Source organism: Actinacidiphila paucisporea (assembly GCF_900142575.1).
Classification (GTDB): domain Bacteria; phylum Actinomycetota; class Actinomycetes; order Streptomycetales; family Streptomycetaceae; genus Actinacidiphila; species Actinacidiphila paucisporea.
The window spans coordinates 1-51,682 of record NZ_FRBI01000039.1; the positions used below are offsets into that span (position 1 = coordinate 1).

General features: G+C 72.3%; 41 protein-coding genes and 1 pseudogene. 24 read left to right on the top strand and 18 right to left on the bottom strand.

The genetic code is table 11. The annotated features are described in order from the left end of the window. Nucleotides 1-257: 257 nt before the first annotated feature. On the bottom strand, nt 258-1,511 hold the full coding sequence (locus BUE44_RS33050; protein WP_073502714.1) for a helix-turn-helix domain-containing protein: 1,254 nt from the start codon (nt 1,509-1,511) through the stop codon (nt 258-260). A 465-nt stretch (nt 1,512-1,976) separates the two neighbouring features. Here BUE44_RS33050 and BUE44_RS33055 point away from each other — a divergent pair, with 465 nt between their 5' ends. The 16 genes from BUE44_RS33055 to BUE44_RS33130 all read left to right on the top strand — a co-directional run bounded on the left by BUE44_RS33055 (nt 1,977) and on the right by BUE44_RS33130 (nt 18,363). Continuing rightward, nucleotides 1,977-2,609 (top strand): hypothetical protein, encoded by a 633-nt coding sequence (locus tag BUE44_RS33055; protein WP_073502715.1) that lies wholly within the window; start codon nt 1,977-1,979, stop codon nt 2,607-2,609. A gap of 298 nt (nt 2,610-2,907) precedes the next feature. Beyond that, nucleotides 2,908-4,689, top strand: a complete 1,782-nt coding sequence (locus tag BUE44_RS33060) for a hypothetical protein (protein ID WP_073502716.1) — start codon at nt 2,908-2,910, stop codon at nt 4,687-4,689. A 61-nt stretch (nt 4,690-4,750) separates the two neighbouring features. Next, on the top strand, nt 4,751-5,734 hold the full coding sequence (locus BUE44_RS33065) for an ABC transporter ATP-binding protein (protein ID WP_073502717.1): 984 nt from the start codon (nt 4,751-4,753) through the stop codon (nt 5,732-5,734). Next, on the top strand, nt 5,731-6,543 hold the full coding sequence (locus BUE44_RS33070; RefSeq protein WP_073502718.1) for an MlaE family ABC transporter permease: 813 nt from the start codon (nt 5,731-5,733) through the stop codon (nt 6,541-6,543). The genes BUE44_RS33065 and BUE44_RS33070 overlap by 4 nt, the downstream gene beginning before the upstream one ends. Nucleotides 6,544-6,546: 3 nt before the next feature. Beyond that, nucleotides 6,547-7,362 carry an MlaE family ABC transporter permease gene (locus BUE44_RS33075; RefSeq protein WP_073502719.1) on the top strand — a complete coding sequence of 272 codons (816 nt, stop codon included), beginning with the start codon at nt 6,547-6,549 and terminating at the stop codon, nt 7,360-7,362. Next, nucleotides 7,359-8,624 carry an MCE family protein gene (locus BUE44_RS33080; RefSeq protein WP_079190308.1) on the top strand — a complete coding sequence of 422 codons (1,266 nt, stop codon included), beginning with the start codon at nt 7,359-7,361 and terminating at the stop codon, nt 8,622-8,624. The genes BUE44_RS33075 and BUE44_RS33080 overlap by 4 nt, the downstream gene beginning before the upstream one ends. Then, nucleotides 8,621-9,652, top strand: a complete 1,032-nt coding sequence (locus BUE44_RS33085) for an MCE family protein (RefSeq protein WP_073502720.1) — start codon at nt 8,621-8,623, stop codon at nt 9,650-9,652. The genes BUE44_RS33080 and BUE44_RS33085 overlap by 4 nt, the downstream gene beginning before the upstream one ends. Next, nucleotides 9,649-10,737 (top strand): MCE family protein, encoded by a 1,089-nt coding sequence (locus BUE44_RS33090; RefSeq protein ID WP_079190311.1) that lies wholly within the window; start codon nt 9,649-9,651, stop codon nt 10,735-10,737. Before BUE44_RS33085 ends, BUE44_RS33090 begins: the two co-directional genes overlap by 4 nt. Then, nucleotides 10,734-11,903: an MCE family protein gene (locus tag BUE44_RS33095; RefSeq protein WP_073502749.1), complete on the top strand. Its 1,170-nt coding sequence runs from the start codon at nt 10,734-10,736 to the stop codon at nt 11,901-11,903. Before BUE44_RS33090 ends, BUE44_RS33095 begins: the two co-directional genes overlap by 4 nt. Continuing rightward, nucleotides 11,900-13,066, top strand: coding sequence for an MCE family protein (locus BUE44_RS33100; RefSeq protein WP_073502721.1), 1,167 nt, complete (start codon nt 11,900-11,902; stop codon nt 13,064-13,066). The genes BUE44_RS33095 and BUE44_RS33100 overlap by 4 nt, the downstream gene beginning before the upstream one ends. After that, nucleotides 13,066-14,352: an MCE family protein gene (locus BUE44_RS33105; RefSeq protein WP_073502722.1), complete on the top strand. Its 1,287-nt coding sequence runs from the start codon at nt 13,066-13,068 to the stop codon at nt 14,350-14,352. The genes BUE44_RS33100 and BUE44_RS33105 overlap by 1 nt, the downstream gene beginning before the upstream one ends. Before the next feature lie 68 nt (nt 14,353-14,420). Further along, the gene (locus BUE44_RS33110) at nt 14,421-14,930 is read left to right on the top strand and encodes a hypothetical protein (RefSeq protein ID WP_073502750.1); all 510 of its coding nucleotides are present in this window, start codon (nt 14,421-14,423) and stop codon (nt 14,928-14,930) included. Between the two features lie 20 nt (nt 14,931-14,950). Then, nucleotides 14,951-15,553, top strand: a complete 603-nt coding sequence (locus BUE44_RS33115; RefSeq protein WP_073502723.1) for a hypothetical protein — start codon at nt 14,951-14,953, stop codon at nt 15,551-15,553. Nucleotides 15,554-15,564: 11 nt separating this feature from the next. Then, nucleotides 15,565-16,167: a nuclear transport factor 2 family protein gene (locus BUE44_RS33120; protein WP_073502724.1), complete on the top strand. Its 603-nt coding sequence runs from the start codon at nt 15,565-15,567 to the stop codon at nt 16,165-16,167. A 27-nt stretch (nt 16,168-16,194) separates the two neighbouring features. Next, nucleotides 16,195-16,872: a hypothetical protein gene (locus BUE44_RS33125; RefSeq protein WP_073502725.1), complete on the top strand. Its 678-nt coding sequence runs from the start codon at nt 16,195-16,197 to the stop codon at nt 16,870-16,872. Nucleotides 16,873-17,001: 129 nt separating this feature from the next. Further along, nucleotides 17,002-18,363 carry a glutamine synthetase family protein gene (locus tag BUE44_RS33130; protein ID WP_073502726.1) on the top strand — a complete coding sequence of 454 codons (1,362 nt, stop codon included), beginning with the start codon at nt 17,002-17,004 and terminating at the stop codon, nt 18,361-18,363. A gap of 190 nt (nt 18,364-18,553) precedes the next feature. Here the strand turns inward: BUE44_RS33130 and BUE44_RS33135 are convergent, their stop codons facing one another. Continuing rightward, nucleotides 18,554-19,228, bottom strand: coding sequence for a TetR/AcrR family transcriptional regulator (locus tag BUE44_RS33135; RefSeq protein WP_235002711.1), 675 nt, complete (start codon nt 19,226-19,228; stop codon nt 18,554-18,556). A 93-nt stretch (nt 19,229-19,321) separates the two neighbouring features. On the opposite strand from BUE44_RS33135, the gene BUE44_RS33140 reads away from it, so the two are divergent. After that, nucleotides 19,322-19,735, top strand: a complete 414-nt coding sequence (locus BUE44_RS33140) for a Dabb family protein (RefSeq protein ID WP_073502728.1) — start codon at nt 19,322-19,324, stop codon at nt 19,733-19,735. A gap of 20 nt (nt 19,736-19,755) precedes the next feature. Here the strand turns inward: BUE44_RS33140 and BUE44_RS33145 are convergent, their stop codons facing one another. From BUE44_RS33145 to BUE44_RS33170, 6 genes are all read right to left on the bottom strand, one after another. Further along, on the bottom strand, nt 19,756-20,823 hold the full coding sequence (locus BUE44_RS33145; protein WP_407640087.1) for a TolB-like translocation protein: 1,068 nt from the start codon (nt 20,821-20,823) through the stop codon (nt 19,756-19,758). Then, entirely contained in the window at nt 20,820-22,097 is a 1,278-nt protein-coding gene (locus BUE44_RS33150; protein ID WP_200804602.1) for an MFS transporter, read from the bottom strand. Before BUE44_RS33150 ends, BUE44_RS33145 begins: the two co-directional genes overlap by 4 nt. Before the next feature lie 3 nt (nt 22,098-22,100). Next, nucleotides 22,101-22,970, bottom strand: a complete 870-nt coding sequence (locus BUE44_RS33155; protein WP_073502730.1) for an alkaline phosphatase family protein — start codon at nt 22,968-22,970, stop codon at nt 22,101-22,103. Between the two features lie 179 nt (nt 22,971-23,149). Then, nucleotides 23,150-24,511, bottom strand: a complete 1,362-nt coding sequence (locus BUE44_RS33160) for a sensor histidine kinase (RefSeq protein WP_073502731.1) — start codon at nt 24,509-24,511, stop codon at nt 23,150-23,152. Continuing rightward, nucleotides 24,508-25,179: a response regulator transcription factor gene (locus tag BUE44_RS33165; RefSeq protein ID WP_073502732.1), complete on the bottom strand. Its 672-nt coding sequence runs from the start codon at nt 25,177-25,179 to the stop codon at nt 24,508-24,510. The genes BUE44_RS33160 and BUE44_RS33165 overlap by 4 nt, the downstream gene beginning before the upstream one ends. Before the next feature lie 24 nt (nt 25,180-25,203). Further along, nucleotides 25,204-26,115, bottom strand: coding sequence for a hypothetical protein (locus BUE44_RS33170; protein WP_073502733.1), 912 nt, complete (start codon nt 26,113-26,115; stop codon nt 25,204-25,206). A 214-nt stretch (nt 26,116-26,329) separates the two neighbouring features. Between BUE44_RS33170 and BUE44_RS33175 the strand changes: the two genes are divergently transcribed. Continuing rightward, on the top strand, nt 26,330-29,329 hold the full coding sequence (locus tag BUE44_RS33175) for a bifunctional [glutamine synthetase] adenylyltransferase/[glutamine synthetase]-adenylyl-L-tyrosine phosphorylase (RefSeq protein ID WP_073502734.1): 3,000 nt from the start codon (nt 26,330-26,332) through the stop codon (nt 29,327-29,329). Nucleotides 29,330-29,380: 51 nt separating this feature from the next. Here BUE44_RS33175 and BUE44_RS33180 read toward each other — a convergent pair whose 3' ends face one another. The 6 genes from BUE44_RS33180 to BUE44_RS33205 all read right to left on the bottom strand — a co-directional run bounded on the left by BUE44_RS33180 (nt 29,381) and on the right by BUE44_RS33205 (nt 36,618). Beyond that, nucleotides 29,381-30,289, bottom strand: a complete 909-nt coding sequence (locus BUE44_RS33180) for a phosphatase PAP2 family protein (protein ID WP_073502735.1) — start codon at nt 30,287-30,289, stop codon at nt 29,381-29,383. Nucleotides 30,290-30,326: 37 nt separating this feature from the next. Beyond that, nucleotides 30,327-31,418: a LacI family DNA-binding transcriptional regulator gene (locus BUE44_RS33185; RefSeq protein ID WP_079190309.1), complete on the bottom strand. Its 1,092-nt coding sequence runs from the start codon at nt 31,416-31,418 to the stop codon at nt 30,327-30,329. Between the two features lie 34 nt (nt 31,419-31,452). Further along, the gene (locus BUE44_RS33190; RefSeq protein ID WP_073502737.1) at nt 31,453-33,207 is read right to left on the bottom strand and encodes a glycoside hydrolase family 13 protein; all 1,755 of its coding nucleotides are present in this window, start codon (nt 33,205-33,207) and stop codon (nt 31,453-31,455) included. 67 nt (nt 33,208-33,274) lie between these two features. After that, the gene (locus tag BUE44_RS33195) at nt 33,275-34,177 is read right to left on the bottom strand and encodes a sugar ABC transporter permease (RefSeq protein ID WP_073502738.1); all 903 of its coding nucleotides are present in this window, start codon (nt 34,175-34,177) and stop codon (nt 33,275-33,277) included. A gap of 13 nt (nt 34,178-34,190) precedes the next feature. After that, entirely contained in the window at nt 34,191-35,189 is a 999-nt protein-coding gene (locus BUE44_RS33200) for a carbohydrate ABC transporter permease (RefSeq protein ID WP_073502739.1), read from the bottom strand. A gap of 127 nt (nt 35,190-35,316) precedes the next feature. Beyond that, nucleotides 35,317-36,618: an extracellular solute-binding protein gene (locus BUE44_RS33205; RefSeq protein ID WP_073502740.1), complete on the bottom strand. Its 1,302-nt coding sequence runs from the start codon at nt 36,616-36,618 to the stop codon at nt 35,317-35,319. Nucleotides 36,619-37,031: 413 nt separating this feature from the next. Between BUE44_RS33205 and pulA the strand changes: the two genes are divergently transcribed. Further along, entirely contained in the window at nt 37,032-42,500 is a 5,469-nt protein-coding gene (gene pulA / locus BUE44_RS33210) for a pullulanase-type alpha-1,6-glucosidase (RefSeq protein WP_073502752.1), read from the top strand. 552 nt (nt 42,501-43,052) lie between these two features. On the opposite strand, the gene BUE44_RS33215 is transcribed toward pulA, so the two are convergent. Both BUE44_RS33215 and glnII read right to left on the bottom strand, forming a co-directional pair. Then, nucleotides 43,053-44,915: a hypothetical protein gene (locus tag BUE44_RS33215; RefSeq protein WP_235002713.1), complete on the bottom strand. Its 1,863-nt coding sequence runs from the start codon at nt 44,913-44,915 to the stop codon at nt 43,053-43,055. A gap of 191 nt (nt 44,916-45,106) precedes the next feature. Next, nucleotides 45,107-46,126, bottom strand: coding sequence for a glutamine synthetase (gene glnII, locus BUE44_RS33220; RefSeq protein WP_073502741.1), 1,020 nt, complete (start codon nt 46,124-46,126; stop codon nt 45,107-45,109). 195 nt (nt 46,127-46,321) lie between these two features. Between glnII and BUE44_RS33225 the strand changes: the two genes are divergently transcribed. The 3 genes from BUE44_RS33225 to BUE44_RS33235 all read left to right on the top strand — a co-directional run bounded on the left by BUE44_RS33225 (nt 46,322) and on the right by BUE44_RS33235 (nt 48,018). Then, nucleotides 46,322-46,696: a 5-carboxymethyl-2-hydroxymuconate Delta-isomerase gene (locus tag BUE44_RS33225; protein ID WP_073502742.1), complete on the top strand. Its 375-nt coding sequence runs from the start codon at nt 46,322-46,324 to the stop codon at nt 46,694-46,696. 5 nt (nt 46,697-46,701) lie between these two features. Next, a complete protein-coding gene (locus BUE44_RS33230; protein WP_073502754.1) occupies nt 46,702-47,580 on the top strand; it encodes a Gfo/Idh/MocA family protein in 879 nt (292 codons plus the stop codon). Nucleotides 47,581-47,643: 63 nt separating this feature from the next. Next, nucleotides 47,644-48,018 carry a hypothetical protein gene (locus tag BUE44_RS33235; protein ID WP_073502743.1) on the top strand — a complete coding sequence of 125 codons (375 nt, stop codon included), beginning with the start codon at nt 47,644-47,646 and terminating at the stop codon, nt 48,016-48,018. A 6-nt stretch (nt 48,019-48,024) separates the two neighbouring features. On the opposite strand, the gene BUE44_RS33240 is transcribed toward BUE44_RS33235, so the two are convergent. Next, a complete protein-coding gene (locus tag BUE44_RS33240) occupies nt 48,025-48,477 on the bottom strand; it encodes a group II truncated hemoglobin (RefSeq protein ID WP_073502744.1) in 453 nt (150 codons plus the stop codon). 162 nt (nt 48,478-48,639) lie between these two features. Between BUE44_RS33240 and BUE44_RS33245 the strand changes: the two genes are divergently transcribed. Continuing rightward, nucleotides 48,640-49,647: an NADPH:quinone reductase gene (locus BUE44_RS33245; RefSeq protein WP_073502745.1), complete on the top strand. Its 1,008-nt coding sequence runs from the start codon at nt 48,640-48,642 to the stop codon at nt 49,645-49,647. 92 nt (nt 49,648-49,739) lie between these two features. On the opposite strand, the gene BUE44_RS33250 is transcribed toward BUE44_RS33245, so the two are convergent. After that, nucleotides 49,740-50,792, bottom strand: a complete 1,053-nt coding sequence (locus BUE44_RS33250) for a serine hydrolase (protein WP_079190310.1) — start codon at nt 50,790-50,792, stop codon at nt 49,740-49,742. A 264-nt stretch (nt 50,793-51,056) separates the two neighbouring features. On the opposite strand from BUE44_RS33250, the pseudogene BUE44_RS33255 reads away from it, so the two are divergent. Next, a pseudogene (locus BUE44_RS33255) lies at nt 51,057-51,682 on the top strand (discoidin domain-containing protein); the annotation flags it as partial.

Consider the following 51,682-nt stretch of genomic DNA (forward strand, 5'->3'; position numbering starts at 1 on the left):
GGATCTCCGTGGAGGAAGGAGCGGTGCTCGGTGCGTGCAGCTGCAAGGCGGAGGAAGGAGGCGACGCGGAGCCGTCGTCGACTGACGACAACGCGGCAGATGTGCGTGCCGGGCGCCGCGACGCCGCGGAGATCCACACGACAGGCCCCAGCACCCGGCCCTCGTCCTTCCCAGGACCCGGCCCGCGACGGCGGGCGGCGGTGCCCATGGCGGGCGCCGCCGCCCGCCGTCGCGGTGGCGGGGGTCGCGCCCGCGGTTCAGTGCTGCCGCGGTACCCGGGGAGCGGCCGGCCGGCGGGGGGCTCGGGCGGCGGCGCCGCCGTCGCGCAGGTGCAGGGCCCGCACCGCGATCTCGGTGGCGAACCGCTCGTCGGGACGCGTGAGCTGCTGGCCGAAGGCCCGCTCCAGGATGCGCATCCGGTAGCGGACCGTCTGCGGGTGGACGCCCAGCTGCTCGGCGATCTGCGCCGCGGTGCCCCGGGTGGTCAGCCAGATCCGTAACGTGTCCAGGAGCCGGGCCTGCTGGGCGGGCGTCAGGGCGGCCAGCGGTGCCAGGTACCTGGCGGCCATCTGGTCGGCCAGCGCCACGTCGCTCAGCAGCCACACCGGCAGCAGGTGGTCCTCGCTGAGCAGCAGCGGCCCGCCCGACACCGCCCCTGAGCCGGCCAGTGCGAGGGTGTGCCGGGCCCAGCGCAGCGAGTCCGCCGCCTCGCCCAGCCCGGTGGTCAGCCCGACCGCGGCCCGGCAGCCGCCGAGCGCCTCCTCGACGCAGGCCCGGCGGTCCTCGGTCAGCGGCCCCGGCACCAGCAGGCACGGCTCGGGGTCGGCTAAGTCCTGGAGGATGTCCGCGTCCAGGGCCTGGCGGCGCGGCCGGGTGCCCGGGGCGAGCGCCACCATGGTCACCTCGTCAGGCAGCCGCCAGGCGCAGTGCTCCGCCAGTTCCGCCAGCGCGCTGCGGGCCACCGCCGTGCCGCCGAGGATGCGGCGCAGCAGCCGCCGGCGCCGGTTGTCGGGCTCCTCGCCGAGTTCGGCGAGGGCCTGGACGTAGCCCTCCTGGGAGAGTTCGGCCAGGTCGCCCATGTAGGCGAAGAGGGCGTCGGCGAAGGTGAGCATGAAGGCGGCCGACAGGTTGTAGCGGCGGCTGACCGTGCGCACCCGGCGCAGCGCCACCTGGCACCCGATCCGGTAGGCCGCCTGGAGGTTGTCCAGGCTGCGCCCCTCGTACGCCTCGTAGCGGCCGAACCGCCGGCACAGGTCGTCGCGCTGCGAGGTGGTGGCGGTGGGGGCGGCGACCCGGTCCACGAAACTGGCGATGCTCTGCTCGATACCGAAGCGGATCACCTTGCTGTTCGGGCCTTCGAGCAGATGCCCGTATTCGGGGATCGCGGCGACGATTTCAGCTGCCATCTCTTTTAAAAGGCTTGGCAGTTCCGGGCGCATGATCGCGGCGAACTCCCGGGGTATCGGACCCGCGATCTCCCCTTGATCAGGGACCTGCCGCATGACGGACATGCCCGTTCCCCTCCCGTACCGCGTCTTCGCGTCGGTGGCCTTGCTGCAACATAGACCAAATGTTCACGCTGCGCAGCCCTGTGGATGCGGAAACGTTGTCGGCCTGGCAGGGGGCAGGCGGGGACCGGGCGCCGGCCCGCGTGGCGGCGCCGGCGCGGCGGCGGGGCGCGGCCCGGTGAATGCTCACTCGCCGACAAAAGAAGCAGGGGTGATGTTGCCCCGGTGACAGAAAATTACCCGGCGGTAGGGTGCGGGACGGAATCTTGGGCGCGATTGTTGCGCCCTCCGGTTACCCGTGCGTAACGTCCAGCTCTGCGAGGGCACCCGAGGGAATCGGTGCCCCACGTTCCAGATAGCAGTCGCAGCCGAATTCCGCCCCCGACGTGCGGTGACGTGTGCGCCGAGGGCGCGGTTTCGGTTTATCAGGCACGTCGAACTCCTCGGTATCACGGAAGGGATCAGCCCATGCGCAAGCTCACCAAGGCGTTCACGGGAACGGTGACCACGGGCGCCGCGATCGTCGCCGTCGTCGGTCTGGCCGCCGCCCCCGCCTTCGCCAGCGTCAGCTCGGCGAAGGTCAGCGGGAGCACCAACGCGGGCGGCGCCATCTCGGCCACCGCCTCCGGCCCGACGCTGACGGACAGCAAGACCAAGGTCAAGCTCACCTGCACCTCGGCCACCGCCGCGGGCACCGCGCCGAACGGCACCTACACCGCCGGTGCGCCCACCGCGATCCAGGTCGCCTCGCTGTCCACCCTCGGGTGGAACCAGTGCACGATCAGCGGCATCAGCTTCACGGTGAAGGCCAACGCCACCCCCTGGAAGCTGAACGCCACCGGCCCCACCTCCGGCGGTGTCACCCCCGGTTCGATCACCGGCGTCAACGCCACCCTGTCCGGCGCGTGCAACGCCACCGTCGCCGGCACGGTCACCGGCAGCTACAACAACAGCACCCACACGCTGGCGATCAACGCCGGCACGCTGGTCGTCTCCGGCGTCAGCGGTCTGTGCCTCGGCCTGATCAACAACGGCGACGCGGTCGTCTACAACGCCAACTACGTCGTCACGCCCGCCACCCTCGCGGTCAACGCGACCTGAGGCCGCTCCGCCCGCCCGCGGGTCCGGCACCCCGGCCCCCGCGGGCGGACGGCACCTCCCTCGTCGTCGTGCCGAGCCCCGGCGGGCACCGTCCCCGCCGGGGCTCGGCGTTCTCCGGCGCCGCGCGCCCGTTGCTCACCCGGTGACAGTTGCCGGCTGCCGGATTGTCACCGGATGACAAGAAAAGTGGCCCCGGTCGGGCTCGCCGAATTCGCACCGATCGATCACTTGAACGGTCTTATTACCCGCCCGTAATGTCCGTGCGTCGCCGCCGTGCCAGCCATGAGGAGTCCAGCCGATGCGAGGTGCCGTGAATCTGCGCCGGGCGGCACTGACGGCCGCGACCGCGTCGGTCGCCGTCCTGGCCGGGATACTGCCCGGCACTCCTTCCGCGGCCTCCGGTCCCGACGGCTCCGTCGAACTCGCCTACAGCTGCGCCTTCACTGCGGGCACCGGCTCCGCGGGCGCCCCCGTGGAAAGCAGCCCCAGCACTGCCACTGCCCCCACCACTGCCACTGCCACGTCCGCGCCCGGCGCCCCCGCCTCCGGTGCCACCGCGACCGCGGACGCCACCGTCACCGTCCACCAGCGGTACCCCTCGACCGGCGCGGTCGGAACGCGTATCCAACCCGGCCCGCTGACCGTCGAGGTGGTCCTCGACCGGCACGCCGCCGGCGCCGTCCTGCCGGCCGGCACCGCCTCGGCCACCGCCACCGGATCGCTCACCGCCCGGGTCACCCAGGGCCGGTCCGCCGCCGACGCGGTGTGGTCCGGGCTCCGCGCCGCCTCCACACCCGCCGCGGACGGCCTGGACCTGACCTTCACCGGGGACGCCACCGCGCTGCGCGTCACCGCCCCCGGCACGGTCAGGTTCGACGCCGGACGGCTGGACCTCACCGTCTACGCGAAGGCCGGCGACACCGCCCCGCCCGCCGGCTCCCCGGCACCCGCGCCGCCCGCGACCACGCCGCCACCCGCCGGCGGCACGCCGGGGGAGGCGTCCGGCGCTGCCGCCCCGCCCGGGACCGCCGCGGTGCGCCCCGCCCACCGGGCGGCCGCGAGCCGTCCGGTCACCGCCGCCGCCGCCGACGGCGGCGCGACCGCCGCCTGCGCGCCGAAGGCCGGACAGGCCACCCTGCTCGGCGAGGTCGGCGTCGCCGCTGCGCCCGGGTCCCGGCCGTCCGGCTCCCCGACCGCGGCGCCGGGCGCCCGCCCCGGCACCGCCGCGCCCGGCGGGAACGGGACGATCACCCTGGCCGCGCCCCCGCACTCCGGTGTCTCGACCTGTCCCGCCCCGCCGAAGGGCGAGCCCGACCAGAAGGTCCTGGACGCCCAGAAGCGCCCGGAGGGTTCGTTCAACATCCCGGTCGCACCGGCGGACCGCCAGGCGGAGTGCACCTTCCTCACGGGGCTGTCCAACGTCGCCAAGCTGAACGGCGCCTCCGTCATCAACGACCTCGACGAACACCCGGCGCTGACCGACGTCACGCAGACCGGCGTGTGGATCGGCTTCCAGCAAGACGGCTCCCTCTACAGCGAGTTCGACTCCATCGCCACGCTGGACCTGCCGCCGGCGAACTCCACCTTCCTGACCTTCGGCTTCATGCCCACCTCGGCCGTGATGTCGCTGTCCCAGGTCGGTGTGCTGACCCTGGTCATCGTCGGCAGCAGCGGCAGCGACTACGTCACCACCACCACCGTCTACGGCAAGCTGCAACTGCGCCTCAGCCATGTCGAGGTCAACGGCACGCCGCTGGACGTCGGGCCCGACTGCCACACCGTGAAACCGCTCGACATCGCGCTGACCGGCATCGACAACAGCAACACCGCCGAGGGCGGCGGGGTGCTCAAGCCCACGGACTACAACGAGCTGAGCGGCGGCCCGCTCCACCAGGACGACCTCACCATCCCGCCCTTCACCGGCTGCGCCGCCCACGGGGACGACGTCGACGCCCTGCTCACCGCGTCGATCTCCGGGCCCGGCAATTCGCTCAACCTCATCCAGGGGCCGCTGTGCATCCCGAGCGCCTTCCTCAACTGCGACCCCGAGATCCCGTACCCGACCCCGCCGCACCGCTGACCCGCCCGCGGTCCGCCCCGACAGCCGCCCGTCCGCCCCGAACGCCCCCAGGGAGGTGCCCGTGGGAATCGAAGTGATCGTCGAAGGCCTGACGAAGTCCTTCGGCAAACAGACCGTCTGGCAGGATGTGACGCTCACCCTGCCGCCCGGCGAGGTCAGCGTGATGCTGGGCCCCTCCGGCACTGGCAAGACCGTCTTCCTCAAGTCCGTGATCGGCCTGCTCAAACCGGAACGCGGCCGGGTGCTCGTCAACGGCGTCGACATGGTCAACGGCCCCGAGCGGGAGATCTACCAGACCCGCAAGCTGTTCGGCCTGATGTTCCAGGACGGCGCGCTGTTCGGCTCGATGAACCTCTTCGACAACATCGCCTTCCCCCTGCGCGAGCACACCCGCAAGAAGGAGTCGGAGATCCGCCGCGTCGTCATGGAGCGGATGGACATGGTCGGCCTGGTCGGCTCCGAGGGCAAACTGCCCGGCGAGATATCCGGCGGCATGCGCAAGCGCGCCGGCCTCGCCCGCGCCCTGGTGCTGGACCCGCAGATCATCCTGTGCGACGAGCCCGACTCCGGCCTGGACCCGGTCCGCACCTCCTACATCTCGCAGCTGCTGATCGACCTCAACGCGCAGATCGACGCGACGATGCTGATCGTCACCCACAACCTCGACATCGCCGCGACCGTGCCCGACAACATGGGCATGCTCTTCCGCCGCGAGCTGGTCACCTTCGGGCCGCGCGAGCTGCTGCTGACCAGCGACGTGCCGGTGATCAGGCAGTTCCTCAGCGGGCGCCGCGAAGGCCCGATCGGCATGGCGGAGGAGAAGGACGAGGCCACCCTCGCCCTGGAGCAGCTCGCCGACGACGCCACCGTCCCGATCGAACGACCCGTGGTCGTACCGCAGTTGGAACCGAGCCCGGGAATGCCGCCGCGGCTGGCCGTACAGCGGCGCAAGGCGCGGGTGCTGGCGATGTGGGACCAGCTGCCCGCCGCGGCACGCACCGCCGTGCGGTCCGGACTCGCCCCCGTCCAGGGGGAGCCGGCATGAGCGCACCGGTGCGCGTACGCGAGCCCGCGCCCCGCCGCCCGATCCCCGGCACCGGGGCGCTGCGCCAGACGGGCCAGTTCATGACGCTCGCCGCCACGACCGTACGGGACACCTTCCGGCGGCCCTTCCAGATGCGGGAACTCGTCGAGCAGTTCTGGTTCGTGGCCAGCGTCACGATCCTGCCCGCCGCACTGGTCTCGATCCCCTTCGGCGCGGTCATCGCCCTCCAGGTCGGCTCGCTGACCCAGCAGTTGGGCGCCCAGTCCTTCACCGGCGGCGCCAGCGTGCTCGCGGTGATCCAGCAGGCCAGCCCGCTGATCGTGGCCCTCCTCATCGCCGGCGCCGGCGGCAGCGCGATCTGCGCCGACCTCGGCTCCCGCAAGATCCGCGAGGAGCTGGACGCCATGGAGGTCATGGGCGTCTCGCCGGTGCAGCGGCTGATCGTGCCGCGGGTGCTGGCCACCATGCTGGTCGCGCTGCTGCTCAACGGCCTGGTCTCGGTGGTCGGCACGGCCGGCGGCTACTTCTTCAACGTCATCGTCCAGCACGGCACCCCCGGCGCGTACCTCTCCAGCTTCTCCTCGCTCGCGCAACTGCCCGACCTCTACATCAGCGAGGTCAAGGCGGTCATCTTCGGCTTCATCGCCGGCATCGTCGCCGCCTACCGCGGCCTGCACCCCAAGGGCGGCCCCAAGGGCGTCGGCGACGCCGTCAACCAGTCCGTGGTGATCACCTTCCTGCTGCTGTTCTTCGTCAACGTCGTGCTCACCGCGGTCTACCTCCAGCTCGTCCCGCAGAAGGGGGCCTGACCGATGGCACTCCTCGACCGCCCGCTGCGCTGGCTGGACGAGACCGGCGACCACTTCATCTTCCACGTCACCGCAGTGCTGTGGATCCCGCGCACCCTGCGCCGCTACCTCAGGGAAGTGCAACGCCTGCTCGCCGAGGTCGCGTTCGGCAGCGGCGGGCTCGGCGTGATCGGCGGCACCGTCGGCGTGATGATCGGCATGACGCTGGCCACGGGCACCGTCGTCGGACTCCAGGGCTACGCGGCCATGAACCAGCTCGGCACCGCCGCCTTCACCGGCTTCATCTCCGCCTACTTCAACACCCGCGAGATCGCCCCGCTGGTCGCCGGCCTCGCCCTGTCCGCGACCGTCGGCGCCGGCTTCACCGCCCAGCTCGGCGCGATGCGGATCAACGAGGAGGTCGACGCGCTGGAGGGCATGGGCATCCGCTCCATGCCGTACCTGGTCAGCACCCGCATCATCGCCGGGGTCGTGGCGATCGTGCCGCTGTACGGCATCGGCCTGCTCAGCAGCTACGCGGCCTCCCGGCTGGTCACCGTCTCCTTCAACGGCCAGTCGCCCGGCACCTACGACCACTACTTCAACCTGTTCCTCTCGCCCGAGGACGTGCTGCTGTCCACCCTGAAGGTGCTGATCTTCAGCGTGATCGTCATCCTCGCGCACTGCTACTACGGCTACACCGCCAAGGGCGGCCCCGCCGGGGTGGGCATCGCGGTCGGGCGGTCGGTGCGCAACGCCATCGTGATCATCTCGATCACCGACTTCTTCCTGTCGCTGGCGCTGTGGGGCGCCACCACCACCGTGCGGGTGGCCGGATGACCGCCACCGAGACCCGTACACCCGTGCCGCCCGCCTCCGGCCGCGCCCGGCTGCGCGGCACCACGGCGGGCCGCAGGACGGCCGGCCTGGTCTTCCTGCTGGTCCCCGCGCTGCTGGCCTGGCTCGCCGTCGCCGTCTACGACAAGGACTTCAGCGACGACGCGACGGTGACCGTGGTGACCGGCAGCGTCGGCAACGAGATGCACCCGGGCGCCGACGTCAAGGTCCGCGGGGTCGTCGTCGGCCGGGTCAGCGCCATCCACGCCGACGGGCAGGGCGCCCGGCTCACGCTGGCCCTCGACCCGGGCCGGCTGCGCCGCATCCCCGCCGATGTCACCGCCCAGATGCTGCCCACCACCCTCTTCGGCGCCCGCTTCGTGGCCCTGGTGCCGCCCGCCGGCGCCGGGACCGCCGGCCCGTCCCTCACCGCCGGCGCCACCATCGCGCAGGACCGGTCGGGCGACGCGGTGGAGCTGCAGCAGGTGCTCGACAACGTGATGCCGCTGCTGACCGCGGTCCAGCCGCAGAAACTCGCCGCCACCCTCAACGCGGTCGCCACCGCGCTGGACGGCCGCGGCACCCAGCTCGGCACCACCCTGGTGCAGCTGGACGGCTACCTCCGCAAGCTCAACCCCGAACTGCCGGCGCTCAACGACGACATCAGGCAACTCGTCACCGTCAGCCGCGTCTACGACGCCGCCGCCCCCGACATCGTGCAGGCCCTCACCGAGTTCACGAGGACCAGCGGCACCATCGCCGAGGAGCAGGCCGGCCTCAGCACCCTCTACGGCACCGCGACCGGCACCGCCCAGGACGTCACCACCTACCTGCGGCAGAACAGCCCCAACATCATCCGGCTGGCCGCCGACAGCCGCGGCACCCTCGGCCTGCTCGCGAAGTACGCCCCCTCCTTCCCGTGCACCCTGCGCACCCTGGCCGACTTCGTCCCCGCCATGGACAAGGCGCTCGGCAAGGGCACCCGCCGGCCGGGCCTGCACATCGACCTGACCAGCGTCCCCTCCCGCGGCGGCTACACCCCCGGCCAGGACACTCCGGCGTACGGCAAGAGCGGCGGCCCGCAGTGCTACCCCGTTCCCTACACCGGCAAGGGCACCACCCCGCCGGCCAACTCCCCGCAGGAGAACGAGCTGATCGACGAACTCCTCGCACCTGGCGCGCGCACCGCCCCCGGTGACCTGCCGGACTGGAGTAGCCTGCTGACCGGGCCGGTCTTCCGCGGGGCGGAGGTGACCGTCAAGTGAAGCGCCGCAGCCTTGCCGGACCGGTCATCAAGTCGCTGATCTTCATCCTGGTCACGGCCCTGGCCACCACCGTGCTCGCGATCAGCATCGCCGGGTCGGGCGTCGGCGACACCCGCGGCTACAACGCGCTGTTCACCGACACCACGGGACTGATGTCCGGCGACAGCGTACGGATCGCGGGGGTCAAGGTCGGCCAGGTCGACTCGATCACCGTCTACCGGCACAACCTGGCGAAGGTGCACTTCTCGGTCCAGCGCGAACGCAGCCTGCCGAGGTCCGCCGACGTCACCATCAAATACCTGAACCTGGTCGGCCAGCGCTACATGGACCTCGAACAGGGCACCGGACCGGTCGGCCAGGTCCTGGAGCCCGGCCAGACCATCCCCCTCGACCACACCACCCCCGCCCTGGACCTGACACGGCTCTTCGCCGGCTTCCAGCCGCTCTTCGAGGGCCTGTCGCCGAAGGACGTCAACCAGCTCGCCGGCGAGATCGTCCAGGTCCTCCAGGGCGAGGGCGGCACCGTCGACAGCCTGATCGGCAGCATCGGCTCGCTGACCACCACCCTGGCCGCCAAGGACCAGGTCATCGGGCAGGTCATCGACAACCTCAACACCGTGCTGACCACCGTCAACACCCGCGAGGCCAACTTCAACGACCTGGTCGCCACCCTCCAGCAGCTCGTCACCGGCTTCTCCGGCGACCGCGAGCCGATCGGCGAGTCGATCACCGCGATCTCCCAGCTGACCACCAGCACCGCCGGCCTGCTCACCCAGGGCCGCCGGCCGCTGAAGGACTCCATCGCCCAGCTCGGCAGGCTCTCCGCCAACCTCGGCGACGCCACACCGCAGTTGCAGGACTTCCTGGTCAACACCCCGCAGAAATTCCGGGCCGTCGGACGTGCCGCGTCGTACGGCTCCTGGCTCAACCTCTACCTCTGCCAGGCCACGGTCGCCGGCGTGACCACCTCGGACAGCAGCGAGCCGCCCACCGGCATCACGATCGACGAAGCGAGGTGCCGGTCATGAAGTGGCCACGTCCGCGGCTGCGTTCGCCCTTCCGCCACCGCGCCCCCGCCGACCGCGGCAGACCCCTCTTCCGCCCGCTGCGGGAACGCGACCCCGTCGCCGTCGGCGCGGTCGGCCTGCTGGTGCTCGCCCTGGCCGGGCTCCTCGCCTACAACGCCGACGCGCTGCCGGTGATCGGCGGCGGCACGAGCTACTCGGCGAACTTCACCGAAGCGGCCGGCCTGCGCCCCGGCAACGAGGTGCGGGTCGCCGGCGTCAAGGTCGGCAAGGTCACCGGGGTCTCGCTGGACGGCGCCCAGGTCGAGGTCACCTTCAAGGTCAGGCACACCTGGATCGGCGACGCCAGCACCGCCGCCATCGGCATCAAGACGCTGCTCGGCGAGAAATACCTGGCCGTCGACCCGCTCGGCAGCGGCGAGCAGGACCCCGGCACCCGCATCCCGAAAAGCCGCACCACCTCGCCGTACGACGTCACCCAGGCCTTCGACGGGCTCGGCCGGACGCTCGGCGCCCTCAACACCCGGCAGCTCGCCGCGAGCTTCCAGACGATCTCCGACACCTTCAAGGACACCCCGTCGTCGGTACGCAGCGCCGCCACCGGGCTGTCGTCGCTGTCGCAGACCGTCTCCAGCCGCGACGCGCAGCTCGCCCGGCTGCTGACCGGCAGCAAGCAGCTCACGCAAACCCTCGCCGACCAGAACAGCCGCTTCCAGACCCTGATCTCCGACGGCGACCTGCTGCTCGGCGAGATCCAGAAACGGCGGGACGCCATCCACACCCTGCTCACCGGCACCCAGGACCTCGGCATCCAGCTCAGCGGCCTGGTCGCCGACAACACCCGGCAGCTGGCCCCGACCCTGGACGCCCTGGACCGGGTCACCGGCGTCCTGGTCGCCAACCAGTCCAGCCTCGACCAGGCACTGGCCCTGGCCGGCCCCTACTACCGGCTCGTCGGCAACACCCTGGGCAACGGACGCTGGTTCGACAGCTACCTGTGCGGCCTGGTGCCCAGGAACTACCTGCCGGCCGGCACCCCGCCCATCCAGGGGTGCGAGCCGCCCAAGGCGACCGGGAGCGCGTCATGACCCTCATCCGCCCGCGCCCGCGCCCCCGGCTGCCGCGGCCCGCGCGTCCCGCCCTCCGGCTGCCCGGGCGGCTGCTGGTGGCCGGCCTGGTCGTCGGCGTGCTCGTCGCGTCCGCCGTCACCGCCGGCTTCATGGCCTTCGGCGGCCCCGGCGGCCACCGCGTCACCGCCTACTTCGACCGTACCGTCGGCGTCTACAAGGGCTCCGACCTGCGCATCCTCGGCGTGAAGGTCGGCACCGTCGAGGCGGTCAAGCCCGTGGGCAAGCAGGTCGAGGTCACCCTGCACCTCGACCACGGCGTCAAGGTGCCCGCCGACGCGGGAGCCGTGGTCGTCGCCCCCAGCGTCGTCGCCGACCGCTACGTCCAGTTCACCCCCGCCTACACGGGCGGCCCGCAGATGCAGGACCACGCCGTCATCCCGGCCGGCCGCACCGCCACCCCCGTCGAGATCGACCAGCTCTACGAGAGCATCACCCAGCTCAGCGACGCCCTCGGCCCGGACGGCGCCAACACCACCGGCGCGCTGTCCGGACTGCTCGACACCGGCGCGCAGAACCTCGACGGCAACGGCAAGGCCATCGGCGACAGCATCGACCAGCTCGGCCAGGCCTCCAAGACCCTCGACAGCCACAGCGGCGACCTGTTCGCGACCCTGTCCGCCCTCCAGTCCTTCACCACGATGCTCAAGAACAACGACGGCAAGGTGAAAGCCGCCGCCGACCAACTCTCCACCGTCACCGGCTTCCTGGCCGCCGACAAGGAGGACCTCGGCGGCGCGCTCCAGCAACTGTCCACGGCCCTGGGCCAGGTGAAGACCTTCATCCAGGACAACCGCGGCCGGCTCACCGCCGGCATCAACAAGCTCGCCCCGATCACCGCGACCCTGGTGGACCAGCGGGCCTCGCTCGCCGAACTCCTCGACACCGCACCGCTGGCCGCCGACAACCTGCTGAACGCCTACGACCCGCAGCACCAGACCATCGACGGCCGCACCGACATCAACGAGCTGAGCATGGGCGGCGGCGTCAACCCGCCGCGGCGGACGCCCGCTTCCGCCCCGGGGTCCAAAGGCGCGTCCACCACCACCGCCTCCCCGGCCGCGCGACAACTCCCGCTGCCCTTCCCCGCGGCCGGGGATGTCACCACCCAGGGGGCCGCGCGATGAACCGACGGCGTACGAAAGCGGCCGCGGCCGGCGCGCTGCTCGGCCTCACCCTGGCCGGCTGCTCCCTCGGCGGGGTGCAGAGCATCCCGCTGCCCGGCGGCGCCGACCTCGGCGGCCACCCCTACACGGTCAGGGCGCAGTTCGCCGACGTCCTCGACCTCGTCCCGCAGGCGGCGGTCCGGGTCAACGACGTCGCCGTCGGCCGGGTCAGCTCGATCCGCCTCGCCGACGACGGCTGGTCCGCCCTGGTCACCATGAAGGTCAACGGCAAGGTCCGGCTGCCCGCGAACGCCTACGCGCACCTGGAGCAGTCCAGCCTGCTCGGCGAGAAGTACGTCCAGCTGTCCGCGCCGCCGGCCGGCGAACCCGCCCGTGGCCGGCTCGCCGGCGGCTCCCTCATCCCCACCTCGCACACCAACCGCAACCCCGAGGTCGAAGAGGTCTTCGGCGCGCTGTCGCTGCTGCTCAACGGCGGCGGCATCCAGCAGCTCAAGACCGTCAGCGTCGAGCTGAACAAGGCGCTGACCGGCAACGAACCGCAGGTCCGCGACATGCTCACGCAGGTCGACACCCTGGTCGGCGACCTGGACAGCCACAAGCAGGACATCACCGACGCGCTCGACGGCGTCAACGAGCTGTCCGCCACCCTGGCCGCCCGCGACCAGAAGATCGGCACCGTGCTGACCGGCCTCAGCCCCGGCCTGAAAGTGCTCGACCAGCAGCGCGGCTCGCTGGTCACCATGCTGCGGGCGCTCGACACCCTCTCCGGCGTCGCGGTGGACACCGTCAACCGGAGCAAGGACGACATGGTCGCCGACCTCCAGGCCCTCGCGCCCACCCTGCAACGCCTCGCCGACTCGGGCAAGGACCTGCCCGACTCCCTCCAGGTGCTGCTCACCTACCCGTTCACCGACGAGGTGCTGAGCGGTGTGAAGGGCGACTACCTCAACGTCTACCTCGACCTGACCGCGGTCCCCGGCACCCAGCTCGTCCCGATCCTGGAGTCGAAGGACAACAGCTACGACAGCACGGCCCAACCGCAGGACGGGACGCCGCGGTCGAAGAAGCCGAAGCAGCAGAAACAGCCGAGGAACCAGGGCGGCCTCCCCATGACGCTGCCGCTGCCGCTGCCCTCGGTCACCACCACGTCGGGGGGCCGCTGATGCTGACCAGGACCACGGTCGTGAAGAACATCGCCTTCCTGGTCGTCGCCGTGCTGGTACTCGGCTATCTCGGGGTGCGTTACGCCGACCTCGGCCGCTACGTGGGGCTGCGCGGCTACTACACCGTCAAGGTCGAACTACCCGAAGCAGGAGGCCTGTTCGAGCACTCCGACGTCACCTACCGGGGCGTCTCGGTCGGCCGGGTCGGCCCGATCAGGCTCACCACCGACGGCGTCGAGGCGGACCTGCGCATCAACGACTCGGCGCCGCGCATCCCCGCCCACCTCCAGGCGGTGGTGGCGAGCCTGTCGGCGGTCGGCGAGCAGTACATCGACCTGCGGCCCAGCACCGTCAACGGCCCCTTCCTGCACGACGGTTCACGCGTCGACGAGGCCGACACGAAGATCCCGGCCCCCGTCACCAACCTGCTCACCAGCGTCAACGACCTGGCCGGCTCCGTACCGCTGAACTCGCTGCGCACCGTCGTGGACGAATTCGGCCGCGTCTTCGACGGGCAGGCCGGCAACCTCCAGTCGCTGCTGGACTCCAGCGGCCACTTCATCTCCGCCGCCGACACCAACCTGCCGACCGACACCCGGCTGATGGCCGACGCGCAGACCGTGCTGCGCACCCAGGCCGACGAGGGGGCCGCCATCACGTCCTTCGCGCACAGCGCCAACCAGCTCGCCGCCCAGCTCAACGCCTCCGACACCGACCTGCGCCGGCTGATCGCCGCCGCACCTGACGCCGCCACCCAGGTCAGCGCGCTGCTCAGGGACGTCGGACCGCAGCTGAGCGTGGTGCTGGCCAACCTGCTCACCACCTCCGACATCGCGGCGACCCGGCAGCGCGGCATCGAGGAGTACCTGGTGACGGTGCCGGCGGTGGTCTCGGCCGGCTCCACCGCGATCGGCCCCAAGGGCCTGCGCTTCGGCATGGCGGTCACCTTCTTCTCCCCGCTGCCCTGCACCTCCGGATACGGCGGCACCGCCTACCGCAACGGCCTCGACACGAGCGCCCCGGCGACCGCGTTCAACACCGCGGCCCGCTGCACCGCCCCCGTCGCCGGCGGCACCGACGTCCGCGGCTCCGCGCACGCGCCCGACGGGGGAGGGGTGCCGGCGCCCGCCGAGCCCGGCTCGGTGCTGCCGACCGGAAACGGCCAGGGCTCGGCGCGTCCGTACACCGCCCCGGCCGGCCCCGCCCTGCCCGGCGCGCTCGGCCTGCCCGCGCTGCCGTCCGGCAGTCCCGCGACCATGGCCGATCTGCTGGGGGTGACGCCGTGAGGAAGCGGATCGAGACGGCGGGGACGTCCCTGCTGCGGGCCTTGCGGGCGCTGCGAGCACCGCGGGCGTTGCGGGTACGGCGGCGGGCCGCGGGGTGGGTGGCGGCCTGGACGGTCGCGGCGGCCGTCTGCGCGCTCGGCGCCTGGTCGTACGCCGGCACCCGCGGTGACGATGCGCTGAGCTACGGCAAGGCGCGGGACGCCGCGCTCGCCGACGGGCAGCGCGACATCGCCCGGCTCAACACCGTCGACGCCGCCCACGCCGACAGCGACCTCGGCCGGTGGCTCACGGTGACCGCGGGCCCGCTGCACGACCGGATGGCCGCCACGCACACCGCGGACGCCGCCACTCTCAAGCGGTCGGGCACCTCCACCCGCGGCACCGTCACCGACGCGGCGGTCACCGAACTGGACACCAGGGCAGGGACGGCCAAGCTCATCGCCACCGTCCAGGTCCAGGTCACCCCGGCCACGGGCACGGCCACCACCGACCGCAAACGCTTCGAGGCGGGCCTGTCCCGCACCGCCGACGGCTGGAAGCTCACGGCGCTCACCGCCGTCCCCGTCGGGTCGAGTTGAGAGCGGAGGAGGGAACCCGGATGACAGCGACCGAGCACCACACGGCGGGGGCCGACGCCGAAGAAGGTGAACGCGCCCCTGTGCGGCGGCGGTTGCCGCGCCCGCGGCTGCCCGGCTTCCTCCGGCGCGACCCGCGCCGGGCCGCCGCCGTCGCGGTGATCGCGGCCCTCGTACTGGCCGGGGGCGGATTCGGTTACGCGGCGCAGCAGTTGAAGGACCCAGGTGCCGCACGCAACCACGCGCTCACCGACACCGCGGCCACCAGCCGGCTCACCGGTGACGTCAGCGACGCGCTCAGCCGGATCTTCGCGTACACCCCCGACGACACCGAGTCCACCGCCCAGGCCGCCCACGACCTGCTGGAAGGTGCCGCGGCCCGGCAGTACCAGCAGCTCTTCACGCAGATCCGGCAGCAGGTCGCCGACCAGCGCCTCACCCTCACCACCCGGGTGGTGCGGGCCGGTGTCGTCTCGCTCACCGGCGACCGCGCCCGGCTGCTGGTCTTCCTCGACCAGACCGCCCAGCGCGCCGGCGCCACCGCCACCAGCGCGGCAGCCCAACTCTCGGTCTCCGCCCACCTGGTCGGCGGCCACTGGCGGATCAACGACCTCAAGGCCCGGTAGGAGAAGTCCCGATGGCACCCACGCAGTCCGCCCTCCGGCGGCGCCCGCTCCTCGCCATGGCGCTCACCCTCGCGGTGGCCGCGGCCCTCGCCGCCGTACTGACCGGCTGGTCCTGGTACGGCGCCGCGCACGACGGCGACGCCGCCTTCGCCCGCCAGCGCGACGCCGTGCTCGCCGCGGGCGAGCAGGCCGTACAGAACCTCAACACCCTGGACCACGGCGACCTGGACCACGGACTGGACATCTGGGAGGACTCCACCACCGGCGACCTCCACACCCAACTCACTCAGGGCCGTGCCGACTTCGCCAAGCAGGTGCAGCAGGCCCGGACGGTCAGCACCGCGAAGGTGCTCTCCGGCGCGGTCACCGAGCTGGACACCAGGACCGGCAGGGCGAGCGTGATGGTCGCGCTGCGGATCACCGTCCAGGCGCCCAAGGCCAAGCCCGCGGTGAAGGAGAGCCGGATGCTCGGCGAGCTGACAAGGACCGCCGGCGGCTGGAAGCTCAGCGCGCTGGGCCAGGCCCCGACGGGCGACAGCGCTCCCGACCCCGCCACCACCCCCACCACCCCTGGTCCCGCCACCACGACTCCGCAGCCGACCGCGAGCCACTGACGCCGTACGCGAGAGGACCGACGCGCCATGTCGACCACCCGTCATCTGATCAACCGGCAGCGCAGGCTGGCCGCGGTGTCCGCGGCGGCGGAGGAGCGGGCGGGCGAGCGTACGGTACGCGGCGGCCCGGCACCGATCCGCACGCGTACCCGCGTGACGGACGCAGCCGAGCCGAAACGCGCCCCCCGCCGCCCGATGCCCGTCGCCGTCACGCTGCTCGCCGTGCTGACGGTGCTGCTCGGCGGCTTCGCCGCGTTCGCCGCGAGCCGGGCCGGCGCGCTGCACGACACGGTCGCCACCCGCAACACCGCGCTGACCGACACGGCCGCCACCAGCGAGGTCAAGGGCCAGATCGCCCAAGCGGTGAACGCCGTCTTCTCCTACGACTACGCCGACACCGCCCGCACCGACGCCGCCGCGCGGCGGCTGCTCACCGGAAAGGCCGTGCAGCAGTACGCCGGCATGCTGGCGGGGGTACGCGCCCAGGCCTCCGCGCAGAAACTGGTGCTGACCACCACCGTCACCGACACCGGCGTCGAGGCGATCGACGGCGACCGGGCGCGCGTGCTGGTCTTCGCCGACCAGCGCAACACCAGCACGGCCGAGGCGGGTGCGGGCAGCACCTATGCGGCCGCCATGTTCGCGGTGGACGCCGTCCGCCAGGGCGGCACGTGGAAGATCACCTCCATCGACACCTTCGGCTGAGGCCTCGCAGCGGGCACTATGGGGGTGAGCCGCGACTGCAACGCACGTGAAACGGTGTGATGCAATGCTCATGATCCCCGCCCGGGACCAGGCGGGGGAGCGGTGCCTGACCGGCGAGGATGGATGGATATGGATAAGCAGCAGGAGTTCGTTCTCCGGACCCTCGAGGAGCGGGACATCCGCTTCGTACGCCTGTGGTTCACCGACGTACTCGGCTACCTCAAGTCGGTCGCCGTCGCCCCCGCGGAGCTGGAGCAGGCATTCGACGAGGGCATCGGCTTCGACGGCTCCGCCATCGAGGGCTTCGCCCGGGTGTACGAATCCGACATGATCGCCAAGCCGGACCCCGGCACCTTCCAGATCCTGCCCTGGCGGGCCGAGGGCCCCGGCACGGCCCGGATGTTCTGCGACATCCTGATGCCCGACGGCTCCCCGTCCTACGCCGATCCGCGCTACGTACTCAAGCGCGCCCTGGCCAAGACCTCCGACCTCGGCTTCACCTTCTACACGCACCCCGAGATCGAGTTCTACCTGCTCAAGGACAAGCCGCTGGACGGCGGCCGCCCCACCCCCGCCGACAATTCCGGCTACTTCGACCACACCCCGCAGAACGTCGGCATGGACTTCCGCCGCACGGCCATCACCATGCTGGAGTCGATGGGCATCTCGGTGGAGTTCTCCCACCACGAAGGCGCCCCCGGCCAGCAGGAGATCGACCTGCGGTACGCCGACGCGCTGTCGACCGCCGACAACGTGATGACCTTCCGCCTGGTCATGAAGCAGGTCGCCCTGGAGCAGGGCGTGCACGCCACCTTCATGCCCAAGCCGTTCTCCGAATTCCCCGGCTCGGGCATGCACACCCACCTGTCCCTCTTCGAGGGCGACCGCAACGCCTTCTACGAGTCCGGCGCCGAATTCCAGCTCTCCAAGGTCGGCCGGTCCTTCATCGCGGGCCTGCTGCGGCACGCCGGCGAGATCTCCGCGGTCACCAACCAGTGGGTCAACTCCTACAAGCGCATCTGGGGCGGCTCCCAGCGCACCGCGGGCGCCGGCGGCGAGGCACCCTCGTACATCTGCTGGGGCCACAACAACCGCTCCGCGCTCATCCGCGTCCCCATGTACAAGCCCGGCAAGACCGGCTCGACCCGCGTCGAGGTCCGCTCCCTCGACTCCGGCGCCAACCCGTACCTGGCCTACGCCGTCCTGCTGGCCGCCGGCATGAAGGGCATCCAGGACGGCTACGACCTCCCGGCCGGCGCCGACGACGACGTGTGGGCCCTCTCCGACTCCGAACGCCGCGCCCTCGGCATCGAGCCCCTCCCGCAGAACCTGGGCGAGGCCATCGACCTGATGCAGCGCAGCGAACTGGTCGCCGAGACCCTGGGCGAGCACGTCTTCGACTTCTTCCTGCGCAACAAGAAGCAGGAGTGGGAGGAGTACCGCTCCGAGGTCACCGCCTTCGAGCTCCGCAAGAACCTGCCGAACCTGTAAGCGCAGGTCAGCCGCCCTTTCGGGTGCGAGCGACCGACCGGGCCAGCGGCACACTGCCGCTGGCCCGGAGTCGTCTCACCCGCGGGGGCGGCGAATCCTCGTCCCGGGCGGGGTAGGCGGGGGGCGGTGCGCGGCTGGGTCTCCGGATCAGACGGCGGGCCCGCCCCGGGCGGTGATTGTGGCTGGCCGGTCAGGGTGTGGACGGGACGTGGCCGGGCCGGCCAGGATTCCCCGTGTCCGCGGCCCGCGGGCCGTAGGCGGCCAGGAAAGTGGTGACGGCCGCGCGGGCGATCGCGCGGGTCTGGTCGGGGGGGACGTCGCGGGTGCCGAGGCGCGAGCGGGCCTCCATCGGGCCCGTGAGCAGCGCGAGCAACTGCTCGGCCGCCAGCGCCGGTTCGCAGCGGCGCAGGGTGCCGTCCAGTGACAGCCGCGCCAGCCGGTCGGCGAGCGCGTCGGACAGCCGGATCGCCGTACGCTCGTGGACGGCCACCACCAGCTCGGGGAATTCCCCGGCCTGCGCGAGGGTCAGCCGGCGCAGCGCGCCCGCCCGCTCGCCGCAGCAGACCAGCAGCATCCGGTGGGCCACGTCCTCCAGTGCCGCCCGCAGGTCCTCGCCGGGCGCCCGCAACCGCTCCACGATCGCGGTGTTCTCCGCCCTCACGGTGTCGGCCGCCGCCTCCATCGCGCGCCGGAAGACGGTCTCCTTGTCGCCGAGGTGGTTGTAGAGCGTCGGTTTGGCGACGCCCGCCTCGTCGGCGATCTCCTGCATGCCCGCGGCCGCGTATCCGCGCCGGGTGAAGACGGTGAAGGCCGCGTCCAGGATCGCCTGCCGCTTGTCGATACGTCCCCTGGTCGTCGCCGTCACGGGCCCATCGTAACCGTGGGGGAGGGCTTGCCACCTTCCCGGCAGGTCCATTAAATTGAACCCGCTGGTTCAGAACAATGAAACGGAGCGACCATGATCGTCAACGTGCTGCGATTCGCCTTCAGGCCGGGCACCACGGAGCAGCGGCAGGCCGAGGTGCTGGCCGCGATGCGGCGCACCGCGTCGGTGGAGGCGGCGGAGTTCGGCACCGTCGGGCGCGACCTCGGCGACCCGGCCGAGGGCTTCACACACGCCTACAGCGTCGGGGTGGCGGACGTCGACGCGATGGAGCGCTACATGAACGACCCCGTCCACATCGCGGGCGACCCGGAGATCCTCCCCTACCTCACCCGGCTGTCCGCGGTGCGCTTCACCGACGATCCCGACCCCGCCGTCGGCGCCCGCGTCGCCGCCCTGCACCAGGCGAAGCTGGCGGCCTATCCGGACCTGGAGAAGCTGCTGGAGGAGGCGGCCCGCGGCGACGCGGAGGACGCGCCCGGCGCCTGAGGCCCGGCGCCTGAGACCGGTCAGTCCAGCCGGGACGGGGACAGCGCCGACGAGGCCAGCAGGCGGGGCGCGCCGGCGCCGCCGGCGGGGGCGGTGTAGAGGTCGGAGCCGTAGTCGCCGGGGAGCGAGTACGCCAGGGTCGCGTCGTCGAGCCAGACGGCCTGGTCGTCGACGTTGCGGGTCTCGGCGGTGGGGTGGTCGCGGAGGGTGGACAGGTCGAGGACGTAGAGCCGCCAGGGGGCGTCGGGGTCGAGACCCGGGACGCGCTTCTTGAAGGCGATACGCGTGCCGTCGGGGGACAGCGACGGGCATTCGACGTTGCTGCGCAGGGTGACCGCGGTCCTCGCCGTCACGTCGCCGCGGATCAGGTACGTGTGGCCGCCGGTCGCCGCGGTGGCGTAGAAGTGGGTGTCGTCGGCGAAGGTGACACCCCAGTAGTTGAGGTCGGCGGCCCGCAGCCGCTTGCCGTCGCGGGTCAGGGCGTAGTCCTCCAGGGTGGACTGGAGGACGCCGGTGCGGGTGTCCAGGATCGAGGTGCGGGTGGAGAAGTTCGTGCCCGCGTAGGAGTCGCCGCCGATGAAGACGGTCCAGGCGGCCAGGTGGCCGCTGGGGGAGACCCGGGCGCGGGTGGGGATGCCGGCCAGGTCGACGCGGCGGGTCGTGCGCAGCCGGGAGTCCAGCACCAGGGCGCGGTAGCTGTCGTTGACCGGGCCCCTTTCCGCCTGCAGGCAGATGCCGGTGCCGCCCGCGGCGTAGAAGCGCAGGCAGGTCACGCCGGAGGCGGTGCGCGGGCCGTCGGGTGCGGCGGCCGGCACGCTGGCCAGCTCGTCGCGGTGCGGGCCCCACGCCATCGAGCGGAAGACGATGCGCGGCGGCCCGGACGCGGCCAGCGACACCTTGCCGGCGTGTACGGCCGGGCCGCCGGCCTGCACGTGGTTCCTGGCCTCCGCCCGGCCGGCGGCCCGCCATACCGCGACCCCGGCGACCGTCGCGAGCACCACGACGGCGGCCAGCAGCACCAGCAGCTTGCCGCGTACGCTCAACGGCCCGTCGCCGGAAGGCGCTTGCGTACCTGTACCCGTGCTCATACCGCCTCCGCGGGTCGCAGCCTGACCGAGAGCGCCACGCTCGCCAGCAGCGCGACCGCCGCACCGGACAGCGCCGACCGGTCGCCGAAGGCGGTCCAGGCCGCGCCGAAGGCGAGGGAGCAGCAGAAGCGCGCCGCGGCCTGCCCGGTCTGCACCAGCGCGAGACCGCTGGAGCGCAGCGCCGCCGGTACGGAACCGGCCGCCGCCGCCATCAGCACCCCGTCGGTGGCCGCGTAGAAGGTGCCGTGCAGGGCGAGCACCGCGTACGACAGGACGCCGGAGTGCACCGTGGTCAGCAGCAGGACGTAGGCCAGCAGCAGCGCGAAATGGCCGCCGACGAAGACCCGCCAGCGGCCGACCCGGTCGGCCCAGCGGCCGAGCGGCACGGCGAGCAGCAGGAAGGCGCCCGCGGTGCCGAGCGGCAGCAGCGCGAACCACCGGTCGGGCACGCCGAGCCGGCGCTGGAGCATGAGGTAGACGAAGGAGTCGCTGACCGTCGCCAGCCCGAGCGCGACCGCGCACAGCGCCAGTCCGCGCAGCTCGCGCCGCCCGAGCAGGGCGACAGCGGCCCGCAGCGAGGGGCGCTCGGCCCCGGCGGCTCCGGCGGGGGCCGGGGCGGCGGCCTCCCGCACCCGTGAGGGCACGAAGAGCAGCAGCACAAGCACCCCGACCGCCGCCACGCAGAAGCTCACCGTGAAGACCGCGTCGTAGCCGTCCGCGGCCCGGCGGAGGATCAGGAAGGCGGCCAGCGGGCCGAGCAGCGCGCCCGTGGTGTCCATCGCCCGGTGGACGCCGAAGGCGCGGCCGCGGGTCTGCGGCGGCGAGGACAGGGAGATCAGGGCGTCGCGCGGGGCGGTGCGCAGGCCCTTGCCGGTGCGGTCGGCGGCGAGCACCGCGCCGATCAGCGGCAGGGTGTGGACGGCCAGCAGCAGCGGTTTGCACAGCGCGGACAGGCCGTAGCCGAAGGCGGCGACCTGCTTGTGGCGGCCGCCGCGGTCGGCGAGATGGCCGCCGACCAGCCGGACCAGGGCGCTGAAACCGTTGTAGACGCCGTCGAGCAGACCGAAGCCCAGCGGGGACAGGCCGAGGCCGGTGACCAGGTAGAGCGGCAGCACCGCGGTGACCATCTCCGAGGAGACGTCCGTGATCAGGCTGACCGCGCCGAGCGCGAGCACGGTGGAGGCGACCGCGGAACGCCGCCCGGGGCGCGGGCCCCGGGCAGCGGTACGCGAGGCCGCCGCGGGTGTGCTCCCGCGGCTCTCGCTGACGTACATCGGTCAGCTGGTCCAGATGCCGGTGATGTCCGACGCGGAAGCGGCCTGGCCGGCGTGGCCCGACGTGCCCGCGAGATCCTCCAGCGTCCGCAGCAGGTTGTAGTGGTTGTAGGTGGTCGAGCTGGAGCTGCCCGCCGTCACCGGCTGGCCGTACAGGACGGTCGGGATGCGGTTGCCGCTCTGCGAGTTGTCCTCGTCGAAGGTGACGACGAGGACGCTGTTGTGCGTCTTCGCCCAGGTCGCGTACGCGCCCAGGTTGTTCTTGAGCCAGGTGTCACCGGTCGACACCGAGCAGTCGTGCATGTCGCTGCACAGGTTGGGCACCACGAACGACGTCGTGGGCAGCGTCGAGTAGTCGGTCGGGAACTGCGCGAAGGTCTTCGCGCTGGACGTCGCCACGTTGGAGAAGCCGAACCACGGGTTGTGCTTCTGGGCGTAGTTGCCGCTCTTGCAGGTGGTCGAACCCTGGCTCGGCAGGGACTCGTTGTAGCTGCCCCATGTCTTGCCCGCGGCGGTCACCTCGGAGCCCAGGTTCGCGGCCGAGCTGAAGCCGGGCGTGATGCAGCTGTCGCTGGTGATGCCCTGCAGGGATCCGGAGAAGAGGGCGTAGTAGTTCGGCTGGCTGGGATGGGTGATGGCGTGGTTCTGGGACAGGTTCGCGCCGCCGGCCTTGAGCGAGTTGATGTAGGGGGCGCTGGAGCTGTCGATCACCTGGCTGTACGCGTGGTTCTCCATGACCACCACGACGGTGTGGGCGGGGGTCGGGACGGAGCCTGCCGCGTGGGCGTCACCGCCGATGCCCGTCCACAGGCCGGCGGAGGCGGCGGCGAGGCCGCAGGCGGTCAACAGGGCGGTACGGCTACGGCTGGGCACGGGTTACCTCCGGTGAGGGGGGCGGGAGCGGACCTGCGGGGGCGATCAGCGCTGTGCAGTGTGCATGCCAAAGATAGGGGCGGCTGGGGCACCTGCGAACCGTGAGGCGGGTGAAGAAAACGCAAACGCTGCGCTACGCCCCCGGTACGTTCCGCCCCGGCGGCCGTGGTCCCGGAGCCTCAGGCGATCGGCGGCAGCGCCAGCCGGAGCCGTACGCCCCGCGGCAGCGGCTCCGCCGTCACCGTGCCGCCGTGCGTCTCGGCGATCTGCCGCACGATCGCCAGCCCGAGGCCGGAACCGGGCAGCGAACGCGCCGCCGGCGAGCGGTAGAAGCGGTCGAAGACGAAGGGCAGGTCGGACGCCGGGATACCCGGGCCCCGGTCGCTCACGGACAGCACACCGGCGGCGGTGGTCACCACCGTGATCCGGCCCCCCTCAGGGCTCCACTTTACGGCGTTGTCCACCAGATTGCCGATCGCCCGCTCCACCGCGTCCGGGTCGGCGTGCACCAGGCACGGCGCCAGCTCCGCCGTGAAGTCCAGCCGCGGCGACCTGGCCGCCGCCCGGTCCAGCACCCGGCGGGCCAGCAGGTCGAGCCGGGTGTCCTCGGTGTGGGCCCGCACCCCGCCGTAGCGGCCCAGGTCCACCAGGTCGTTGACCAGCGAGGTCAGCTCGGCGGCCTGGGCGCGGGCCTCCGCGACCAGCGCGGGCGCCTGCGGATCGGCCAGCGCCGGTCCCTCGCCCAGCAGTTCCAGGTTGGTGGTCAGGCTGGTCAGCGGGGTGCGCAGCTCGTGCGAGGCGTCCGCGACCAGCCGGCGCTGCGCACCCACCGACTCCTCCAGGGCGGCCATCATCGCCGCGAACGACCGGGTCAGCCGGGCGATCTCGTCCCGCCCGTCCGCCGACAGCCGCGCGGTCAGGTCCTGCGTCGCCGTGACGTGCTCGACGGTCTCGGTGAGCTGCCGCACCGGCCGCAGCACCCGCCCGGCCGCCAGCCGTCCCGCCACCGCAGCCAGGAGGCAGCCGCCCGCCGCGATCGCCACCAGCAGGAAGGCGAGCCGGTTCAGCGTGCCCTGCACCACCGACGTCAGGATGGCGGTGCGCACCAGGACACCGGGGCTGTCGACCATCTCCGCGGTGTAGATCCGGTAGTGCCGGCCGCCGTAGGAGGCGTCGTGGAAATACGCCGGCCGCTCGCCCTGTGCGACCGCCACGTCCCGGGCGCTGACGTCGGTGAAGCCCTCCGTGGCACCGGCGTTGACCGGCGGCACCACGAACTGGAGCAGGGCCGGGCCGACATCGACGGGCTTGCTGGGGATCGCCGGCCTGTCCGGGCCGCCCTCCGCGACGGCCGCCGCCGCGCCCTTCTCCTTGAACGCCCGCACCATCTCGGGTGCTTGGGCCGCCGCCGACACCAACTCGGTGTCGTGCTGCTCGTTCAGCTTGGCGCCCAGTGACGGATACAGCACCAGCGAGGCGAGCACCAGGGCCGCGAGCACCACCGCGCCGCCCGCCAGCGCCAACCGGTTGCGCAGGCTCACGGCCCCTCCCGCAGCACGTACCCCAGGCCCCGTACGGTCTGCACCAGCCGCGGCTCACCGCCGGCCTCCAGCTTGGCGCGCAGGTAACTCACGTACACCCACAAGGCGTTCGACGACGGGCCGAAGTCGTAGCCCCATACCGAGTCGAAGATCAGCGTGCGGCTCAGCACCCGGCGCGGATTGCGCAGGAACAGCTCGAGCAGGGCGTATTCGGTCCTGGTCAGATCCAGCACCCGGCCGCCGCGGGTCGCCCGGCACGCGGCGGTGTCCATCTCCAGGTCCGCGAACCGCAGCACCTCCTGGTCGGCGCCGGAGCGGCGCAGCAGCGCCCGGATCCTGGCCCGCAGCTCCTCCAGCGCGAACGGTTTGGCCAGATAGTCGTCAGCGCCCGCGTCGAGGCCCGCGACCCGGTCGGCGACCAGGTCGCGGGCGGTGAGCATGAGGATCGGCGTACGGTCGCCGCGTGCCCGCAGCGCACGGCACACCTCGAGCCCGTTCGGCTCCGGCATCAGGATGTCCAGCACCACCGCGTCCTGCCGTCCGGCGGCCAGCGACGCCAGCGCGGCGGCGCCGTCCGCCGCCACCGCGACCTCGTACCCGTCCCGGGTCAGGGCGTGCGCCAGCGATCGGCGTACCGCGTCATCGTCGTCAACCACCAGCACTCGCATGGCGTCAGGGTGCCGTAGTGCCTGTCAGCGCGGGATCAGGGTCTTGCCGGCGTCGGCGGCACCCTTGCCCGAAGTGCCGGGCTTGCCCGGGTCTGACGTGCCCGGGTCGGACTTACCGGGGGCCGGCTTGCCCTTGCCGGGCTTTCCGGGGTCCGGCTTTCCCGGGTCCGGCTTGCAGGTGGGCTTGCCGTCGCCCGGCTTGCCCGCGGCCGTCTTGAGCTGGACGATCGCCTTGGTGAGCTGCTGCGGGGTCACCCCGAGCCCGGCGGCCACCGCGGCGAAGGCCGGGCTGTTCTCGTCGACGCTGCCTCTCGGGCCGGTGGCCAGCTTCTGCAGGGCGTCCAGAGCCGCCTGGGCCTTGGCCAGCGGCACGCCGAGCACCTTGGCCAGCTGCGCGGCGGTGAAGACGCTGGCAGGACCGCCCTTGTCGTCCGTCCCGTCCTGCCCCTTCTTGCCGCCCTTGTCGTCCTTCCCGTCCGTGCTGCCCGTGCCGCCCTTGCCGTCCGTGCCGTCCTTGCCGCCCTTGTCGTCCTTCCCGTCCGTGCTGCCCGTGCCGCCCTTGCCGTCCGTGCCGTCCTTGCCGTCCTTGCCGTCCTTTCCGTCCTTGCCGCCCGGGTCGCCGGGCTTCGCCGGGGCGGAGCCGGCGTCGGCGAAGATGTGATCGAGGGTCTTGCGGGCCTGGGCGGTGGACATCCCCATGTCCTTGGCGAAGATCGCCAAGACCTTGTCCGTCAGCTTGCCGCCGTTCGCGCCGAGCGCGATCTTGACGTCCCGCAGGGCCTTCTCCAGCCTGCCGCTCGGCTCGGCCGGCGCGCACTGGGCCGGCTTCTTGGCGGCGGTGCCGGACGTCGGGCCGGTGCCGGCCGCGGAGGCCGTGGTGGCTCCCAGGGCCAAGGCGACGGCTGTCGCGGTGATGAGCGCTGTCTTGTGGCGCACGGTGCGCCCCCTTTCTCTCGTGCCGCCAGCAGACCAAGGCGCGCTTCACGCCGGCCTCGGCGCACCTTAGGACTTCCCTAGAACCGCGCGGCCCCGTCCCGGTGCCTGAGGCGCCCCCGCGCCGAGCAGGGGTGTCGCGCCCGGCAGGACGGGGAGCGGGTGGGGGAGGGGGCGGATAGGCTCGGAGGAGGGAGTGGCCGGGGACGGGAGCGCTATGCAAGGCCGACGCAGCAGTACGTTCACCCGGCTGCTCCGGCACGGCTTCACCGACCCCGCCGCGGCCGAGCGGCTGCTCGACGTACCGGAGCTGTCAGCCGTACGCAGCGATCCCGTGCTGCTGGAGGCGCTGGGCGCGACCGCCGACCCCGACCAGGCACTGATCGGGCTCGTCCGGCTGGTCGAGGCGCTGGACGCGGGCGAGCGGCGGGCGCTGCTCGACACCGTGACGACGGCCAAGCCGCTGCGCGACCGGCTGCTGGGGGTGCTGGGCGCCTCGGAGGCGCTGGGGGACCACCTGGCCAGGCACCCGGCGGACTGGCACGCGCTGGTCACGTACGAGGCGGCCGACCTGCATCCGGGGATCGCCGAGTTCGCGCGGGGGCTGGCGGCCGCGACCGACCCGGACGCGCTGCGTGCCGCCTACCGGCGGTGCCTGCTGGGGATAGCGGCCCGGGACGTGTGCGGGACGAGCGACCTGGTGCGTACGGCCGCCGAGCTGGCGGACCTGGCGACGGCGACCTTGCGCGCGGCGCTGGCCATCGCGGCGGCCGAGGCACCGCAGGACGCCGCGGCGACCCGCCTCGCGGTGATCGGCATGGGCAAATGCGGCGGCCACGAGCTGAACTACGTCTCCGACGTCGACGTGATCTTCGTGGCGGAGCCCGCCGAGGGCGTCGAGGAGATCGAGGCGGTCAAGGCCGCCACCCGGCTCGCGGCCCGGATGATGCGGGTGTGCTCGGACACCACCGCCGAGGGCACCATCTGGCCGGTCGACGCGAACCTGCGGCCCGAGGGCAAGAACGGCCCGCTGGTGCGCACCCTGTCCAGCCATCTCGCGTACTACGCCAGATGGGCGAAGACCTGGGAGTTCCAGGCACTGCTCAAGGCCCGTCCGGTCGCGGGCGACCCGGAGCTCGGCGCGGAGTACGTCGCCGCGATCCGCCCGCTGGTGTGGCAGGCCGCCGAGCGCGACCACTTCGTCACCGACGTGCAGCAGATGCGCCGCCGGGTGGTGGACAACATCCCGGTGGCCCAGGTGGACCGGGAGCTGAAGCTCGGCCCCGGCGGCCTGCGGGACGTCGAGTTCGCGGTGCAGTTGCTGCAACTGGTGCACGGCCGCACCGACAGCTCGCTGCGCAGCCCCACCACGCTGACCGCGCTGGCCGAGCTGGCCGCCGGCGGCTACGTGGGCCGGGCGGACGCCGCCTCGCTGGACGCCGCCTACCGCTTCCTGCGGCTGATGGAGCACCGCATCCAGCTGCACAGGATGCGCCGCACCCACCTCGTACCCGACGACGAGGCGGGCCTGCGCCGCCTCGGCCGGGGCCTGGGTTTCCGCTCCGAGCCGGTCGCGAACCTGACCAGGGAGTGGAAGCGGCACGCCATGGAGGTGCGGCGGCTGCACGAGAAGCTGTTCTACCGGCCGCTGCTGGAATCCGTCGCCCAGCTCGGCACCGACGACGTCCGGCTGAGCACCGGCGCGGCCCGGCAGCGCCTCCAGGCCCTCGGCTACGCCGACCCGGCCGACGCGATGCGCCACCTGGAGGCGCTGGCCAGCGGGGTGAGCCGCAAGGCCGCCATCCAGCGCACCCTGCTGCCGGTGCTGCTCGGCTGGTTCGCGGACTCCGCCGACCCCGACGCGGGGCTGCTGGGCTTCCGCAAGGTCTCCGACGCGCTCGGCACGACGCCCTGGTATCTGCGGCTGCTGCGCGACGAGGGGGCCGCGGCCCAGCGGCTCGCCCGGGTGCTGTCGTCCGGGCGGATGGCCCCCGACCTGCTGCTGCGCGCCCCCGAGGCGGTCGCGGTGCTCGGCTCCGTCGACGGCGGCCTGGTGCCGCGCGACCACGCCGCCCTCGAACAGGAGGTGCTGGCCGCGGTGGGCCGCGCGGAGGGGCCCGAGCAGGCCATCGCCGCGGTCCGCGGGGTGCGCAGGCGGGAGCTGTTCCGCACGGCGGCGGCCGACCTCATCGACACCTACGGCGACGACGTCGAGGGGGACGCGGACCGGGTCGACCCGGCGGAGCTGACCGACCGGGTGGGCTGCGCCGTCTTCGGCCTGACCTCGGCGACCGTCGCCGGCGCCCTGCGCGCCGCGGTCAACGCGGTGACCGGCAACGACGCCCGGCCGCTGCCGACGCGCTTCGCGGTGATCGGCATGGGCCGCTTCGGCGGCCGGGAACTGGGCTACGGCTCGGACGCCGACGTGCTCTTCGTGCACGAGCCGCACGACGGCGTGGACCAGGAGGAGGCCGGCCGGGCCGCGCTCGCGGTGGCGAACGAGATGCGCCGGCTGCTGCAGATCCCCACCGCCGACCCGCCGCTGCTGGTCGACGCGGACCTGCGCCCGGAGGGCAAGAGCGGCCCGCTGGCACGCAGCCTGGCTTCCTACGCGGCGTATTACCGCAGGTGGTCGCTGGTGTGGGAGAGCCAGGCGCTGCTGCGGGCGACCCCGGTGGCCGGCGACGAGGACCTCGGGGCGCGCTTCGTGGAGCTGATCGACCCGCTGCGCTACCCGGCCGGCGGGCTGGAGGAGGAGGCGGTACGCGAGATCCGCCGCCTCAAGGCGCGGATGGAGTCCGAGCGGCTGCCGCGCGGCGCCGACCGCACCATCCACGCGAAACTGGGCCGCGGCGGGCTCTCCGACGTCGAGTGGACCGTCCAGCTGCTCCAGCTCCGGCACGCCGGCCGGCTGCCCGAGCTGCGGACCACCGGCACCCGGCACGCGCTGGCCGCGGCGACGCACGCGGGCCTGCTGGACGAGGCGGACGCGGCCGTCCTGGACGAGGCCTGGGTGCTGGCCACCCGGGTGCGCAACGCGGTGATGCTGGTACGCGGCCGGCCCGGCGACACCTTCCCCGGCGACGCGCGCGAACTGGCCGCGGTGGCCCGCTACCTCGGCTTCCCGCCCGGCCACGTCGGCGACATGCTGGAGGACTACCGGCGGCGTACCCGCAGGGCCAGGGCAGTGGTGGACCGGCTGTTCTACCAGGGGTGACCGCGCGGCCACCGCGGGACGCGCACGGCCGTCCCCGGCCGGGCGCGGCGGTCAGCCCTGTACGGTCCTGGCGTGCTCCTCGAGCGCCAGCGCACCCGACGGGTGCTTCGGCAGGGCGTAGACCCAGCGGCCGTAGACCATGTAGGCGATCGAATAGCCGATGGCCAGGCACAGCGCCCCGCCGACCGCGTCCATCCAGAAGTGGTTGCCGGTGGAGATGATCACCAGCAGCGTCGCCACCGGGTAGAGGCCGCCCAGGATACGGGCCCACAGCGGTTTCGCCAGTGTCACGATGGTGATGCCGCACCACAGCGACCAGCCGATGTGCATCGACGGCATGGCCGCGTACTGGTTGGACACCTGTGCCAGGTCGCCCTGCGACAGCGAGCCCCAGGTGTGGTGCACCATCACCGTGTCGATGAAGCCGCCGCCGGTCATCAGCCGCGGGGGTGCCAGCGGATACGCCCAGAAGCCGATCAGCGCCAGCCAGGTGGTCAGGAAGACCACCAGCCGGGCCGGCCCGTAACGCCCGGGGTGGTAGACGTACAGCCATATCAACACGCCGATGGTCACTATGAAGTGCAGCGTGGCGTAGTAGTAGTTCATCCCCACGATCAGCCACGTCACGGAATCGAGGCCGTGGTTGAGGCCGCGCTCGACGGCGAGGCCCAGGTGGTGCTCGAGCGCCCAGATCGCGTCGGCGTGCCGCAGCGCCGTGGTCCGCTTCTGCGGTACCGCGTTCCTGATCTGCGAATACAGGTAGTAGCTGACACCGATCAGCAGGACCTCGAACCACAGCCTCGGGCGTCGGGGGGTGCGCACTTTCTCCAGCACCGTACGCGGCAGCGCCCGTCGCCCGGCGCTGTCGGCTCCATCGGAGGCACGGGAACCGGTGGAGCGCTGCGGTGCGGCGGAACGGCCACTTGTCGTGTTCGCGGTCTTCGCAGTCGGTTCCCCCATAGGGGACCAGTCTGCCAGATGTGTCCCGTGATGCGGATCAGACTTGGGTGGGATCGTCGGCCGTCCGGGTGACCCGCGGGGTGGAGGGCTGCGCCGGCAGCGACGCGTTCTGCCCGGTGGGGGCGGCCGCGGTCGATCCGCGGACGACCAGCTCGGGCAGGAAGACGAACTCGCTGTGCGGGGCCGGGGTGCCGCCGATCTCCTCCAGCAGCGCGTTGACGGCCGCCTGGCCCATCGCCGTGACCGGCTGCCTGATGGTGGTCAGCGGCGGGTCCGTGAACGCGATCAGCGGCGAGTCGTCGAAACCCACCACCGACACGTCGTCCGGCACCGACAGGCCCAGCTGCCTGGCCGCCCTGATCGCGCCGAGCGCCATCATGTCGGAGGCGCAGACGACGGCCGTGCAGCCGTCGGATATCAGCGCCGACGCGGCCGCCTGGCCGCCTTCCAGGGTGAACAGCGAGTGCTGCACCAGCTCGTGCGCCTCGTCGCCGGTCAGGCCGAGCACCTCGGCCATGGACGTCACGAAGCCCTCGATCTTCCTGCGCACCGGGACGAAACGCTTCTGCCCTACGGCCAGGCCGATCCTGCGGTGCCCGAGCGCCGCCAGATGGGTGACCGCGAGGCGCATCGCGCCGCGGTCGTCGGGGGACACGAAGGGCGCGCTGACCTTCTCGGTGAAGCCGTTGATCAGCACGAACGGCACGCCCTGGCCCTGCAGCCTGGCGTAGCGCTCCATGTCCGCGGTGCAGTCGGCGTGCAGCCCGGACACGAAGATGATGCCGGCCACCCCCCGCTCGACCAGCATCTCCACCAGCTCGTCCTCGGTGGAGCCGCCGGGCGTCTGGGTGGCGAGCACCGGGGTGTAGCCCTGCCGCGTCAGGCCCTGGCCGATGATCTGCGCGAAGGCGGGGAAGATCGGGTTGTCCAGCTCGGGCGTGATCAGCCCGACCAGGCCCGCGCTGCGCTGCCGCAGCCGTACCGGGCGCTCGTACCCCAGCAGGTCGAGCGCGGCCAGCACTGATTCGCGGGTGGTGGCGGAAACCCCGGGCTTGCCGTTGAGCACCCGGCTGACCGTAGCTTCGCTGACCCCCGCCTGGGCTGCGATGTCAGCAAGCCGCGCGGTCACAGTACCGGATGCTATTGGACGGAAAGCCACCACGTCAGATCGCCCACCAAATTGCCGTGTCTGCGGCGATAGTGACGTCAATGCCGTCAACCTGGTCCGACGGCCCGGCCGTCGCGGGCGGCTGCGCGCTGCTGGCCAGCAGCGGGCGGCCGCCGGGCACGGTGAGGACCACCGGCGTCGCGGTGAGGTTGACCAGGCACAGGAACCCGTCGCCGTCGCCGTCCCTGCGGAAGGCCAGGACGCCCTCCGGTGTGTCCAGCCACTGCACGGACCGGCCCGCGCCCAGCGCCGGCAGCTCCCGGCGCAGCGCCAGGGCCGCGCGGTAGAGCTCCAGGGTGGAGGCCGGGTCGCCGGTCTGCGCCTCGACGCTCAGCTCGGCCCACGTCGCCGGCTGCGGCAACCAGCTCGGCCCGCCCGCCGGGCCGAAGCCGTACGGCGGCTCGGCGCCCGACCACGGGATCGGCACCCGGCAGCCGTCGCGGAAGCCGTCCTGCCCGGCCGCCCGGAAGAAGGACGGGTCCTGGCGCACCTCGTCCGGCAGGTCGGTGACGTCGGGCAGGCCCAGCTCCTCGCCCTGGTAGAGATACGCCGACCCGGGCAGCGCCAGCATCAGCAGGGTCGCCGCGCGCGCCCTGCGCAGGCCCAGCTCGCGGTCGCCGGCCTCGCGCAGCTGCAGGGAGCCGCCGGTGGAGGCCCCGCCAGGGAGGGCACTGGAGGGGTTGCCGAAGCGGGTGGTGTGCCGGGTCACGTCGTGGTTGGACAGCACCCAGGTGGCGGGGGCGCCGACCGCGCCCATCGCTGCCAGCGACTTGTCGATGACCCTGCGCAGGGCCGCCGCGTCCCACGGGGTGCCCAGGTACTCGAAGTTGAAGGCCTGGTGCAGCTCGTCGGGCCGCAGGTACAGCGCGGCCCGCTCGATGGTCGGCGTCCACGCCTCGGCGACACCGATCCGGTCGCCCGGGTATTCGTCCAGGATGCGCCGCCAGCCGCGGTAGATCTCGTGCACACCGTCCTGGTCGAAGTACGGCATGGGCGCGCTGCCCAGCAGCGACAGCTGCTCGCTGTGCCCGATGTCGGGCAGGCCCGCCGCCTTGACCAGGCCGTGGGCCACGTCGATGCGGAAGCCGTCGGTGCCCAGGTCCAGCCAGAAGCGCAGCACCGAGCGGAATTCGTCGTGCACCGCCGGGTGGTCCCAGTTGAAGTCCGGCTGCTCGGGCGCGAAGAGGTGCAGATACCACTCACCGGGGGTGCCGTCGGGGTCGGTGGTCCTGGTCCAGGCGGGGCCGCCGAAGATGGACTCCCAGTCGTTGGGCGGCAGTTCGCCGCCGGCGCCCTTGCCGGGGCGGAAGTGGAAGCGCTCCCGCAGGGCGGAGCCAGGGCCGTCGCGGAGCGCCTGCTTGAACCACTCGTGCTGGTCGGAGCAGTGGTTGGGCACCAGGTCCACGATGACCCGCAGATTCAGCGCGTGCGCGGTACGCACCAGGTCGTCGGCGTCGTTGAGGTCGCCGAACATCGGGTCGACCTCGCGGTAGTCGGCCACGTCGTAGCCGGCGTCGGCCTGCGGGGAGGCGTAGAACGGCGACAGCCACACCGCGTCCACCCCGAGGTCCCGCAGATACGGCAGCCGGGCCGTGACGCCGGGCAGGTCGCCCATGCCGTCGCCGTTCCCGTCGGCGAAGCTGCGCGGGTAGACCTGGTAGATGACCGCATCGCGCCACCAGTCTCTGTGCCCGGCGTCGGCAGCGGGAGCGGCGGCGGAGCGGGGCGCGTCGGAGAGGTGCTGGCTCATGGATTCCCTTATCGGGTGCGGGGGAACGATCTGTGGCATACGTGACTGCGGTGCTGAGGGCCGGCGGTCAGCCCTTGGTGCCGCCGGCGGTCAGGCCGGTCACCAGGTGGCGCTGGACGAGCAGGAAGACGACGGTCGCGGGTATCGCGATCAGCACCGAGGCGGCGGTCATGCTGCCCCAGTCGGCGCGCTGGTCGGAGGCGAAGGTGCGGATGCCGGCCGCCAGCGTGGAGTGGTCGCTGCCCATGAACTGCGCCGCGTAGGCGACCTCGCCCCAGGCGGTCAGGAAGCTGTAGAAGGCGGTGACGGCGAGCCCCGGGCGGGCCAGCGGCACGATCAGCCGCCAGAAGGTGCCGAACGGGGTCAGCCCGTCGACCCGGCCGGCCTCGTCGATGTCCCGCGGGATGGTGTCGAAGTAGCCCTTGAGCATCCAGGCGCAGAAGGGCACCGCGATGGTGCAGTAGACCAGGATCAGACCGAGGTAGCTGTCGATCAGGTTGAGCTGCGCCAGCAGGTTGTACAGCGGCACGATCAGTACGGCCATCGGGAACATCTGCGTGATCAGGAAGGTCCACATCAGCGACTTGTGCCCGGGGAAGCGCATCCGGGAGATCGCGTAACCGGCGCTGGCGGAGATCAGCACGCCGAGCACGGTGGTGGCGCCCGCCACGATCACCGAGTTGAGGAACCACTTGGGGAAGCTGGTGTGCATCAGCACGAACCGGTAGTTGCCCAGGCCCAGGTGCCGCAGCACCTCGTGCGGCTGCTGCCAGGAGGTGCTGGGGCCCAGCGAGATGAACAGGATCCACAGCACGGGGAAGACCGCGATGGCGCTCGCGGTGATCAGTGCGGCGTGCAGCGCGATGGAGGCGCCGCGGCTGCGCTCACCGCGGCCGCGGGGCGTGGCCGCGGCGGCGCTGAGCGGGGTGGCGGTGCTGGCGGCCGGGCCGCTGTGGGTGGTGGCACTCATGGTGATCCGGCTCCTAGGCCTGCTCGGACTTCAACTGGCGGCGGTAGAAGGTGGAGAAGGCCACGAGGATGAGGAGGATGACGATCCCGTAGGTGGCGGCCGCCGAATAATCGGACACTCCGGTGAACGCCTTCTCGTAGGCGTACGTCACCAGGATGTCCGTGTCGCCCGTGGTGTTGTTGCCCAGCAGCAGGTAGATGATCGCGAACATGTTGAACGTCCAGACCGTGCTGAGCAGCACCACCGTGCTGGTCACCGGGCGCAGCCCGGGCACCGTGACGTTGGTGAAGCGCTGCAGCGGCGTGGCGCCGTCCATCTCGGCGGCCTCGTACAGCTCGCCGGGTATCGACTGCAGGCCGCCGAGCAGGGCGACCATCATGAACGGCACGCCGACCCAGATGTTCACCATGATCACCGCGATCTTCTGCGACAGCGGTGTGCCGAGCCAGTCCTGCGCGGGCAGCCCGAAGCTGGTGATGATGTCGTTGAAGACGCCGTACTGCGAGTTGAGCATCAGCCGCCAGGCGAAGACGCCGATGAAGGCCGGCACCGCCCACGGCAGGATCAGGCAGAGCCGGTAGAACAGCCGGAAGCGCACCTTGCGGTTGAGCAGCATCGCCATCGCCAGGCCGATGGCGTAGGTGACCGCCACGCAGGCGACGGTCCACACGACCGTCCACTCGAAGCGCGGGTAGAAGTCGCCGTCCTTGCCGGACAGCACCTGCCAGTAGTTGTGCAGGCCCACCCAGTGGTAGGTGGCGCCGATGTGGACCGGGCCGATGTCCTTGGCGACGTTGGTCTCGTTGGCGTTCGTCAGCGACAGGTACGTGCCGTAGCCGAGCGGATAGAACACCAGGACGGCCAGCACGATCACGACCGGGGCGACCATCGCCCAGGCGTACCAGTGCCGGTCCCAGGAACGCCTGATCGAGGTCATCAGGCCGGGCCGCGGCTCGCGCGGCGGGCGGGCGGCCGTGCCCGGGGCGGGCTCGTCCACGGTGGCGGTGGTCATCGCTCCTCGGCTCTCTCGTCGGCTCTCTCGTCGGTGATGGGTGACCGGACCGGCCGGCCGGGCGCGTGGGCCCCGCTCGCGTCAGGGCGGCGGAGCCCCGGCCGGCCGGTCCGGAACTGGGGGCCGGCTACTGCACGGTGTAGCCGGGCAGCAGCTTGCCGAACTCCTGGGCCGCGGCGTTCAGGCCGTCCTGGACCGAGGTCTTGCCCTGCAGGATCTTGATGTACTGCTGCTGCAGCGGCGTGAACAGGCTGCCCACCTGCGGCAGCGCGACCCGCGGCCGGGCGGTGTCCATGATCGGCTTGAAGCCGGCGATCGTCTGGTTCTTCAGCACCTCGGCGGTGTAGGCGGAGGTCCTGGTCGGCAGGGTGCCGTTCTTCTGCGCGATCGTCTGCTGGCTCGCGGAGGAGGTCATGAACTGCGTGAACAGGTAGGCCGCGTCCAGGTTCTTGGAGCCCTGGTAGACCGCCAGGTCGTGGCCGCCGGTCGGCGCCAGCGCCTTGCCGGTGGAGCCGGCCGGCACGGGTGCGTAGCCGAGGTTGGCCTCCTTGCCCTGGAAGGCGGAGCCGGTCAGGTCGTCGCCCACCGACCAGGGCCCCTGGACCAGCATGGCGACCTTGCCGGTCTTGAAGGAGGTCTGCATGTTGTCGTACGCGCTGGCGAAGTCGACCTTCAGCGAGGAGGTGTCGTAGACCTTCTTCGCCTCGGTGACCGCCTTGACGGCCTCCGGCGAGTTGATCGTGACCTTCTTGCCGGCCGGGTCGGCCAGGTCGGCGCCCTCGCCGAACAGCAGCGGGAAGAGGAAGTACGAGTCGGGGTTGACGTACGTGCCCGCGACACCGGGCACCTTCGCCTTGATGGTCGCGGAGTCCGCGATCAGCTCGTCCCAGGTGGCCGGGGGAGCGGTGATGCCGGCCTTGGCGAAGATGTCCTTGTTGTAGAGCAGCCCGAGCGTGTCGGTCACCGACGGCACGCCGTAGGTCTTGCCCTCGTACTTGGTGGTGTTCATCGGCCCCGCCACGAAGTCCTGCGTGTCGGTCAGCGCCGCGGTGCCGTCCAGCGGGGCGATGTAGTGGAGCGAGGCGTACTCGGGGATCAGCCCGACGTCGGTTCGCACCACGTCGGGAGCGCCCTTGCCGCTCTGCGCCGCCGCCTTGAACTTCTGCTCCACGGTGGTGAAGTCGACGTTCTGGTAGTTGACCTTGATGTGGGGGTACTTCGCCTCGAAGTCCTTGATGAGGGCCTGGTAGGTCGGGGCCTCGTTCTTGGCGTCCGAGGTGTCCCAGTAAGTGATCGTCCCGGAGACCGCGGCCGGGTCCTTGGCCGCCGCCCCCTTGTCGCTCTTGTTGTCGCTACCACTACCGCCACAGGCGGTGACCCCGAGAACGATGGCCGCGGCCATCGCCACGGCGGATATGCCGCGTCGCATACCTGACTCCTTGAAGAGGGAAGTGCCCGTTCGCCCTGGCCAGGCTGGCTGCCGGCCGCTGTCGTCCCTACGGGGCCGCTCGGGCTGGGCAGGAACGTAACAGCGATGTAATGCTTTGCGAAAGAGGCTGCAAGAAACTTTCCGCAAGATCCTTCATCCGTGATGCGGCCGTTATCCCGGCGTGTCGTCGGGGGCGGGCATGCCGTACGGGTGCCGGGGGCCCACCGGGCGCGGATGTGACGGAACCGGTTGCAGAGTCTTGCTGCAACCGCCCCGGGAGGGATACGGTCCCGCACAGCTTCGGCACCGACGCCGTGGCGGCGACCGGTTCATGCGCGTGGACCCGGGCGCGAGGCTGTCCCCAGCAAGGAGATCCGCCCGTGGCCCTGGAGTTCAGGCTGCCCGTACACAGGATGCGGCGCGTCGCCGTCGCCACCGCCCTCGCGGCGCTGGCCGCATTCGTCCAACCGGCCTACGCACACGGCTCGCCGCAGCCGCCGGCCCCGCCGTCCGACCGGGCACTCGCCGGACAGGCCGCACGGCACGACGACACGCGCGAGCAGTTCTACTTCGTGATGCCGGACCGCTTCGCCGACGGCGACAAGGCCAACGACCGGGGCGGCCTGACCGGCAGCCGGCTCAGCACCGGCTACGACCCCACGGACAAGGGCTTCTACCAGGGCGGCGACCTCAAGGGCCTCACGCGGAAGCTGGACTACATCAAGGGCCTGGGCACCACCGCGATCTGGATGGCGCCCATCTTCAAGAACCAGCCGGTGCAGGGGACGGGGACCGACGCTTCCGCGGGCTACCACGGCTACTGGATCACCGACTTCACCCAGGTGGACCCGCACTTCGGCACCAACGACGACCTGCGCAGGCTGATATCGGCCGCCCATGCCAAGGGCATGAAGATCTTCTTCGACGTCATCACCAACCACACCGCCGACGTCATCGGCAACGCCGAGAACACCTACGGCTACCTGTCCAAGGGCGCCTTCCCCTACCTGTCCGCCGACGGCACCCCCTTCGACGACGACACCTACGCGGACGGTGCGAAGCCCTTCCCGACGGTCACCGCCGCGTCCTTCCCGCGCACCCCGACCGTGCCCGCCGGCCGCCAGGACGCGAAGGTCCCGGCCTGGCTCAACGACCCGACGATGTACCACAACCGGGGCGACTCCACCTTCGCCGGCGAGAGCGCCGACCAGGGCGACTTCAGCGGTCTGGACGACCTGTGGACGCAGCGGCCCGAGGTCGTCCACGGCATGGAGCGGATCTACGAGAAGTGGGTCGCGGACTTCGCGATCGACGGCTTCCGCATCGACACCGTCAAGAACGTCGACCTGCCCTTCTGGACGCAGTGGGCGACCGCGCTCGACACCTACGCGGCCCGGCACGGCCGGAAGAACTTCTTCATGTTCGGCGAGACCTACGACGCCGACCCGGCCGTCACCTCGCCGTACGTCACCCAGGGCCGGCTCGACGCGACACTGGACTTCCCCTTCCAGGACGCCGCCCGCGGCTACGCCTCGCAGGGCGCGCCGCCGAGCAGGCTCGCCGCCGTCTACGGCCAGGACTACCGGTACACCACCGACAAGGCCAACGCGTACGAGCAGGTCACCTTCCTCGGCAACCACGACATGGGCCGCATCGGCAGCTTCCTCGCCCAGGACAACCCGGGCGCGAGCGACGCCGAACTGCTCAGGCGCGACGAGCTGGCCAACGCCGTGATGTTCCTCGGCCGCGGGAACCCCGTCGTCTACTACGGCGACGAGCAGGGCTTCACCGGAGCCCCCGGCGGCGACAAGAACGCCCGGCAGACGATGTTCGCCTCCCAGGTCGCCGACTACCTGGACGACGACGAGATCGGCACCGACCGCACCGCCGCGAGCGACGCCTACGACCCGCAGCACCCCCTCTACCAGGCGATCGCCGCGCTGTCCCGGCTCACCAAGGACCACCCGGCGCTGCGCGACGGCGTCCAGACCGAGCGCTACACCGCCCCCGGCACCGACCCCGGCGTCTACGCCTACTCCCGCACCGACGCCGTCAGCCGCGACGACTACCTCGTCGCGATCAACAACGCCACCACCGCGCGCACCGTGACCGTCCCGACCGGCAACACGGCCGGCGCCGCGTACCAGGGGATCTACGGCGCCACCGGCACCACGGCCACCGCCGCGGACGGCACCGTGACCGTGACCGTGCCGCCGCTCCAGGCCGTCGTGCTGCACGCCGCCGAGCCGCTGCCCGAGCCGGCCGCGGCGCCCGCGCTCACCCTCACCCCGCCCGCCGCCGGCGCGACCGGCACCGTCGAGCTGTCCGCCGACGTCACCGGCGGCGGCCTGAACCGGGTCGTCTTCGCCGCCCAGGTCGGCAACGCGCCCTGGAAGGTGCTCGGCTCCGCCGACCACGCCCCCTACAAGGTCACCCAGACGCTGACCGGCACCGCCGCGGGAACCGCCGTGCGCTACAAGGCCGTCGCGGTCTCCGGCGCCGGACGCACCGCCTCGGCCACCGCCGCCACCACCACCGGCGCCCCGCCGGTCACCGCGCCCCCGACCGCGATCAGCCACGACTACGCGATCGTCCACTACCGGCGGACCGGGGACACCTCCCAGGCCGGCGGCTCCGGGGAAGGGGACTACGCCGACTGGGGCCTCTACACCTGGGGCGACATCGCCGACGGCGAAGCCACCACCTGGCCGGCCGGCCACCCCTTCACCGGCCGTGACGCCTACGGCGCCTTCGCCTACGTGAAGCTCAAGCCCGGTGCCACCAGCGTCGGCTTCATCGTGGTGAACAAGGGCGGCGTCAAGGACACCGACGGCGACCGCACCATCGACGTCGGGGCCGGCAGCGAGGTGTGGATCACCCAGGGCAGCCCGGCCGTCGCCACCAGCCCGCCCGCCGGCGCCTATCCGCCGCAGGACACCACCAAGGCGGTCCTGCACTACCACCGGGCCGACAACGACTACACCGGCTGGGGCCTGCACGTCTGGAGCGGCGCCGCCGACCCCACCGACTGGTCCGCACCGCTGCGACCCGCCCGCATCGACTCCTACGGCGCCGTCTACGAGGTACCGCTCGCGCCCGGCGCCACCTCGCTCAGCTACATCCTGCACAAGGGCGACACCAAGGACCTGCCCAGCGACCAGTCCCTCGACCTGGCCGGCACCGGCCACGAGGTGTGGCTGCTCGACGGCACCCCCGCGTACCTGCTGCCGCAGCCGCAGGGCAGCGGCGCCGACCTGGACCTGGGCAAGGCGCAGGCCCAGTGGATCGACCGCGACACCGTCGCCTGGAAGACCGGCGCCCCGTCGGTGTCCCAGCAACTCGTCTACGCCCCCGACGGCGGCATCACCGTCAAGGACGGCGCCCTGTCCAGCGAGGGCCACTGGCTGCGGCTGCAGAAGGTGCCCGGCGGGCTCACCGACGCGCAGCTCGCCAGATTCCCGCAGCTCAAGGGCTACGCGGCCTTCACCGTCGACCCGCGCGACCGCGGCAGGGTGCGGGACGCCCTGCGCGGCCAGGTCATCGCCACCCAGCGGGCCGCTGGGGGTACCTCCCAGGCCGGAGGCTCCGGGGGAGGGGCCCTGCTGGCGGCGACGGGCGTGCAGACGCAAGGCGTACTCGACGACCTCTACGCCGCCAGTGCCGAAAAGGCCCGGCTGGGGCCGGTGTTCAGCCACGGCCGGCCCAGCCTGTCGCTGTGGGCGCCGACCGCCCACAGCGTCTCGGTGGACATCGGCGGCCACCGCGTCCCGATGCGGCAGGACGCGTCGACCGGCGTCTGGTCGGTCACCGGCGCCCCCTCCTGGACCGGGAAGCCCTACCTCTACGACGTGACCGTCTGGGCGCCCAGCGTGCAGAAGATCGTCGACAACCAGGTCACCGACCCCTACTCCGTCGCACTCACCGCCGACTCCGCGAAGAGCCTGCTGGTGGACCTCGACGACCCGGCACTGGCCCCCAAGGGCTGGGCGACCGAGCACAAACCGGCCGCGGTGCCGATGAGCGGGGCCGAGATCCAGGAACTGCACATCCGGGACTTCTCCGTCGCCGACACCACCGTCCCGGCTGCCGACCGCGGCACCTACGCCGCCTTCACCGACACGTCGTCGGCCGGCATGACCCATCTGCGCGACCTCGCGCGGGCCGGCGTCACCCACGTCCACCTGCTGCCCGCGTTCGACTTCGCCACGGTGCCGGAGCGGACCGCCGACCAGACCGAACCCGCCTGCGACCTGGACTCGTACGGCCCCGCAAGTGACAAGCAGCAGGCCTGCGTCACCGCCCAGCAGGCCACCGACGCGTACAACTGGGGTTACGACCCCTACCACTTCACCGTCCCCGAGGGCTCCTACGCCAAGAACCCCGACGGGCCCGGCCGTACCGTCGAATTCCGGCAGATGGTGCAGGGGCTCAACAGCACCGGGCTACGGGTGGTGATGGACGTGGTCTACAACCACACCTCCGCCGCCGGCCAGGCCGACACCTCCGTCCTGGACAAGATCGTCCCCGGCTACTACCAGCGCCTCATGCCGGACGGCTCGGTCGCCACCTCCACCTGCTGCGCGGGCACCGCGCCCGAGAACGCCATGATGGGCAAGCTCGTCGTGGACTCCCTCGTCACCTGGGCCAAGGAGTACAAGGTCGACGGCTTCCGCTTCGACCTCATGGGCCACCACCCCAAGGCCAACATCCTCGCGGTGCGCAAGGCGCTCGACGCGCTCACCCTCGCCAAGGACGGCGTCGACGGCAAGAAGATCATCCTCTACGGCGAGGGCTGGAACTTCGGCGAGGTCGCCGACAACGCGCGGTTCGTGCAGGCCACCCAGGCCAACATGGCGGGCACCGGCATCGCCACCTTCTCCGACCGGGCGCGCGACGCCGTACGCGGCGGCAGCCCCTTCGACGCCGACCCCGGCGTCCAGGGCTTCGCCTCCGGCCTCTACACCGACCCCAACTCATCGACCGCCAACGGCACTCCGGCGGAGCAGAAGGCCCGCCTGCTGCACTACCAGGACCTCATCAAGGTCGGACTCACCGGAAACCTGCGCCAGTTCAGCTTCACCGACTCCGCCGGCAAGCAGACCACCGGCGCCGAGATCGACTACAACGGGGCGCCCGCCGGATACGCCGACGCGCCCGGTGACGCGCTCGCGTACGCCGACGCGCACGACAACGAGTCGCTCTACGACGCGCTGACCTACAAGCTCCCGGCCGGCACCTCCGCCGCGGACCGGGCCCGCATGCAGGTCCTGGCCGAGGCCACGGCGATCCTCTCCCAGGGCCCGGCCCTCGGCCAGGCGGGATCCGACCTGCTGCGGTCCAAGTCGCTCGACCGCAACTCCTTCGACTCCGGAGACTGGTTCAACGCGATCCACTGGTCGTGCCGGGCAGGCGAGGCCGGAGCCAACGGGATGGGCCGCGGGTTGCCGCCGGCGGCCGACAACCAGTCCAAGTGGCCTTACGCCACCCCCCTGCTGACCTCCCCGGCCACGAGCCCCTCGTGCGCCGAGATCGGCGGGGCGTCCGCCGCCTACCAGGACCTGCTGCGGATCCGCAACACGGAGCCGGCCTTCCACCTGACGACCTCCGGTCAGGTGCAGCGGGATCTGGCCTTCCCGCTGAGCGGGTCCTCGGAGACGCCCGGCGTCATCACGATGACCCTCGGCGACCTGGTCGTCGTCTTCAACGCGACGCCGTTGGCGCAGGCCCAGTCGATCGCGTCGCTGGCCGGCGCGCACTATGCCCTCCACCCGGTCCAGGCCGCCGGATCCGACCCGGTGGTCAAGTCCTCGACCTTCACCCCGTCCACCGCCACCTTCACCGTCCCGGCCCGCACCGTGTCCGTCTTCACCCGCCTCCCCTGAACAACCCCTGCGGGGTGCCGCGCCGGACCGGGGGCCGTCCCTTCAGCCCCCGGTCCCGGACGTCTTGCCCCGTGCGGTGCGTTTGCTTGTCCGCGCCCCCGTCGTGGCCGGTCGCGCATTTCCCCGCGCCCCTTTTGGCCTCGCGTCCTCCTGTGCCGAGGCGTTCGCCCCTGCCAGGGGCGTTGCGCTCTGCGCAGGAGGGGACGCGTTCTTGAGGGGCGCGGGGAACTGCGCGCCCCGCCGGCGAGGCGGGGAAGAAGGCAACGCACCGCAAGGGGCAGCCACCGAGGGGCGCGTGGGGGTACCCCCAGGCGAAGCTCTGGGGGAGAACGGAGCGACAAGCCACGACGCACCCGCAGGTACACAGCGCACCCCCCGGGATGGGGACTAGGGCCTGTCCGGCGGATCTTGCCGGGCCTGCGACGCCCGGCACCGGACTTCGCTGCGTTGTCGAATCATCCTTGTACGACCCGGTACGAGGACGATTCTCCGCCTTGCGACGCCCGGCACCGGACGCCGCAGGCTGATCCGCCAAGATCCGCCGGACAGGCCCTAGCCGCCCAGGGGATGCAGGACGACCCCCGTGACCGTCCGGGCGGACAGCTTCGCGCGGGTGCCGCGTGGCGCGGGCACGGCGAGGGAGGTACCCGACGCACCGGCGGTGACGCCGTCCGTGGCGCTCACCGAGACGACGTCGCGGCTCGCCGCCGCGAGGAGGTACCAGTGGCCGCCGGGGGAGCGCCACATGACGCCCGCAATGACATCCCGGCCGAAGCGGCTGCAGGCGGAACCGTCGGCCTGCTGCCCGGCGAGCGTGCCGGGGGCCCCGGGCGCGGCGCCCGGCGGCACGAACTGGACGGTCGCGCGGCCCGGCCCGCGCCAGGTGTCGGCCCGGTCGCAGGTCCACGCGGCCGACCCGGCACCCTCGGGGAGGCTCGTGCGGGCGAACTGCCAGTCGTTGACGGAGCGGACACCTTGTCCGCGCAGTTCGCCGAGGCGGCACGCACCGTGCGCCCAGCTGGCGAGCGCCTGCGGCCCGGTGGCCTCGCGCGGGGCGCGGGGCGGGGTGCCCGGCTCCGGCGGCGGGATGAAGGTCAGGTGGACCGGGCTGAGGTCGCCGAGGTCGGTGAGCAGGAAGGAGTGCTGCTCCACGATCCTGCCGGAGGAGCGCAGTTGCAGCACAGGCCAGCTCGTGCCGCAGGCACCCGGCGTGCGGACCGGGTCCGTCGTGCCGTCCGCGGCGGTGTGCAGCGGCACCGCCTGCAGGTCGGGCCGCAGCAGGTCGCGGGTCCGGGCGTCGGCGATCCAGGGGGCCATCAGGAAGCGGGCCCTGCCGTCGACGCGGTCGACGACGACCGCCGCGGCCGTCGTGAGGTCGGCGTCGGCGACCTGCGCGAGGTCCAGGGCCGCGGCGGAGCCGCCGCCGCGGGGCTCGGCGTAGCGGACCAGGCGCAGGCCGTCGTAGAAGACCACCACCGTCGCGGCGTCCACGTCCCCGGCGTAGAGCAGTTGCGGCGGCTGCGAGGGCGCCGTTCCGGGGGTGCCGGGGCTCGCGGTGACCTGCAGGGAGGGCGGGGGGTCCGCCCAGGCCGCGAGTGCCCTGCGCAGGAGCGCGCTGTCGGCGGCCCGGTTACCGCGGGCGGGCCAGGCGGTGAAGTCGAGCCTGGCGGTCGTGGTCCAGGCCTGCGGCAGGGCGCGTACGAGGGCGGCCGGGTCGAGCGCCTGCGCGGCGGCCGGAGGGGCACCGGGGGGCCCGGCGGAGCCGTGCGGCCCGGGCGGCCCGCCGCCCGCCGAGACGATGAGCAGGACCGCGCCGACCGCGACCGCCGCGGCCACCGCGATCGCGGTCCTGGCGCGCTGCCGCCGCCGCAGCAGGTCGGTGGGCCGCACGTGGACCGTGCAGGGGTCGAACTCGCCCGCGGCCAGCAGCCGGTGGTCGTTCTCGATGGCGAGTGCCGTGCGTACCGCGCCCCGCGGGTCGGTGGCGCCCGCCTCGGTCAGGACGTCCCTGGTCGCCCGCTCGTCGAGGCCTTCGACGCCGAGCAGCGCGTACGCGGCCCGCGCCGCCCCGGGCAGCGTGGCCAGCGCCCGGTCCAGGGCGAGTTCGGCGCTCCCGCCGGCCTGCGGGTGCAGCCGCAGGCCGACGACGTGCGGCCCCCCGGCGCCGGCCAGCAGACCGTGCCATCGCCCCGTCTGCCGCCCCTGGGCGAGTGCCTGGCGCAGCACCTCGCGCCGCAGCATCGCGTACGGTCCCTCGCGGCCGGGCGAACCGAGCGCTACTCGCAGTGATTTCTGGGCGAGCCGGTGGGCGACGATCACCCGTTCGTGCCGGCCGATCGTGGCGGGCAGCGCCAGGTACGCCAGCCGCACCAGACGGGGATAGTGCTCGATCAGAGCCGCTTCGGCCTCCGCCACCGGGACGTGCCGAGCGGACTTCTGCCTGAACGGGGACAGTGCGCGTGACGGTCGGCTCTTCACTCTGCGTCAAACGAGTGACGGCAGCGATGGTCACCGGCACCTGCCCGGCGCGGGCAGGACGAAGGGCGCCCGTCGTGTCGACGGGCGCCCTTCACGACCGCGGGGAGGCGGTGGTGGTGCGGGGCGGATCAGACCAGGCCGGCCTTCTCCAGTGCGGAGCCGCAGGTGTCCACGATCAGCCGGGTGACGACGTAGGGGTCGACGTTGGCGTTCGGGCGGCGGTCCTCGATGTAGCCCTTCTGGTCCACCTCGACCTGCCACGGGATACGGACCGAGGCGCCGCGGTTGGACACGCCGTAGCTGTACTCGTTCCACGGCGCGGTCTCGTGCGCGCCGGTGAGGCGGCCCTCGACGCCGGCGCCGTAGTTCTTGATGTGCTCCAGCGGCTTGTCGTCGCGGCCCAGCGACTCGGCGGCCTCGATGATGGCGTCGTAGCTCTCGCGCATCTTCCTGGTGGAGAAGTTGGTGTGCGCGCCGGCGCCGTTCCAGTCGCCCTTGGCGGGCTTGGGGTCGAGCGTCGCGGAGACGCCGAAGTCCTCGGCGGTGCGGTAGAGCAGCCAGCGCGCGACCCACAGGTGGTCGGAGACCTCCAGCGGGCTGAGCGGGCCGACCTGGAACTCCCACTGGCCGGGCATGACCTCGGCGTTGATGCCGGAGATGCCGATGCCGGCGGCCAGGCAGTTCTCCAGGTGCTTCTCGACGACGGGGCGGCCGAAGATCTCGTCGGCGCCGACACCGCAGTAGTAGCCGCCCTGCGGGGCGGGGAAGCCGTTCTCCGGGAAGCCCAGCGGGCGGGAGCCCTGGAAGAAGGTGTACTCCTGCTCGATGCCGAACAGCGACTCCTGCGCGGCGAACTTCTCGGCGACCTCCCGCAGCGGGGCACGGGTGTTGGACTCGTGCGGGGTGCCGTCGATGTTGAAGACCTCGCACATCACCAGGACGTCGTCACCGCCGCGGATCGGGTCCGGGAAGGAGGCGACCGGCTTGAGTACGCGGTCCGAGGCGTGACCTTCGGCCTGGTTGGTGCTCGATCCGTCGAACCCCCAGATCGGAAGCTCCGCGCCGTCGGCCAGGATCCGCGTCTTCGAACGGAGCTTCGCGGTCGGCGACGTGCCGTCTATCCAGATGTACTCAGCCTTGTAGGTCACGGTGACGCCATCCTTAACGAACGTGTTCGCGGGTGCGGCCGAGCTGCGCTGATCGGACCGAAGGCAGCGTCGCAAGGATGGTTTTCTCAAGCGTTGCCCTTGTGTTAACGGGATGTAACCGAGGTTTCGGGCCGCCGTGGCGCGCATCGTGAGACGCCCGGTCCGCCGCGGACCTGCCGGGATAGGGTCGAAGCCATGCCGCATACCACCGTGGAATACTCCGGAACGCTCGCCGAAGCCCTCGACCGGCCCGCGTTCGGCAAGGCCCTGCACGAGGCCCTGGTCACCGTCGCCGGCGGCCGCGCGGACGGTTGCAAGACCCGTTTCGTACGCCATGACGACCTCTACATCGCCGACGGTTCACCGGACCGCGCGATGGTCCACGTCGAGATCGCCCTGCTGTCCGGGCGCACCCCCGAGGTCAAGCGGGCGCTCACCGAGGCGGTGCTCGCCGCTCTGCGGGAGAACACCGCGCCCACCCCGCGTCTCGAGGTGCAGTTCTCCGTCGACCTGCGCGACCTGGACCGCGAGTCGTACGCACGCCACGAGGAACCGCGGACCGCGTCGTGACCGCGCTGCGGGTGGGGCTGCTCGGCACCGGGCCCTGGGCGCGGCTCGCGCACGGGCCCGCGCTCGCCGCGCACCCGGGCGTCGAACTGGCCGGGGTCTGGGGGCGCAGGGCGGAGGCCGCCGCCGAGGTCGCCGAGCTGTTCGGCACCCGCGCCTACGCGGACGCCGACGCGCTGATCGCCGACGTCGACGCGGTCGCCGTCGCGCTGCCGCCCGCCCTCCAGGCGCCGCTGGCCGCGCGCGCCGCCCGCGCCGGGCGGCACCTGCTGCTCGACAAGCCGCTGGCGGCCACCGTCGAGGGCGCCCGCGAGGTGGTCGACGCGGTCGAGCGGTCCGGGGTGCGCTGCGTGGTCTTCTTCACCCTGCGCTTCGACGCTGCCGCCGCCGAGTGGATCGGCCGGCAGGCCGCCGCCGGCGACTGGTTCACCGGCCGCGCCGACTGGTACGGCGCCGTCTTCGGCGCCGGCGCCGAGGACGGTCCCTTCGCCGCATCGCCGTGGCGGCGCGAGAAGGGCGGCCTGTGGGACGTCGGCCCGCACGCGCTGTCCGTGCTGCTGCCGGTGCTCGGCGACGTCACCGCCATTGCCGCCGCGCGCGGCCCCGGCGACCTGGTGCATCTGACACTGCGACACGTCAGCGGCGCGTCGAGCACCGCCGTCCTCACCCTCACGGCGCCCCCGGCCGGCGCCGGGGTGGCCGTCGAATTCCGCGGTACGCACGGGGTCGCGACCATCCCCGACGGCCTCGCGGGACCCGCCACGGACGCCTACGCGCGGGCCGTCGACGTCCTGGTGGGCGGCCAACCGCACGGATGCGACGCCCGGTTCGGGCTGCGGGTCACCGAGATCCTGGCCGCGGCCGAGGAGTTGCTCGGGGGAGTTTGATCGTTTTCGCCCGGTTGCCGCCGGCCCCTTCCGGAGCCGGCGGACGGTGTCTATGGTCGAACCATGAGGGTTCCGGACTGGTGGTCGATCGAGGTCATGGACGTCGAGGACGGTACGGTGCACACCGCGACCGGGTGGCGTGACGCTTACGGGCAGGTGCTGACCGAATCACTCATCACCAACGGCGCCTCGTCCTGGCGGTGGTTCGAGCACAGCTGGGGTGTGGTGCTGGAAGTCTCCTTCGCCGAGGAGGAGTCGTGGGACGCCTGGCTCGACCTTCCCGGCACCCAGGCCACGTTGGACGCGGTCCCGGACCCGGTCCGCGGCCTGCTCGTCCACCGCGGCCACGGCGGCGCTTCCGGCTCCTACGTCCCCCGCCGGCCGGGCAGCGCCCCCCGCGCGGACAGCGTCGCCCTGCCCGAGCCGCTCGTCCCCTGAGCGCCGTCAGGCCAGTCCGTCCCAGCCCCAGTGCGGAGCCGGGCCGGGTTCGCCCAGCTCGGTGCCCGGCTGCGAGACCGACGCGGCGATCCGCGTCCCCCACTCGATGTACTCGGCGAAGCGCCGCTGCAGCAGCTCGTCGGCCGGAAGCTCCTTCGCCGCCGTCGCCAGCATCACCTCGACCCAGCGCGCCCGCTGCTCCTCGGTGATGTTCAGGTTCAGATGGCTGCTGAGCACGGCGTGGTGGCCGCCGAGGCGCTCGGTGTAGACGGCGGGGCCACCGAAGACCTCCGACAGCCACACCACGACGTGCTCGACGTGCGTCGGCGTGAAGTGCGCGAAGACCGGCTCGAGCAGCGGGTCGACGAGCACCTGGTCGTAGAAGGACCCGACCAGCCGCCGCAGCGCCGGCTCGCCGCCGAGCGCGTCGTAGAAGCTCTCGCTGTGCTGCTCGGTCATCAGGACTCCCCGCACGCCGTACGACCGGACCGCCGGAGGCCCGGCGCCGTAGCCCCAGCCTCACCCGGGCAGGCGCCGCGCGTCGGACTTTTCGCTCGCGGCACACCGAACGGAGCAGTGGATTCCGGGAAGAAAGGCGGGCGGCGGTAGCTTGTAGCGCTCATGAAGGCGATCACTTACAAGACCAGCGGCGCCGCCGACGTGATGGCGCTGACCGACCGGCCGGTCCCCACGCCCGGGGCGGGCGAAGTGCGGGTCGCGGTGAAGGTGTCGGGTGTCAACCCGACCGACTGGAAGGCCCGGGAGAGCAACACCCCGCAGGGCGAGCAGGTGCCTGACCAGGACGGCTCCGGCGTGATCGACGCGGTCGGCCCCGGCGTCCCCGAGGACAGGATCGGCGAGCGGGTGTGGCTGTGGGAGGCCGCGTGGGGCCGTGCCGACGGCACCGCGCAGGAGTACGTGACGCTGCCGTCCCGGCAGGCGGTGGCGCTGCCCGAGCACGCCTCGTTCGACCTGGGCGCGAGCCTCGGCATCCCGGCGCTGACCGCCCACCGCACGCTGACCGTCGCGGACGGCGGCCCCGCCCGCCTGGCCCCGGGCGCGCTGGCCGGCCGTACGGTCCTGGTCGCCGGCGGCGCGGGCGCGGTCGGCAACGCGGCGATCCAGCTGGCCCGCTGGGCGGGTGCGACCGTCGTCACCACGGTCAGCAGCCCGGAGAAGGGCGAGCTGGCGAAGGCCGCCGGCGCGCACCACGTCGTCGACTACCGGGCGCAGGACGCGGCCGCGGTGATCCGCGGGATCGTCCCCGACGGGGTCCACGTCGTGGTGGAGGTCGCCCCGGCCGCCAACGCCGCCCTGGACGAGGCGGTGACCGCCCCCGACGCGGTCGTGGCCTTCTACGCCGACGACTCGGCGACCGTCGCCGTGCCCGTTCGGCCCTCGATGTTCGGCAATCTGCGCTGGCAGGGCGTGCTCGTCTACACCGTCCCCACCGCGGCCAAGGACCACGCGGTGGCGGCGGTCAGCGCGGCCGTGGCGGACGGCGCGATCCGCGTCGGCGAGGCCGCGGGCCTGCCCCTGCACCGCTTCCCGCTGTCGCGCACCGGCGACGCCCACGACGCCGTCAAGCAGTCCGCGATCGGCAAGGTCCTGATCGACGTCGCCTCCTGACCACCGCGGCACGGCCCCGGGGCGGTGCCCCGGGGCCGTGCCGGTGAGTACGCGTGCCGGTGCGTCCCCCCGGGACGCGCGCGCCGTGCGGGTCAGGAGTAGAGGGCCTCGGCCGCCGCCTCGGCCGCGTCCTCGATCTTGTCTATGCCGGCCTTCTCCGACTTGTTGCCCGACGACAGCACGCAGACCAGCAGCGTGTGGCCCTTGTAGTCGACCTGGCCGATGCTGTTGATGTCCCACAGGCCGGTCGCGGTGCGCTGCAGCCAGCCGTTCTTCAGCGCGAAGCCGGTGTCGTCCTCGTCGGCCGCCGAGACGCCCCACTGCTGGCCCTTGGTGACCGTGTGCATCAGGTCCTTGATGTAGTCGCGGGACGCCGCGGTCAGCGGCGAGTCGCTGCCGCCGAAGACCACCCGCAGCAGGGCCTGCTGGTCGGCCGGGGTGGTCTGGGTGAGACCCCACAGATCGGTGGAGCCGCCCTCGGTGTGGTGCATGCCGAAGGTGCTGTTGGCCGCGTCGAGCCCGGTCTTGCGGTTGATGGCGTTCCACAGCGCGGTGGCGGCGTTGTTGTCGCTCTGCTGGATCATCACGGTGGCCTGCGACCGCTCGGACGAGGTCATCCTGGTGCCCGCCTTCTGGTGCCGCAGCAGCAGGGTGGCCAGGATGTCGACCTTGACGATGCTCGCCGTGTCGTACGTCGCGGAGCCGTCCGCGTACGACACGCCGGTGCCCGCGTCGTTCAGATCGGTCACCGCCACCGACAGCCGCCCCCCGTTCTTCGCCGACAGGGCCTTGATCGCGGTGGCGAGCCGGGCCTTGGCGTCGGCGGCCGGGGTCGTCGGCGGCTTCGACGGGGTCGCGGACCTGGTGGTGGGCGGTGCTGCGGTGGTGGCGGGGGCGGTGCTCGCCGAGGGAGTGCCGCCGGCCGGGTCCGCGGCCTTGGCGTCGCTCGTCGCGGCGGAGTCGGATCGGGCCTTGGCCGAGGGGGACCGGTTGACGATCACCAGGGTGATCAACCCGATCGTGGCCAGGACCGCCCCCGACACGACCGCCGGGCGCTGCCACCAGGACGGTTTTCGCCGTCGCCGGTGGGAGCGGGAGCGCGTTGAGCCGCGCCCACCGCCCGGTGGTCCTGAAACATGCGTCATGCACCAGACCGTAAGAGCGGAATATTTCATTCTCCTAAGATTTTCGTACCGACTTGGCTGTGAGAGGTTTTTCCGCAGGCCAGGGCGTCAGGAAGTCGTGAGCGCTTCTTGCGTGGTTTCTGTCAAATATTTCGCCTGATGCGCGATCTATTGCGGAGACGTAACCCCGTCGTTACGATCCCGGGCACCAGACTTCCGGTCCGCTGCCGTAGACCGATCGGCCGTGGGAGAGCGGGAGTTGACAGCCGATCGGAGGAGTTCCAGATGGGTGTCACACGCCGGGCGCTACTGCAGGCCGCGATTGCGGTGACCGCAACGGGGGCGGTGGGGGCCACGCAAACCGCGCTGGCCGGCAGCGCTTTCGCCGCCAGTTCACCGGGTGACGTTGTGGGCAAGATCACGGTGGGGTATCAGGGGTGGTTTGCATGCATTGGTGATGGTGCGCCCATCAATGCGTGGTGGCATTGGAGTGCGAACGCCGGGCAGGCGCCGTCGCCGTCGAACACCACCATCGTGGCGTGGCCGGATGTGCGGGACTACGCGAAGACGTATCAGACGGGGTACGCGGCGCTGGGCAACGGGCAGCCGGCGAAGCTGTTCTCGTCCTACGACCAGCAGACGGTGGACACGCACTTCCTGTGGATGCAGCAGAACAGCATCGACACCGCCGCGCTGCAGCGTTTCAACCCCACCGGGGGCGAGGGCCCGACCCGGGACGCGATGGCGGCCAAGGTGCGCAGCGCCGCGGAGTCGCACGGGCGGAAGTTCTACATCATGTACGACGTCTCGGACTGGACGACGATGCAGTCGGACATCAAGACCGACTGGACGAACAAGATGAAGGCCTACACCGCCTCGCCGGCCTACGCCACGCAGAACGGCAAGCCGGT

Bases quoted from the DNA above. Each gene is read 5' to 3' on its own strand.
- BUE44_RS33050 (WP_073502714.1), bottom strand. From the start codon at position 1,511: ATGTCCGTCATGCGGCAGGTCCCTGATCAAGGGGAGATCGCGGGTCCG.
- BUE44_RS33055 (WP_073502715.1), top strand. From the start codon at position 1,977: ATGCGCAAGCTCACCAAGGCGTTCACGGGAACGGTGACCACGGGCGCC.
- BUE44_RS33060 (WP_073502716.1), top strand. From the start codon at position 2,908: ATGCGAGGTGCCGTGAATCTGCGCCGGGCGGCACTGACGGCCGCGACC.
- BUE44_RS33070 (WP_073502718.1), top strand. From the start codon at position 5,731: ATGAGCGCACCGGTGCGCGTACGCGAGCCCGCGCCCCGCCGCCCGATC.
- BUE44_RS33075 (WP_073502719.1), top strand. From the start codon at position 6,547: ATGGCACTCCTCGACCGCCCGCTGCGCTGGCTGGACGAGACCGGCGAC.
- BUE44_RS33080 (WP_079190308.1), top strand. From the start codon at position 7,359: ATGACCGCCACCGAGACCCGTACACCCGTGCCGCCCGCCTCCGGCCGC.
- BUE44_RS33090 (WP_079190311.1), top strand. From the start codon at position 9,649: ATGAAGTGGCCACGTCCGCGGCTGCGTTCGCCCTTCCGCCACCGCGCC.
- BUE44_RS33095 (WP_073502749.1), top strand. From the start codon at position 10,734: ATGACCCTCATCCGCCCGCGCCCGCGCCCCCGGCTGCCGCGGCCCGCG.
- BUE44_RS33100 (WP_073502721.1), top strand. From the start codon at position 11,900: ATGAACCGACGGCGTACGAAAGCGGCCGCGGCCGGCGCGCTGCTCGGC.
- BUE44_RS33105 (WP_073502722.1), top strand. From the start codon at position 13,066: ATGCTGACCAGGACCACGGTCGTGAAGAACATCGCCTTCCTGGTCGTC.
- BUE44_RS33115 (WP_073502723.1), top strand. From the start codon at position 14,951: ATGACAGCGACCGAGCACCACACGGCGGGGGCCGACGCCGAAGAAGGT.
- BUE44_RS33120 (WP_073502724.1), top strand. From the start codon at position 15,565: ATGGCACCCACGCAGTCCGCCCTCCGGCGGCGCCCGCTCCTCGCCATG.
- BUE44_RS33125 (WP_073502725.1), top strand. From the start codon at position 16,195: ATGTCGACCACCCGTCATCTGATCAACCGGCAGCGCAGGCTGGCCGCG.
- BUE44_RS33130 (WP_073502726.1), top strand. From the start codon at position 17,002: ATGGATAAGCAGCAGGAGTTCGTTCTCCGGACCCTCGAGGAGCGGGAC.
- BUE44_RS33140 (WP_073502728.1), top strand. From the start codon at position 19,322: ATGATCGTCAACGTGCTGCGATTCGCCTTCAGGCCGGGCACCACGGAG.
- BUE44_RS33145 (WP_407640087.1), bottom strand. From the start codon at position 20,823: ATGAGCACGGGTACAGGTACGCAAGCGCCTTCCGGCGACGGGCCGTTG.
- BUE44_RS33150 (WP_200804602.1), bottom strand. From the start codon at position 22,097: ATGTACGTCAGCGAGAGCCGCGGGAGCACACCCGCGGCGGCCTCGCGT.
- BUE44_RS33165 (WP_073502732.1), bottom strand. From the start codon at position 25,179: ATGCGAGTGCTGGTGGTTGACGACGATGACGCGGTACGCCGATCGCTG.
- BUE44_RS33175 (WP_073502734.1), top strand. From the start codon at position 26,330: ATGCAAGGCCGACGCAGCAGTACGTTCACCCGGCTGCTCCGGCACGGC.
- BUE44_RS33180 (WP_073502735.1), bottom strand. From the start codon at position 30,289: ATGGGGGAACCGACTGCGAAGACCGCGAACACGACAAGTGGCCGTTCC.
- BUE44_RS33190 (WP_073502737.1), bottom strand. From the start codon at position 33,207: ATGAGCCAGCACCTCTCCGACGCGCCCCGCTCCGCCGCCGCTCCCGCT.
- BUE44_RS33195 (WP_073502738.1), bottom strand. From the start codon at position 34,177: ATGAGTGCCACCACCCACAGCGGCCCGGCCGCCAGCACCGCCACCCCG.
- BUE44_RS33200 (WP_073502739.1), bottom strand. From the start codon at position 35,189: ATGACCACCGCCACCGTGGACGAGCCCGCCCCGGGCACGGCCGCCCGC.
- BUE44_RS33205 (WP_073502740.1), bottom strand. From the start codon at position 36,618: ATGCGACGCGGCATATCCGCCGTGGCGATGGCCGCGGCCATCGTTCTC.
- pulA (WP_073502752.1), top strand. From the start codon at position 37,032: ATGCGGCGCGTCGCCGTCGCCACCGCCCTCGCGGCGCTGGCCGCATTC.
- BUE44_RS33225 (WP_073502742.1), top strand. From the start codon at position 46,322: ATGCCGCATACCACCGTGGAATACTCCGGAACGCTCGCCGAAGCCCTC.
- BUE44_RS33235 (WP_073502743.1), top strand. From the start codon at position 47,644: ATGAGGGTTCCGGACTGGTGGTCGATCGAGGTCATGGACGTCGAGGAC.
- BUE44_RS33240 (WP_073502744.1), bottom strand. From the start codon at position 48,477: ATGACCGAGCAGCACAGCGAGAGCTTCTACGACGCGCTCGGCGGCGAG.
- BUE44_RS33245 (WP_073502745.1), top strand. From the start codon at position 48,640: ATGAAGGCGATCACTTACAAGACCAGCGGCGCCGCCGACGTGATGGCG.
- BUE44_RS33250 (WP_079190310.1), bottom strand. From the start codon at position 50,792: ATGACGCATGTTTCAGGACCACCGGGCGGTGGGCGCGGCTCAACGCGC.